Below are 57,671 nucleotides of genomic sequence, written 5' to 3' on the forward strand. Positions count from 1 at the left end.
TTTCCAATGCAAGGAAAGCCACTGGCATTTTAACGGTGGATGCCGGATAGAAATATTGATCTTCATCTATCCTATATTCATAGGGTTTTAGGTCAATGGATCCGTCTGCAGCCCGATCTATTTGCACATATCGAATTTGCAACTCATACTTCTCAGCTTGGTCAAACACATGATTCAAGATGGAATCCTCACCAATGTCAAGAAAGGACAATTGACCAAGTCTGTGCTCCTTTTCACAGGAAAATACTCCTAATAGCATTACTATTCCACATAATAGTAGAACTATTACGTTTAAGGTTCTTATTAATTTTAGCCTCAACTTGATCACTTTATTACTTCATTGGATAATCCGTTCCATTATTTTTCAAACTTTAGATGAGAAAGTACCATCGCCGGTTTTGCTGGATCCTTGCTTACAAACTTGACATAAAGATCGTGTATGCCATCAATATTTTCAACATTCATGGTATTCTCCGACGGTCTTAAACTTCTGATGGCTTCCGGTTCAGCACTTCCTATCGCTTCATTATCGATATCATCTAAAATCAATTCTAGCGTACCCCCAGCCATGTAATCTGGATTTACCGTGGCATAGCTGGTCACCTGCTTGATTTGATTAAAATCAATGTTGCGATACATGATATACGAATTGTGATTTCCAATGAGGATGCTTGTTTTCTCCTCTATCCCTGGTATGGTTCCGGGTTCCAGATCCATTTTCATGGCATCTTTAATTTCATCATAATCAATGGCAAGAAGTTCTGAACTCCGCAACATCTTCGTTTCTGTAGTAGAAATCGGTGCGACCTTAGGTGTTCCCTTATCGACATAGGTTGCATTCATAATAAACACACCACCTGGTTCCTTGTTGGATGGAACTTCAGGAATCACCTGACCTTCAGGAGGCAGCACATCCTCGTCCATTTTCTCTTCTAAATCCAAAATATATTCCACCATGATGGCTACCTCGTTTCCTGACAACTGTGGATGGGCAGCCATGGCTTGATCTCCCCAAACTCCTCCTCCACCTTTGATGATTCGCTCAGATAGGTAGGCCATAGCATCATCCTGTTCGCGATACTTATTGGCAATTTCAATAAAAGTCGGCCCAACTGATTGGTCTCCCTTTTTATGACAAGTGTAGCAATCAGAATTTTTCATGGCTTTCATTCCGGGATGGGATGCCACCTGACTCATATGACCCAGGGCAATTTCATTCCGATCAAAACCAGTCTCCAGATAATCAAAACTAACCGCTACTGCTGAAGGATCGATTCCATTTCCAATGCTACCATCCTCAGTGTCATTGACTCTTACTACATAATTTATGGGCTCCTGACCGAAGTAAAAACTACTATTTCCTTCGATCTCAATAGCCACTTCAGGTTTATCATTACCAACCATCATTTGGACTTCGTGGAAATCCATACCTCCATCATCATCGCTGGCCTCAAGCCTCACGACATAGATCCCAGGATTCTCGAAGGTGTATTTCAGGATCGGGCCTGAGCCGACCTTCTTATTATTGATTTTCCAGGTATATTCTATCTCATCTCCATCGAAGTCAATGGTGCTGCTTGCGTCGAATTCAGCTACCATTGGCGCAGCCCCAATCGTCTTCTCAAATTTCACCTCAGGAACTGGAGGCCGATTGCCGCCACTAAACTTTATTTCTACCAGTCTTGCATCTACATTCTTTGAAAACCACGCTGTTCCATACTCCAGCATATAGATGCGACCATCATCATCCACAACTATATCAGTAGGGTTAGAAAACTTGTGATTGGGCAAGAATCTTTCCATGGAAACATAGTTGCCCTCATCATCCATGGTTACCGCCATAAACCAACCTCTCATCCAGTCGTATATAAACAATTTGCCGTCGTAATATCTGGGAAGCTTGTGATCAGATGCAGGATAATCATCATAGTGGTAGACAAAGCCAGCCATTGCATTTCGTCCACCTGTTCCTACCAAAGGAAAAACCTCTGATTCTCCATACGGGTAATAGATGAAGGCATTGTTAGCAGGTGGCAGTACCAACTTACCATCATTGTTGGGAGAACGATTGACAGGCATCATTGGATTGTATTCGTCACCGGATAGATCTTTTTCAAAGTCATATTGGTGGTAGGCTTTGTTGTCAGCGACAAACAATGGCCATCCAAAATATCCCGCTTTTCGGGCCTGGTTGACCTCATCATGACCTTTGGGACCTCTGCGCTCTCTGTCTTCACCGGCATCAGGACCAACATCTCCCCAATACAGAAAGTCCGTTTTGGGATCGACAAAAAATCTGTAGGGATTTCGACAACCCATCACATATATTTCTGCCTTTGTGCTGTCAGATGCTGGAAACAAATTGCCCTCAGGGATGGTATAGGTACCGTCATCCTGAGGTGTAATCCGAAGAATGCCGCCTCTCAGGTCATTGGTATTAGAGGAAGATCTTCGTGCGTCAAATGGTTGACGTCCTAACCTACCATCGATGGGTGCATAGCCAGATGACTCGTGAGGATTCGTGTCATCGCCCACTCCTATTAGCAAATTACCCTTACTGTCAAACTCCAAAGCACCTCCTGAATGGCAACATTCCTCCCTTTGTACCGGAATCTTGATTATAATCTGCTCTGTCTCGAGATTGAGTTTACCCTCTTCGAATTTAAAGCGAGAAACATGTTGGACAGCTTCTTCAATGTTAGGGCTGTAAAAGAGATAGACCCACGCATTTTGTTCAAATTTAGGATCCAGTGCAATTCCAAGTAAACCATCTTCGAATTCTGTGTGAACATTGATCTCATTGATGGTCTTGGTAATCCTATCTTCCTTGCTGTAATATTTGATGTCTCCTTTTCTTTGAATGAAAATAATATCATCATTGGGCAGGACCACCAGCTCCATCGGTTCGTTGAGATTCTGCTCATAAACCACTTTTTGAAACCTATTTAATGAGGGTGCGACGCCATCAGCGGTGTAATCAGGTCCATCACCCATGACTGATTGAATACCACCGAGTAAATGCTTGAGAAAGTTTTCCTCCATAAAGGTTTCTTCGGTATGCCCCAAGCCTGTATAGAACATATGGTCTCTGGTCCAGGCAATGGGGTGGCTATCTCCATTGGTTCCGCCCTCATAACTGGATTCATCCAGATTCAGCAACACTTTCATATCCGGATGTAAATTCTTGTAATTATACCATTCATCGTCTCTGTTCCAGGTTTCAGGTAAGTGTTGACACGAAGGATGCCCAGCATCGACCACCTGAATATCTGCGTTGCGAACATTGGGGTTGTTAGGGTGCCCATTGAAATAACCTCCGATCAATTCACCGTACCATGGCCAATCATATTCTGTATCTGCTGCTGCATGTATGCCCACAAAACCTCCACCTGCCTGATAGAATCGTTTGAATTCGTATTGCTGCTCCTCGTTTAAAATATCTTGAGTTGTGTTTAGAAATACAATGACATCGTAACGAATCAAACTGTCTTCTGTCATGATAGCGGCATCTTCTGAGTGGTCTACCTTAAAACCATTCTCTGCGCCTAATTTTTTGATGGCATCCACTCCAGCTTCGATGCTTTCATGTCGAAATCCTTCTGTTTTAGAAAACACCAGAATAGTGGGATCTGATTTTTGCTCTGAACAAGAAATCGTCAGAATCAATGCTGCAAATGCAGCGATTAAATACTTCATTGATTAAAATCTAAATTTTTCCATTAAAGAGAGAGTGAATATAATTAAAAGCCACTAAAACACTCTATAGCAGTATGTTTTGTTTGAATATAAGGTGGTGTAAATGGAACTTGTATACTTCTCATTTATCGAGCGTGCAGAGTGATCAAAAAGATTCTTTTACTCATTGTTCAAACTTAAAATCTTACAGCTTAATAAAATAATTGATATATGTCCAATCTTTGTGCTTGACCGATACCAGGTAGTGTCCAGATTGCCAATTTCCGATTTCCATGTGAAAATCAACCTGACCTTCGGGCCAATAATCGTCTAATATCAATCGATAGCTCATATCGTAGATCTGAATTCTCTTTGGTCCTTTGGATGTCGAATTGTTGAGGCTCAGGAAATCACTGGCAGGGTTAGGGTAAATGACGACTGCATCCGGAGTTCCAGTACCCTGGATTTCTATACTCTTTATGACTGAAAAGGTGATCGTCCCATCTAGATCCACTTGCTTCAGCCGATAATAATTAACTCCGGGTATGGTCTGAAGATCTGAAAACTGATAAACTGAGCCCTGTGGCCCTCTACTCTTTACAAAACCTAGATCAATCCAGGTCTGACCATCAGGGCTTCTTTGTATATAAAAGCCTTCATTATTGATTTCTGAAGCAGTTTCCCAATGTATTTCTGCATAATATCCCTCTCTTGTCAGTTTGAAAGATGACCAAGTTACAGGTACCACCTGAGAAAATTCTAAATCATTGATACCGCCCTGTGGCCCCTGCAAATAATCAGTATGGAAACCTAGTGATCCACCAAAACCAGTTGCGCTAATGATGGAAACTGCTTGAGGTGAAGACGGAAAATTGAAATAGGGTTCACTGCCTGTCATGGGAAGTGACAATACAATCGTTCTAGAATTGTCATTGACGGTTTCTGAGATTAAACTGAACCTTCCTTCCAGTGCTGTACCTTCATTGTGATTGCCCAAGTGTCGTTCCGTAACCACCGTTTCACCATTTAATTTTTCCATGATAATGGCATAGGTCCCGGCCATATTGCTTCCCCCAAAACCGTATGCAAACCAGGATTGATCAGGTCCAGTTAGTGTCAACACTACTTCATCCTTTTCCGTGTCTACAAATACATCAACAGCTAATGTACCATTGTCACTGACCCATGCATGACTTGCACTTAAGTTTTGACCTGACACTCCCAAGGAGAAATAAAATAGGAAACCTAATAGCACTAATTTTTTCATACGACCATTGACTTAAACAGAAAGAGGGAAAGGCACTACCATCTTGAACATTAAGCGCTATATAGTAAAAACGCTGAACTGAATGGGAAAATAGGCTGCTCACTGTCGGTCCTAGCACTTATAAGGAAGGTCGATAGAACAAAATGTCCACTGAATGTCTTGTAAAAACAAAAACTATGTGGAAAGAAAATAACAATAAGTTAGAGGCCAGTTTAGAATTTAAAGATTTCAAGCAGGCTTTTGCTTTTATGACAGAGGTCGCTCTGCATGTAGAATCCATGAACCACCATCCTGAGTGGGATAATGTTTACAATAAAGTGAATATCACCCTGACTACACACGATGAAGGAAATACCGTTACTGAAAAAGACAGAAAACTTTCTAAGAAGATAGAAGAAGCTTATCAAAAGTACAGCTCATAAAAATATATTGCTGCAACCAGATCTTCCAGTGCGTGTCCAACGGATTTGAACAAGGTCAAACCGTGGTTAGTGGGTGTGGCACTTCCTTTACATAAGTCAAATAGTGTTCCCATGATCTCCTCTTTCTTTAAAATGTCTTTTTGGATCGGAATGGCTAGATCTCCAGTCTCTTTAAGAGCAGACCAATCGTCTATGTAGACTGCACACTTCACTACAGCATCATCGTCTACTTCCCGCATAGAAGGCTTGAAGGAACCCACAAGGTCAAGATGGGTCTTTTGATTCAACCATACTCCTTTTAATATAGGATCCTCGGCGAGTGTGGCACAAGACACTATATCTGAATGGTATACTGCTTCCTTCAAATCAAATTCTCCATCCAATGAACGGCTCCAAATCATAGAGGTTTCAATGCCATAGAAGGAACGATAAGTTTGAATTAAGTGATGGCCTATGACCCCACTGCCCATGACCAGATGCTGCCTGGGATTACTGCAAAAAAAACTACTGGCAAGAAGAGAGGTCGCAGCAGTTCTAATGGCAGTGAGTGCACCGGCGTCTATTTCAGCGAGGTGAATGCCATTTTTAATATCGAATAAATCAAACTTGCCCTGAATGGTATGCAGGTCCGTTTCTTTATTTCCGGGACAGGCAATAATTTGCTTTAAACCAAAATACTTATGGTTCCAGGCGGGCATGATCAGAGAAGTATTTTCCTGGGGCAAATCAAAATGTAATCGTTGCGGAATCTGATAATCATCGCTTGCAAATGCAGACTTCAAACGGGCGACCAGGTCCGTATAATTCAATTTCTCATATAATTGATCTGCTGTAATTTTCACTCGTAGCTTCTAATATTTACAATAACGCCTTTCCTCAGTGATTACAGTCGAACCACTTTATACAGTGATTTCTTGTAATCTGAAGGGCTCTTACCTGTGATTTTCTTGAATGACTTTGTAAAATGCGAAAAATTATTGAAGCCGCTAGAGAAACACACCTCTGCTACAGACAATTGATCTTCCGCCAACAATTTCGAGGCATGCACAATTCTGTAATTCATTAGGAATTCAGAAAATGTTTTTCCTGCCATTTTCTTAAAATATCGGCTAAAGGAGGGAACAGTCATGGCCACTGTTTCCGCTACATCCTCTACATAAATCTTTTCCTCGAAGTGCCCCCTTATGTAATCATAGATGATGTCCATCCGATCATTATCCTGGGGGTTCATCACCATGGTAACAGAATCATTGGCATTCAGTACATGATACTCATCGGACAGTGCGAGATTTTGTAGAATCCTCAAGAGTTGGAGTAATTGGTCAAACTTAATCTTCACCCAATTGAAATCTTTAAGCAATATTCCCACCTCATGTTTTGTCTTACCGTAAAATGAAATACCAGACTTACTTAATTCCAACAGCGCTCTAATTTCTTGCATTTCGACATTATCAAAAAAATCTGCACCGAGAAAGTCCATACGAAATTGAACAACAATTTCTGACTCGTCTCCCGTGAGCCTATCTGTAAATCCTACATGAGGCAGATTAGGACCAATCATGATCAGATCTCCATCATTAAAGTAAGATAGGTGATTACCAATGTGTCTTTTACCAGATCCACTTTCTAAGTAGACCAGCTCTATTTCCGGATGATAGTGCCAAAAGGGTTGAGAATTAGGTTTTCTTTCTTCAAAGAGTTTATAGGTCCAAGAATTACCAAAATTGGGCTCCACCTTCTCTAGTATGGGTGAATGATAATCTTGCTGAACTTTGTTCGTGTGTTTTTTCATAACGTCCAAATTATATACTGTGCATTATATTTACAATGTTCTTTTATTATACTTAATAATAGTAAGATATTAATATTTTGATAAAATACCACACATATATGCTAAAAATAGCAAAGACTTAGGCCTTTATTGCCCTTATATTTGTATCAGATATTTAATCATTAAAATTATAATCATGAAAAGTATTATTAAAAGTTTAATCGTTTTATTGGTGGTGTTTAGTGCATCAAATGATTCATTTGCAAGCATTTATCCGACCATCAAATTAGTAGAAAAGAAAACATTGGCCGTCAATCTTAATGATTGGGCAAATACCAATGTTAATATTACCATCAAAGATACCTATGGTAATATCTTACATATGGACAAAATTCAATAGTAAAGATCTGGAAGGGAGAAAATACAATCTAAAGTATCTTCCGAACGGAACTTACAATATGGTCATCGAAAGTGACACTAAAAAGGCCATTCACAAACTAGTGGTGACTAACCAGTCCATTTCTATTTCAAAAGACAAAAATGGGGTGGTTTTTAAACCTACCATTAAGAAAACTGAGAATGGAATTGACTTGAATCAATTAGCTCTAGGTAGGGCAGTAGAAGTTACCATCAGTGATAGTAATGGCGTTTTCTTTACTCAGAATTATAAGGGCATTACCAGTATTAACAGAAGGTTTGATATTTCTAAACTACCAGCTGGTATTTATACTGTAGCCGTTTCTGGTGAAAATCAATACGATACCTATTCTTTCGTGAAATAAGACCAATTGGTCTTAATTGCGCAAGAGACATATCCATACAGTTTATTTTTCTAGTGAAAAGGTCTGCATCGTTTGATGCGGGCCTTTTTTCTTATATTTGCTCTTTTATGATTTATAACAATCTTGTAGAGGCGAAATCGAAGGGACTTAAGAAATTAGCGGTCCTCATTGATCCGGATAAGTTAAGGATCACATCTATGGAGCATATTGTGAAAAATGCCATGGATCATAACATTGATTATTTTTTCATAGGTGGAAGTCTGATTGTAAATGATCAACTGGATGCTGTCTTAGCTCGACTTAAAAAAGAGTGCGATATTCCTCTTATATTATTTCCCGGCAATTCCATGCAGCTGAGCTACAAAGCAGATGCGATTTTATTTTTATCCCTGATTTCCGGAAGAAATCCCGAGCTGCTTATAGGCACACATGTGATTTCAGCTCCATATCTAAAGCTTAGCCCTCTTGAGATCATCTCCACAGGATATATGAATATTGATGGCGGAGTAAGCACAACTGTGAGTTATATGAGCAACACTAACCCTATTCCAAAGGATAAAGTGGACATCGCCGTTTGCACAGCAATTGCAGGCGAAATGCTGGGCATGAAAACGATTTACCTGGACGCTGGTTCAGGGGCAAAATATCCAGTTTCCAAGGACATGATCGAGTCTGTTCGTGGTTCTGTCGAGATTCCCATTATTACAGGGGGAGGGATCCGGAATCCGGAAAAAGCCTTTGAAAATGTTTCAGCTGGTGCAGATGTCGTTGTCATAGGAAATGCTATAGAGCAAGATCCGGGTCTGGTTGCTGAAATGGCAGCTGCTGTTCATTCTAAAAATATAAAGGTTTGACAAAAGGGACCCTGGAAGGTGTCGTCTATCGTTCCACAGGCAGTTGGTACGATGTAAAAACGGAACTAGGCGAAAGGGTTCAATGCAGAATTGTCGGTAAGTTTCGATTGGGAGACCTTAAGATTACCAATCCTGTTGCGGTAGGCGATGAAGTCCTGATCACTCTTGAACAAGGTGATGATGAAGGCAAGGGTAATATTATTGAGATAAAAGATCGTGAAAATTACGTGCTTCGTCAAAGTCCCAGAAAAAAGCATCAGCTGCATCTGATTGCCAGCAACGTCGACCAGGCCATTTGTGTGATGACCATCAGCCAACCCAAACTTAAACAAGGCTTTATTGATCGCTATTTAATGATGATGGAACCTTATAACATTCCGACTATTCTCGTTTTCAATAAGAAGGATATCTATACTGAAGGAGATTTAAATGTCTATGAATATTTGAAGGAAATCTATGAAGATATCGGATATCAATGTTTCCTTGTCTCCGCTGAAAAAAATGATGGTATAGATGAATTACGTGACAGTCTGAAAGACAAAACAACACTTATAGGAGGTCAGTCAGGTGTAGGAAAATCTACATTAATTAATGCCTTAGATCCGGATCTTGATTTACGAACTGAGGAAATATCAGACTATACGGGTAAGGGGCAGCACACTACTACTTTTGCTGAAATGTTTGAGTTGTCCAATGGTGCGCGAATTATTGATACTCCCGGAATTAAAACGCTTGCATTTTCTCATTTTGAGCCGTTAGATGTTGCGCACAATTTTAAAGAAATTTTTGAGGTTTCTGAAGGATGTAAATTTTCAAACTGCATGCATCTCAATGAGCCTAAGTGTGCAGTTAAAGAGGCCGTTCAGTCCGGTGAAATAAGTGAGCTCAGATATTTCAATTATCTCAAAATAGTAGAAGAAATAGAGGAGCAAAATTACTGGGAGCGACATTCAGACATGTAATTTAAAACTTCACACTATATTTGCACCATGCCTTTTGTATCCAGAAAAAAATATAAAAGTAGGAGGGAAAAAAGTCAGTCTTCTACTAGAATCATCAAGATCGTAATTGCTACTATACTGGTTCTAGCATTGGTTTTGGTTATCATGAACTGGACCTATCTAAGAGATTATGTCATTACCTCTTTTTATTGAAGTTAATTAACAAAATTTCATTTTTTATATTGGCCGAATCCATTATTTTAAGCCATCTATTACCATTACAAAGTTAAACACAAAGCAATGAAACATTTATTTACAATGACATTACTAGCAACTTTTCTCCTTTTTAATGCCCAACTTTCTGCGCAAACAGAGGAGGAAGTTGCAGAAATGATTGTTGAAAAGGAAGCCAAGGAAGCAGAAGCAGCCATTAAAAAGGCGGAATTAGACGCCATTAATGCTGAAATAGCCAGCCTAAAAGCGAAAATTGATAAAACCATTAAGTGGAGATTTGGCTCCGGAGGCATTTTGGGCGTCGATCTGAATAACTTCAACAATTGGGCACCTAAGCCTGATTTGAATTCAGCGGCTCAATCTATCTCATTTACCTACAGTGGTTTTGCCAATTTAATTGAAGATAAATACTTCTGGAGGAATAACGGCGGAGTGAATCTTGGCTGGTTGCGATACGATGAAGATACCAATGTTAATGAAGGTGATGAAGATGATTTCAAACAAGTGGCAGATGTGTTCAATGTTCAGTCCTTATTTGGATATAAGCTCACTAAGAATCTGGCAGCTTCTGCTCTAGGAGAATATAGAACCACGCTGCTTAGCAATTTTAACAATCCTGGATTCCTAGATTTAGGTGTTGGATTTACCTATACTCCGATACCTGAATTCGTTTTGGTCGTTCATCCACTGAATTATAATTTCATTTTTGCTGAAAATGATACGGACTTCACCTCATCACTTGGAGCAAAAATAGTGGCAGACTACAATAAAAACTTATGGGAGTTGGTCACATGGAGGTCCAACTTGTCTGCTTTCTATAGTTATCAGGGCACGGAATTGTCCAATTATACATGGATTAATGGATTAAATTTCACCGCATTTAAAAATGTAGGCGTAGGTGTTGAATTTGGATTGAGATGGAATCCACAAGAGACTACAGCTCGGGAATTAAACAATACCTTCCAATCTTACTACCAGGTAGGTCTGTCCTACTCCTTATAAAATATAGAAGGGCCTCAGTTTGAGGCTCTTTTTTTCTATTTTAGCCTTTCTAAACCAATCTTCATGAGTGAAAAGAAATTATTTCTACTGGATGGCCATGCACTAGTATATCGAGCGCATTACGCATTCATTAATAGACCTCTAATCAATTCAAAGGGTGTCAACACATCTGCAATAACTGGATTTGTCCGGACTTTATGGGACTTGTTGAATTCACAGAACCCAACGCATATCGCTGTTGCGTTTGACCCCAGTGGAGACACTTTTCGAAATGAAAGATATCCGGAATACAAGGCCAATCGGGAAGAACAACCGAAAGACATCACCATCGCCTTTCCTTACATTCGATCAATTGTTGAAGGGTTCAATATTCCGATTATAGAAGTACCCGGATTTGAGGCAGACGACACCATTGGCACCATAGCCAAACAAGCTGAAAAAGAAGGCTATACCGTTTATATGGTCACTCCGGACAAAGATTACGCTCAACTAGTATCAGAAAATATCTTCATGTACAAACCGTCCCGGCAGGGCAATGGGGTAGAAATCATTGGAGTTCCGGAAGTGTTGGATAAATGGGACATAGAAAATGTGGATCAAGTCATCGATGTATTGGGTCTACAGGGAGATAGCGTGGATAACATTCCTGGAATTCCTGGAATCGGGGCCAAGACAGCGTCAAAATTATTGAAGCAGTTTGGCTCAGTAGAAAACCTGGTGGCCAATACAGATCAACTCAAGGGTAAGCAGAAAGAAAATGTAGAGAACTTTGCCGAGCAAGGATTGCTATCCAAAGAATTGGCAACCATAAAATTGGATGTTCCCATCGAATTTGACGAAAAATCGTACACAAAAGATCCGATGAACAAAGAGGCGTTGGCCGAAATTTTTAAGGAACTTGAATTTAGAACATTGGCAGATGCAGTTCTGGGGACCAATACCAAATCGCCGGTCCAAACTTCCTTATTCGGCAAGTCTTCTGAAGAAAAAACAGATCAAAAGGTGGATAGTGTGGTGGCCAACTATCAGGTTGCCGATAAGAATATAACAGATGTAAAGCATAACTACATATTGGTCAACAGTGAAAAGGACATGGTGGACCTAGCTAATAAACTGGCCAGTCAAAAAGAAATTAGCTTTGATACAGAAACCACAGGAATCGATGTTCATCAAGCTGAGTTGGTAGGTCTGGCCTTTTCGATAGCGCCTAAAGAAGCTTATTACGTTCCTGTTCCGGAAAACAGAGAGGAGGCCATGAAAATTGTAGAAATTTTTCGACCGGTGCTTGAAGATCCCAAAATCAAGAAAATAGGACAAAACATCAAGTATGATATTCTGATGATGAAGTGGTACGATGTAGAAGTTAAAGGTCCATATTTTGACACCATGATTGCTCACTATCTGAGTGAACCAGATAAGCGCCACAAACTAGATTATTTGTCAGAAGCCTACCTGAATTACAAAATGGTTCCGATTGAGGCACTGATCGGCAAGCGAGGTAAAAATCAATTGAGTATGCGTGACATTGATCCTGAAAAAGTTTCTGAATATGCGGGAGAAGATGCGGACATCACTTACCAACTAAGGGATCCATTAAAGGAATTGCTTAAAGAGAATGAGCTATTAGAGTTATACGAAACCCTGGAATATCCGCTGATTGATGTCTTGGCGGCTATGGAATTTGAAGGAGTGAGGATCAATCCTGATTTTCTGTCTGACTACTCTAAAGTTTTGGGTGATTTGATTAAAACGAAAGAAAAGGAAATCTATGAAAAAGCAGGTTCTAGGTTCAACATTTCCTCTCCGTCACAAGTGGGAGCGGTGCTTTTCGACAAAATGGGCATCCCATACCGATGGCGAAAAACCTCTTCCGGAAAGTACAGTACCGATGTGGATAAATTGACAGAATTAGCAGAAGAGCATGATATTGTCAATGATATTCTGGAGTACAGGAAATACAGTAAGCTCAAATCGACTTACGTAGATGCCTTGCCGTTACTGATTAATCCTAAAACAAAGCGGGTACACAGCAGCTTCAATCAGGCGAGGGCGGCAACTGGCAGATTAAGCTCTGAAAATCCCAATTTGCAAAATATTCCCATTAAAGATGACGCAGGTAGAGAGATCAGAAAAGCTTTCGAACCCAGAGATAAAGATCACATCTTATTGGCGGCGGATTATTCACAAATAGAGCTTCGACTTATTGCCGAAATTAGTGAAGATGAAGGCATGATGGAAGCGTTTTTGCAAGGATTAGATTTCCACACTGCCACGGCGGCGAAAATATTTGAGGTTTCACTGGAAGAGGTGACTTCTGATCAACGAAGAACTGCTAAAACGGTAAACTTTAGTATTACCTATGGAGCTGGTGCGACCAATTTATCCAGACAGTTAGGCATTAAAAGATCAGAGGCCAAAGATATTATTGATCAGTACTTCAAGCAGTTTCCCGGCTTACAAAATTACATGGTAGAGACGGTGGAAGAGGCTAAGAAAAAGGGATATGTTTCTACGCTGATGGGAAGAAGGCGATATTTGCGCGACATCAATTCGAATAGTGGACTTGCCCGAAGCAATGCAGAGCGCATGGCCATCAATACACCTATACAAGGAACGGCTGCTGATATGATTAAGGTTGCGATGATCAATGTTCATCAAGCTTTAAAGGAGGCTGATATGAAGTCTAAAATGATATTGCAGGTCCACGATGAATTGGTTTTCGATGTTTACAGACCTGAGTTTGAAAAAGTGAAAGAAATCGTAGAGGATAAGATGAAGAACGCTTTGCCGGGATTGAAAGTTCCGATATTGGTGGGAATGGGAAGTGGAGAAAATTGGTTGGAAGCGCATTAGGGGATAAGGGGGGGGCGCTGCTCCCTTTAAGAGCTGCCGCAAAGCCTTTAAGCTAGGGATGCTCTTTAAGGGATAAGAAAGTGCGATTCGCTGTTCTCTTAAAGAGCTGCCGCAAAGCCTTGCAGCGCAGGAGGCTCTCAAAGGGATAAGAAAGTGCGATTCGCTGTTCTCTTTAAGAGCTGCCGCAAAGCCTTGCAGCGCAGGATGCTCTTTAAGAGATAATAAAGTGGGATTCGCTGCTCGATGTTAGGATTTGGAATTTCACGAATGTAGATTTGCTATTCATAAATCCCTTGCTCATAAAAATATTGACCTAAAACTCTATTTTCACATTGCAAACACTAATTTTCTTAAAGTTAATCACCTAAATTTATAAATGATTCAAAGTGGAACATTACATCTATTTCCTTGTCCCATCATAGATGGAGAAATCTCTACGATACCCGAATCGGTCATCAAAGCGATTAGAAAAATTGACTTTTTTATCGCCGAAAGAGCAAAAACCGCCCGACGTTTTCTTAAACAAATTGAGCATCCACTCAGTTTTGACCAAATAGAAATCTTTGAATTAGATAAGAAAAATCCCCTGGAAGATAAAGATGACTGGCTAACACCGTTAATGTCAGGCAAGGAAATAGGATTGCTCTCAGAGGCTGGAACTCCCTGTATTGCCGATCCCGGCGAAAAAATAACTTCATGGGCTCATCAAATTGGAGCCAAAGTGAAACCATACGTAGGTCCAAATTCTATATTACTGGCGCTCATTGCTTCAGGTTTAAATGGTGAGCAGTTTCACTTTCATACTTATCTGCCTATACACCAAAACGAAATCAATAAGGCATTGAAATCCATTGGAACAGACATACAAAAAAATGGGACATCTCATATTTTCATAGAGACGCCCTATCGAAATCTAAAAACCTTTGATACCATTTTAAAGTCTCTGCCTTCGAGTATATATCTGTGTATTGCTACCGATATTACGGGTGCTTATGAAATCATAAAGACCCAAACTTTAAAGGACTGGAAGGCATCGCGTAAACCAGATCTTCACAAAAGACCAACAGTCTTTATATTAGGAGTAATGCAGTAATTAATCCTTGTAAAATCCGCTGATGGAAACGGCATCTATTTCATTCCATCCACTGACTTGTCTGCTGGCGATATTAATTTTAACCGCATCGACCAAGAAGCTTGTTTTCGGGAAGCTTATTTCTTTAATTCTGGCCATACGAGGCACTCTTCGCTCTGCAGCTCCCGTGTATACGGGAACCCAGCTGCCGTTATCAGTATTTCTCACAGAAACACCTGTGACAGCTCCGGGATTAAAAGTTTCATAAATAGAGACATTATTGACATACTGTGCCGTATCAAAAGCGAGTGTCAAAAATTCATCCTGTCCATCTGCTGTTTTGGAAGCCCAGGCTGTAAGCTTATCGCCATAATCAGGATAAGTGTCAGGAGCTCCTAATACTACAAAAGTAGACCATGGCCCTGGTGCAGCACTATATTCTGAACTAAAGTCGATGATGCCATCCGCAAATTGAGTCAGTGATTTTTCTTCTTCGATATTAAATCCTGGAAGATTAGTGCACGAATAAAAGAAAAGGGTACTTAAAAGAATGGATAAAAAAGAAATCGTTTTCATATATCGTTGCATTTAAAAGTTAATCAATAAGTCTTACGATTACATATTGACCTTAACCCAAAAAGGTTACCCTTTTAAATAATTTATTAATTTCGCGGATCTTTTCAACATTGCGAACGTTAGACAAAGACAAATAAATAGAAATGAGATTTTCGTTGATAATTTGGGCCATAGGCATAGTTTTGATGTCTTCTTGTAACAAAGACAGAAGAAGTGAAGATGAAATCATTCAGGACTTTATCTCAGAAAACAATCTTGTAGGAGAATTTATGCAAGATGGGATATTTGTGGCCATTGAAAACCCAACGAATGGTGCGCATCCCAATGACGATGATACCGTGGAAGTATTCTATGAGGGTAGATATGCTTCAGATGGAGAAGTTTTTGATGGAAATCTTGATGAGGAAACCATAAAATTTCCTTTAAATCGAGTTATTCCGGGTTGGAGAAAAGGCATACCCTACTTCGGGGTTGGAGACAAAGGGTGGTTGGTTTTACCCGCTGATCAAGCTTACGGTAGTTCTCCACCGGGGAACATTCGGTCTGATGCGGCCATGGCATTCTACGTTGAGCTGGTGAGCATAGATTAGTTCACCTTCGTTTTTGAATTCATCTGAATAATAGGTCACTTTGTAGATTATTTAAGACTCCAGGTCATTTAACTTCACAAAATTTACTTTTCATTCGATTATAGTAATATAGAATAGTGCTAACAGCATAGCTGTAATACTATTTTCCTGTTCATGAATATTGAAAATGAAAGCGAACTGACTGACTTAATTATTTTCTAATTTCAAACTACTATCTTATGAATTCAAAACTACTCACTACATTAATCTGTATGTGCCTATCTGTTTTCAGCTACTCTCAGAAAACAGTTTCAGGAATCGTAACAGATGTTGACGGTACCACTTTGATCGGGGTCAACATTATTATTAAGGGTACCTCACAGGGTACTACTACAGAACTCGACGGAAACTATGAATTAACCGTACCAGACGATGATGTCATTCTTGTGTATCAATACACTGGCTTTGAAACAGTCGAAGTATTGGTAGGCAATCGAAGTGTCATTGACGTTTCGATGAATGAAGCGGCAACTACCTTGGATGAGGTGGTAATTACCGGATATGGTGCCCAGCGAAAAGGTGCCATAACAGGAGCTGTCAGTCAACTGGAATCAAAGGCTATTGAACAAGTTCCGGTAGCCTCATTTGAAGGAACACTACAAGGTAACATAGCAGGTCTCCAGGCGTCAGGCGCCGATGGTACACCAGGAGGAAACACACAAGTAAGAATCCGTGGGATAGGTTCCATAACCGCCTCGAGTGAACCACTTTATGTTGTGGATGGAATGATCGTTCAAAGTGGAAATCTCCTGGAATTGAACGATAATGGAGGTCGAAGCGGTAATGTAATGGCGGGTCTTAACCCTAATGACATTGAATCCATTACCGTACTCAAAGATGCCTCATCAATGGCTATTTATGGTTCCAGAGGGGCCAATGGAGTCATCCTCATTACCACGAAATCAGGACAGTCCGGTCAACCAAAGATTTCGCTTAAAACACAAGTTGGAAGAAATACCATTGCTTCTAGTAACTTGCTTCAGCCACTGAATGCTGAACAATATACCCAACTCTTTCTAGAGGGTTATACTAATGGAGGAGCCACGCTTGAGGAAGCTCAGGCAAATTTGGAAAACAGATTTCAGCAATTGGTCGATCCGGCAACTGGTCAGGCCACGGATACAGACTGGCTAGAATCCATCACGAGAACTGGATTCAATCAAAGTTATGATCTAAGTGCAAGCGGCGGTACGGATTTGGTGAAATACTATTTTTCGGGTTCCTATTTTGATCAGGAGAGCCATATCATCGGTTCGGATTTCAACAGACTTTCCGCTCGAATGAATCTGAATGTGAAAGTGAATGATTTTATCAGCATTTCCAACAGACTTACGGCATCCAATACCACTCAGAACGGTTTCGTAGATGGTTCTGCATGGGCCAATCCATTGTACAATGCCTATCTACTGTCCCCTCTCATCCCTATCTATGACGAGACCGGATTGTTTAATTCCGATCATAAGAATTACTTTCCGATGGGTGGAAATAATCCTGTTGGCGCATTAAGTGGTGATGATCTTCGCCGTAATACGCAACTCAGAATCATCAATAATTTTGCGTTGGACGTGAATATTCTGGAAAACTTAGTCTTTAGATCAGCCTGGAATGTGGATGGCATCCAGATTGACGAAAGCGAATACAAGAACAGACGTTATGGAGACGGTCGAAACAGCGGCGGATACATACAGGAAAACACCTTGCTAGATAAAAATTGGATGGGTACCCAGTCTTTGAACTACAATACAACCATTGGCAACAGCCATAATTTAGGTTTATTTGCAGCTTACGAAGCACAGAAGGACTCCAGAAAGACTACCTATGGTTATGGTGAAAGTTTTCCGAACGATAAGTTAAGAACATTAGCCAGTGCGGCCGCAGCTTATGATGCTTCAGCTACAAGAACGGAATATACTTTTGCATCTGTCTTTTCTAAAATTAATTATTCTTATGCAGGTAAGTATTTTGTGGATGCAACGTTTAGAAGAGACGGATCATCGAGATTCGGAGCAGACCAAAGGTGGGGTAACTTTTATTCCGTCGGTGCTGCATGGTCAATTGGAGACGAGAAGTTCATCCAGGATCTAAATTTCATAGATTACTTGAAATTGCGATCATCTTTTGGTGTCACGGGAAATGCTGGCATTGGAAACTTTCCTTCCAGAGGATTGTACGGATATGGACGCGATTATGACGGACTTCCGGGAGGAGAACCAGTTCAGATTGCTAACCCTCTGCTGACATGGGAGGCTCAAGAAAACTTTAATGTTGGTGTGGACTTCAACATCTTTAAAAGGATCGGCGGAACATTCGAATATTTTAATCGTCTTTCCTCAGAATTGATTCTTGATGTGCCTATTTCATTCACTACAGGGTTTGACGTACTGACTCAAAACTTCGGTTCAATGCAAAATTCCGGATATGAGATTAGCTTGAATTTCAATATAGTCAGAACTTCTGATTTCAATTTTGACATCGGTTTTAATACAACCTTACTCGAAAATAAGATCACTCAGCTTGATGAGGACTATGTAGACGGTACGAAGAGGAGACAAGAAGGTCTAGATTTCCAATCTTACTACCTTTACGGATGGGCTGGCGTAGATCAGTCTAATGGAGACCCACTATGGTATACAAATGACAGTGAAAATGTGACGACCAATAATATCGATGAAGCTGAGCGCTATATCATTGGAAAAAGTGCAACACCCGATCATTTTGGTGGAGCTAATCTTAATTTAACCTTTAAGAATCTCACTTTATCTTCAAACTTATCCTATAGCTGGGGCAATTATCTCTATGAGCCAAATTTGCGATTCATCCACGGAGATGGTCGTTTGACCCCAAGAAGTACATCAGTTTGGGCATTTGAGAACAGATGGGTACCCGGGAAGACTGATGCATTGCTTCCACAACATGTTTGGGGAGATCGAAAGGGAGGACAAACGGCAAATTCTTCCAGGTACTTATATGACGGTTCGTTCATCAGGTTGAGAAATGTAACATTGGCCTATCAACTGCCTGAAACTGTTGTATCCAGAGTAAATTTATCCTCAGTGCGTGCTTACGTCAGAGGCACAAATTTATTGACATGGACCAGAGACAGGGACCTATTTATAGATCCTGAGCAGGCCATCAATGGTATTGCTAATTCTCTTACTCCAGCCATCAAGTCATTTACACTTGGTGTTGATTTCGGATTTTAAAAGATGTCCATTTAATTATAGAACATTAAAAAAGTAAAAAATGAAATACAATCATATAAAATTTTTAGGACTAACAATGGCTCTTCTAGTAATGGGGTCATGTTCAGAAGGATTTCTCGATCTGGCACCACAGCAATCGGTTGCGAACGAAGAAGCTCTTGAACTTATAGACGATTTTGCCTCTTCTCTCAATGCTGTTTATAGCGGCTTATCGGATGCTGACTATTATGGCAGATATTTCGTATTGGTACCAGATGTGATGTCTGATGACGTAAAGCAACACCCTAGTGCCAACAGAGCCAAGGACTATGCTGAGTATTCGGCCGTTGTAGGTGACGGAATCGCGGAAGAAATGTGGCAAGAAATGTGGGAAGAAGTCAATAACTTAAATTCCGTGATTAATGCAGACCCGGATCTTCCCGAGGTAGTGCAGGACGAATACAATCACATGATAGGTGAAGCACATGCCCTAAGAGGTCTGGTTTATTTTGATTTGGTAAGAGCCTTTGCTCAACACTACACTTATACCTCAGATGCATCACATCCGGGTGTACCTATCGTTCTTGAATTCGATCAACTATCAGAACCATCGCGAAATACAGTGAATGAAGTTTATGATCAAATCATCAGTGACTTAAAAATAGGGGCAGAAAGAATGGATGCTGAATCCAGAACGGGAACGACTTCTACCTTAAACAGTATGGCGGCAAAGGCCTTGTTATCGAGAGTCTATTTGTATAAGGAAGATTGGGCCAATGCCGAGGCGATGGCTACTGAAGTGATCAATAGCGGCAGATACAGTCTGACTCCTACAGAAAACTATGCAGCATCCTGGACCATGGATTTTTCATCAGAATCTATTTTTGAAATATCAATGACGGAAGCCGATAACCGAGGTAGCGATGCCTTAGGCAGAATGTATATTGTAGAAGGTTATGGAGATTATTTGCCATCAAACGACCTCGTATCCTTAATTCCTGAAGATGATGTAAGATTTAGTTGGTTTGCAACGGATGAATTTTTAGATGGAATTTATGCTCCATATCGATTGGTCAAATATCCAAGCATTACGGGTGAAGACAATACCATTGTCATCAGACTTTCTGAAGTTTACCTTAATCGCGCTGAAGCGCGAGCACAACAGGGGAAAACGGAAGGTGCGCAGGAAGACGTTAATACTGTAAGAATCAGGGCGTTGCCTACTGCAGATCCCATTACCTCGTCCGGCGACGAATTGATAGAAGACATTCTACTGGAAAGAAGAAAAGAATTGGCTTTTGAAGGTCATCGACTCTGGGATTTAATGCGATATAAAAAATCTGTAATTCGTGATCAATGTACTTCCTCAGTTTGCGTGATTGAGTATCCAAATGACAAGTTTATATTACCAATACCTGAAGCAGAATTGAATGCTAATCCTAACATGGAGCCTAATCCTGGGTATTAAAAATTAAAGCAATAGTCGTATCTTGGCCGTTCCTACAGCAGTGGAACGGCCAATTTTATTTAACAACATGTTGAAACATTTCAATTTCCAATATTTCCTTAATCATTTTTTGAATGCAGTAAGGGTTGTAGTCGAAACTCCTAAATTCATTCAAACTCATAAGCTGTGGAAAGGTTTTTTCGACTACCGCTGGCTGACATTGATGAGTATATTGATATCATTGCTATTTACCTATATCGTCTACGAAAATTTGACAGAAAACTACTTTCCGCTTTTTCCTGAAGAGCCTATGGTCGATCCGGAATCGGTAAAGAGCGAAAAATTATCTGATTTGAAGGATGAGGGAAGAAAAGGAGTTGTTACAAGTGGAACTAAGTATTTATTGGTGATACTACTGGAGATGGTTGTATATTATTTTTCATTCAAGACCTTATTTACTTTGGGTGCAAAATCTGATTCTCCCTCTTTCAAAGATTTTATCAATGCCGAAAAAAGGATGATCCGGATCATGATTTCTAATTTTGTAAAGGGTGTCATTGTCAATATTGTTGTAAGTATTGTAACCGGATTACTAAATATTGACTTCTTAAATCCTTTTCTCATGTTTTTTGTCTACGCCTACTTCATGGGCTATGCTTTCTTAGATAATTATAATGAACAATATCGGATGGAGATAAAAGAAAGTCAGGTGATCATCAGGAAAAATGTTGGCGCGGCACTGGCCATTGGACTGATCGTAAGTATGTTGATTTACGTACCTCTAATAGGGCCACTTTTAGGACCAATTTTTGGGGCAGTAGCTGCTGCAATTTATGGTCATCGATATCAAATTGAAGGTCAAACAGCTGTCTTAGAACTTGAAAGCGAATAAAAATTGGCCGTAATTTCAACTGGTGAAATGAATGAACCATTGTTCCCCAAAAAGGGCATTCCGTTGTTACTCACTGGCGAATCGCATTAGATACCCCCCAATTCCTTTTTAGAAACTGTAAAAATCAATTGGTTCTACTGTTTCTGTACATTATTTCAATGTCCCAAAACTCTACCCGGGGTATAAGGTGCACCTATCCTTTTCAACGTTTCTTCCATTTCCACGATATCTTCAGTATATAATTTCTTTACCTTTTCCTGGATCGGTTTAAATTCTGCTTTTGCAATTTCGTATGAATCGATGTGAGTTCTGGTCGGCTCTGCAGTCGAGCTCCCCTGTTCCCATGCTATTGAACCAATTCTCTGTGCAGGCGTCACTGGTTGATCTATATCTAAACTTCTCTTCAATCTATCGCCATACATCTCCTGACTCACTGAACGCAAGGCTTCCTCCAGATCAAGTAGTGGTTCCTGCAATTCGCCTATTGGGACATCTGCCACCTTAATGGCTTCTTTCATGTAGCGAACTTTTTTATTCATTTCCGAAATCATCTGACCTACTGTTTCTATTTCTGCCCTTAATACATTGACCTTTTCTTGGAATGCCAATTTCTCACCTCTGTCCTTAGCTGGCATTACATGTCCTTCAAGCGCCTTTACTTCGAACGAGACTGGACCATTTAATTCACTGATCTGACCATCCTTGTTTAAATACATGGTCACACTATAGGTGCCAGGTTCTGCTAATGCTCCTTGACTTTCTCCTGCGAAAGGATTGTAAAAAGAGGGGCTTGAAAGGTCAATGGCATCTCTGGCAGGTAATCGTAAATCCCAGCTCAAGCTACCCACACCTTTAGAAGGCTTCTTCTCTATTTGTCTGATAAGATTACCATCGGCATCTTTGATAACAAACAACAAATGAGTAGGCAACTCCTCATTTTCAGCTTTATATTCTTCATAAGTGGGATATCGAACATCTTGTCCAGCTTTAATCAGTTCTTTTTCCCTTTCTTTTCTTTTATCTTCCAAAGACTTCTCTTCTTCACTGTAATAATATCTGATCAATGCTTCCGGTCCAAGATTATCAGCGGTATAAAAGCCATCTCCCTGAAAAGATTTACCTGGCAAACCCAGAGGTGAAGACGGAACCCATTGCAGTGCATCTCTCACAGGAAAAATAGTGGCCAATTCTGAAGGCTCATCATTTTCAATTTCTCTCAAGGCAGAATAATCATCGAGCACATAAAATCCCCGACCAAAAGTTCCCAAAACAAGGTCGTTCTCTCTTCTTTGGATAGCAATATCCCTTACTGCGATGGTAGGTAAGCCTGAGCCAAGCTTTTTCCATACACCTCCGGCATCCGGTGAAAAGTAAACGCCAAATTCAGTACCACAGAATATCAAATCAGCATCCTCATGATCTTCTTCAATGGCGTAAACACTGCCTCTTTCAGGCAGGTCAGATCCAATATTCTTCCACGTTTTTCCTTTATCTGAGGAACGGAAAAGATAGGGTTTGAAATCTCCATACTTGTGGTGATTGTAAGCTGCATATATCACATTTTCATCATGATTGGATAGATAAATAGCATTTACATAAGATTGCTTTGGAGCGCCTGAAATACCATCGATCTTATTCCAACTTGATCCTCCATCTTCTGTGACGTGGATTAGACCATCGTCCGTACCCACCGCCAACAAGTTTTCATTTAAGGTGGATTCAGCCATGGCTACAATGGTACCATATTGAGATGTCGATCCATTTTTCATTACAGCATCTATACTTAATACTCTATCGTATACTTTCAATTCATTTCTATTCAGACCTCGACTTAAATCATCACTGATGACCTCCCAGGAATTTCCGTAATCGTCGGATTTAAAAACTTTATTGGCAGCAAAATATACCCGGCCTTCAGAATGTGGGCTGGCAATCAGGGGGGCATCCCAGTTCCACTTATACTCATTCTCTCCTTTCCTCTCTTTAGGTTGAATTCCCACACTTTCCCCACTCTTCCGATCATACCTCACAAGATTTCCATATTGTGATTGAGCATAGACGATGTCCGGATTTTGTGGATCCACCTGGGACTCAAAACCGTCACCACCATTGGTAATAAACCAATCAGAATTCATAATTCCATGGTTGGTAAGTGTTCTGGAAGGTCCGCCAAGACTGAAATTATCCTGTGTTCCTCCATATACGTTATAGAAAGGCTCATCATTATCGACCGCTACTTTATAGAACTGAGTAACCGGAAGATTGGGCTTGAAATCCCAGGTTTTGGCAGCATCGAACGTTTCATAGATACCACCATCGCAGCCCAGAAGCCAATGATCCGTATTGTTAGGGTCAATCCACATACAATGATTGTCTACATGCTTGGTATCTTCGCCGGCGTTATTCCATGTTTTACCTCCATCTCTACTGACCTGAAACCAGGTGTTCATTGAAAATAATGTATTTACATCATGAGGATCAGCAATAATTTCCTGGTAGTAATTCCCACTTGAAGTGTATCCGCTTCGTTTTTCCCAGCTGGCTCCTCTGTTCATGGATCTGAATACACCTCCTTTCCCATCTGCAGCCTCCACAATGGCATAAATCACTTCTGGATCAGCTGGTGAAATTTCAAGTCCGATTCTACCCAATTCCACAGAAGGCAAACCTTTATTAATCTCTGACCAATTATCTCCTCCATCAGTGGTTTTGTACAAACCAGAACCCGGACCACCGCCCACATAAGTGTAAACATGTCGTCTTCTCTGAAGTGCTGAGGCGTAAAGGACATCAGGATTTCTAGGGTCTATAACAATATCGCTCACTCCGGTGTGCTCATCTATTTCCAAAACCAGTTCCCAGGTCTCTCCACCATCCAAAGTTTTATAGACTCCTCTTTCACCGCCTTTTGACCACAGAGGTCCTATTGCAGCCACATATACGATATCGGAATTTTCAGGATGTACGATGATTTTTCCGATGTGCTCAGAGGTTTTTAAACCCATATTCTTCCAGGATTCACCACCATCTGTAGACTTATATACTCCATCACCGTAAGCCACCGACCTTTGGTTGTTGTTCTCACCAGTTCCAACCCAGATGACATTATGATTGCCGGGATCCATGGTAATACAGCCTATCGAATAAGAACCCTCACCATCAAAAAGTGGCGTAAAGGTAGTTCCATTATTAATGGTTTTCCACACCCCTCCAGATGATACAGCAATATAATATTCGAATGGATTGTCCGGATTTACAGCAAAATCTGAGATACGACCCGAAGTCAAAGCCGGGCCGATACAGCGCCACTTTAGCCCGCTGAGATTCATAGTATCAATGGCTTCCTTCTTCTCTTTTTCTACCTCTTCTTTTTTCTTGTTCTTCTGCGCGTTTAAATTGAATGTTAATGCCAATACCAGCATTATAGTCAGTAATTCTTTCATCTAATTTTAATGTTTAGGTTGAAAATTCTTTGGGTCAATAACGTGAAATTCACACTTGTTCCTAAAAGTATGAAAATATTTTGAACTGCAACATTGGCCTAAAAACTGAAGTCAGCCATATCTGTACTGAATTACTTTCCAATTTTTAATATATTAGATCACTATTAAATGATTAAAATCAAACGAAAATGGCTGATGAAAGACCGTGGATAAAGAACTATCCTAGTGGCGTACCTGCAAATATTGACCCAAACCAATACAAAACCTTATTGGATTTCGCAGCGGATTGCTTCAAGAAATTCAAAGATAGAAAGGCATTTGAGTGCATGGGTAAATCTATAACTTATGGAGAGTTAGACAAGATGTCCAATAATTTTGCTGCCTATTTACATAGTCGCGGTCTTGAGCCTGGTGAGAAGATTGCCATCATGATGCCTAATCTACTCCAATATCCAATTGCTATTTTTGGTGCATTAAAGGCAGGGCTAATTGTAGTCAATACGAATCCTTTATATACTCCCCGTGAAATGAAACATCAATTCACAGATTCTAAGGTTTCAGCGATTGTGATTGTCGAGAACTTTGCTTCTAATCTTGAAAAGATTATTGGAGATACCAATATCAAAACCATCATTACCACTACCATTGGAGAATTACTGGGTCTCAAAGGCCATGTGGTCAATTTTGTAGTCAGAAATGTGAAAAAGATGGTTCCCAAATTTGAATTGACCAATACTGTTAAATTTAAAGAGGCGCTATCACAGGGTAAGAAATTCACCATCAAGGACTTCACCAACGAACCTGATACTGTAATCATACATCAATATACCGGAGGAACAACCGGAGTTGCGAAGGGCGCCATGCTGACCAATAAAAATCTGGTGGCCAATATGTTACAAATAAAAGCCTGGTTAGGATCCAATGTGGAGGATGGTAAAACCGTACTTTGTCCTCTGCCGATGTATCACATTTTCGCATTTACGGTGAATGGATTGGCCATGATGTCTTTTGGTTCACATACAGTGTTAGTCACCAATGCCAGGGATTTACCTTCAGTGATCAAGGAGTTTAAAAACCACAAGGTGTCTATGTTTACCGGATTAAATACCTTGTTTAATGCTTTGTTAAATCATTCAGATTTTTCATCGGCTGATTTTTCAGAGTTGAAAATAACCGTAGGTGGAGGCATGGCTGTTCAAAAGGCGGTCGCTGAGAAATGGGAGAAAGTAACCGGTTGCCGGTTGAGTGAAGGCTATGGTATGACGGAGTGTTCACCAGTTGCCACCATTAATCCGATCGATGGAACGGCCCGACTAGGTTCAATAGGAATGCCTATTCCATCGACCGATATGCGAGTTGTTGCGGAAGATGGAACAGTCCAGGGAATAGATGGTATAGGAGAATTGCAGATCAAAGGTCCCCAGGTAATGAAAGGCTATTATAACCGACCTGAAGAAACATCAAATACCATTAAAGACGGATGGTTATGTACGGGAGATATCGGCAGCATGGATGAGGACGGTTTCTTTAAAATTGTAGATCGTAAAAAAGATATGATTCTGGTTTCTGGTTTCAATGTTTATCCTAATGAAATCGAAGATGTTTTGGCCGGACATCCCAAAGTACTGGAGTCAGCAGCGATAGGCATTCCTAGCGACAAGTCTGGAGAAGTGGTCAAGGCATATGTTGTTAAAAAAGATAAATCGTTGACTGCTGATGAGGTTATTGCCTACTGTCGTGAAAATATGACTGGGTACAAGGTTCCTAAAGAAGTGGAGTTTAAGGACGAATTACCCAAATCAAATGTCGGGAAGATCATCAGAAGGAAGCTTAGAGAGGAAGAAAAGGTGGAATAGCTTACAAACCATAAAATACATTCATCTTTCTTTTTTTTACTTAACCCTTCTTAGCATTTTAAGCTTAGCCCTTTAAGGGCTTAAAGCCCTTAAAGGGCTAGGCTGGGGCCAAGGCTTTTAAGCTTTAATATTTCTAGTAAAATATTATTAACACGTCAGTCTATCTTATTTTATGAATATTGAAATCTAAAGGTCATGATACCGTAAAACCATGCCTATTCTTCTCATCTGTAACCAGAAAAAGAATTGATATACATCAAAGGTCTCTACACTTTATCCATTTCCAAAAGACAATTTAAATCCACCTGCAATTAATCTCGGATTCGTATAGTATACCTGGACTTTAATATTATTCGAATATTTTTCTCCATAAAGATAGGTTCTACCTAAAATGTTTTTGTTATTTAATAGATTCCATCCTTCCATGAATGATGTTAAATGCCACTTTTGTGAAAATTTAAGACTCCATTCCACTCTGAGGTTCATATTGATGTAATCCCGATTACGTTCGGATAAGCTTGCGCCATAACGCCTTGTCCACGAGCCATTTACCTTTTCGGCTCCCAATACCGGGGTATATGGTGTTCCATCTGCATATCTGAAATTGACCTGCACCATACTAGGTATAAAGGAGTATATGTCAGGTCTGGATATATGATATTCAGCAACTGCATTGAAAATAAATCGTTGATCGAATTCGAAATCTTGCACTTCGTTCTGCAAAGGAATTAATCGCTCGCTTTTCGCCAATGTGTACGAAAGCCAACCTTTAAGTTTACCTCTATCTTTTCTCAGAAACAGTTCGATGCCTCTAGCTAAACCATATCCATTGTTGGAATAAGAAAGTTGCTCATCAAATATAAGTAATCGGTCATAATCTTTTATATAGGCCTCTATCCATACATACACTCCTGGTACAAACAGATGTTCATATCCAAGAATAAAGTGAGTTGCTCGTTGCGATTTTAACGAAGTCCCACCTTCTATATCTGGAAATTGATTAAATATCCCAGTAGAAAATCGTAATTGATTTTTCGTATTGAACTTATAGGTTAAAGCTAATCTTGGAGATAAATCGGCATATCCATTGGACTGATTGTGATCCATACGTAAACCACCATTGACGCCAAACTTACCCATCCAGGTTCCATCATACAATAAATACATTCCTTTGAGTGATTCCCCTGAATGATTGATGTCGAATGCTCTTAACATTAGAGTGGTATCATTAGGATCAGTTTCTAATGGATTTAAAGGCGAATTACCTTTGAAGGAATAGAAACCATAATCATATTGAACACCACCTTTTATCTTGTGGTCATTATTTATGTAGAATGTAGCATCATTTCTCATCCCCAATTGCCGGGCAAGAATTTGAAGACTTATATTTCTTCCAACATCACTTGAATTATCATTATAACCATGTGTTATAGATAATTTATTATAAAAATTACCTCCTGTCGAGCTCTTTAATTGGAAGCTCTGAAAATGATTAATAGCCCCTGTTTCCAGTTTATTAGGAAGTCCCGGCTCGGGATCAGAGCTGTTGAAATCCATTGATTCTATGGATGAAATTCCACTTAAGGAAATTTTATGGTTAGGATGGATCTGTGAGCTTAATTTGTACGTCACATCACCAAAGGATGGTACAGGGAATGAAGCATCATCGCCAAGGAATAAATCTAAGTATGTTCTTCTGAGACCAATTAGAAAAGTACTTTTTTCCTTTAAAATCGGACCCTCTATCAGGGCAAAAGAATTATAAAAACCTAAACTAAAATTACCTTCTAAACTTTCACTATTTCCATCTCTGGTCTGGACATTCATCACTGATGACATGTGATTGCCATAAGCAGCATTAAATCCGCCTGTCAGCATCTCGATTTCTCCAATAGTTTCAGTATTAAAGATGGATTTTTGGCCTCCGAAGTAGTAAGGAAAATAGACTTTGTTGTTATCAATGAGAAACAGATTCTCATCTGGTGCTCCTCCTCGCACATAAATCTGTGAAGGACTAAAGAGATCGCCGGAATTTGATATTCCAGGTAATGTAGCTATAACTCTCATAGGATCCTCCATCAATCCTTGACTAGATTTAATAGGTGTACTCGTAAAAGAAATGTTGCTTACGGAATTGCGTTCTATCACTCTGTCCGCCCTTATTTCAATATCTGAAAAAGTAAATGCATCTTCCAGCAATACAATCACAATTTCCAAATGTGTATTTAAATCGATGGTTAAAGTATCTTTATGAAATCCAAGCATTGAACTCACGATCTGGTATGAGCCCGCTTTCAGGTTATCTAGAAAAAATTCACCTTTAGCTCCAGCGATATCTCCTTTAAAAGGATTTAATAGCATAATCGTGGCGCCAGGCAAAGGATTTTCGTTTTGGTCGACAACTTTACCACTTATGGTTAATGATTCTTGTCCAAAGCCCAGGAATGAAACAAAAGAAATGATTAGGATGTATACCCATCTTTGTAGAGGAGATTTAGTTATATCAGAAATATGGGCGCTTGAAAACATGACTTTTTGGTTATATCATTAAAGACGATATAAAAACTTAAGAGTAGATCCTCAAGAAACCCTTTTCTACAATCGATTTAAGAATTTTGACTAAGGCCTGGATTAAATGGACGAATGTTTAGATGGCTCCAGGATGAAATTTGCAAGGCAAGCTGATATGCAAGTGATCGGCAGTGCCAACATGTCTAAGCACATTAAAACCCATAGCACCGAAATAAATGGCTAGAGCTTGATTCCGCCACTCAGTTCTATCGTTCGTTCTTAGGTCAATGGCATAAGTGTAACCGTCCTCTTGCTTATAGTGCAGGGAATTCTTTCTGGATTTTAGCCCCATTTTCTCATAGTCTTCACGCGCTCGTTGTCCGTCTGTGATGACCAAATCCATGTCTAATTTAACGATTACTCCAACTGCTAATCGCAATAAGGGATGAAGCTCTGAATATTCCTCTTTAATTTCTGGTGCCTTAATATTATCGTTGGAAATAAATATGACAGCATGAGCAGCAAAACCAATGACAATGATAAATGCAAAAACTAGTCTTCTTTTCAAATTATCCTTGTCGCCAATTCTGCCCGTGAACCTTCCATATATAAAGGTCATATAAATAAATAGTAGGAAGGCAGTAACTATAATCCCACCCGCCAAAGACGGCCAAATCCCTAGATCTTGTGCGGTATTAAAATAAACAGCCCCTCTTACAAGCACAATGAAAGGAAGTGTAATAAGAAATAATGTCCTTAGAATAAAAAATAAGACTTTCCAAACCACAACTACTTAGAAATTTAATTAGCAATCCATTATAAAAACTTAAAAGCCGCGGAAAAAATTTCCGCGGCTCGCTGATTTATTGTTTTTTTAATTCGTCTCTGATCTCTTTAAGCAGATCGATTTCTGAAGGTCCTGCTGGAGCTGGTTCTTCTTTTGGCTTTTGGGTTTTATTGTAAGTCCTAATGATCATGAAAAGAATAAAAGATATGATCAAAAAGTCAATAATATATTGGATCCATTGACCGTAACGAATGGCTACTTCTTCTACAGCCACACTACCATCAGCATTCATCTGGGCTTCTTGAAGAACAAATTTGAGTTCAGTAAAATCCACACCACCTAACGCCAAACCTATGGGCGGCATAATAATATCATTCGTAAATGAAGTAACTACTGCTCCGAAAGCTCCTGCAATGATTACAGCGACGGCTAATTCGAGCACATTGCCTTTCATAATAAAGGCCTTAAATTCTTTAAGCATAATTTCGCGTTTTAGTTAGTAATTGTTTCTGGAAAGATAGGGAAAATGACAATGTGTGGGAAAAGTTTAACAAATGGGAAAAAGCCCGAGTCGGGAATCAAAAAGATTTGGTTGTCGATGACTATTTCTGGCAAATGGATTCAGACAGTCGCATGGCTAATTACTTATCTAATGACTGTTGAAGAACTCGACCACGGCTTAGGACTTGTTACTTTAGTGGCTAGCGGTAGATCCAACAATGTCTGCATCTTCTTTTCTGGCAATTTGAATTTGACAGACCCAAGCCAGTAACAAGACTTATTATTCAACCATACTTTTAAAGCTTAATCCTCCCAGCTGCCTACAACCCAAAATCCTTACGAATCTTGTTCAAAGCCGAACCTTGATTTACCCATTCTATCTGTGCCTGATTATACGTATGTGCTACTTTAATCTCTTCACTGGTTCCGTCCGCATGATCTAACCTTATCGTTAAATGCTTTTCTGGTGCAAAGGATTCGAAGTCAACAATCGTCACTTTGTCATCTTGCCTGATCTTTTGGAAATCTGACGGGTCAACAAAAGTCAATGCCAACATCCCTTGCTTCTTCAAATTAGTTTCGTGAATTCTGGCAAACGACTTCACCACCACAGCCTTAACACCTAAATATCTCGGCTCCATAGCCGCATGTTCCCTGGAGGATCCTTCTCCATAGTTATCCTCTCCGAAAACGATGGTTCCAATTCCAGCATCCTGATAAGCCCTGGCAGAATCCGGAACAGCCATGTAATCATCCGTCACATAATTAATGACAGAATTGGCTTTATCATTAAAAAAGTTGATGGCTCCAATAAAACAGTTATTAGATATATTTTCTAAATGTCCTCTATACTTTAACCAGGGTCCTGCCATTGAAATATGGTCAGTTGTACATTTTCCTTTGGCTTTGATCAGGATTCTCATATCTGTAACCTGATCTTCATCTAATGGCTCGAAAGGCGTCAGCAATTGCAAACGATCTGAATCTGGTGCTACTTTTACATCAACTTTACTACCATCTTCAGCAGGTGCATTGTATCCCGGATCTTCAACATCAAATCCCTTTGGAGGTAGTTCAAATCCAGTAGGCGGATCTAACTTCACTTCTGTTCCATCTGCAGCAGTAAGCGTATCGGTTATTGGATTAAATCCAAGCTTACCTGATAATGCAATGGCCGTCACCAATTCCGGTGATGCAACAAATGCATGTGTGTTTGGATTACCATCTGCACGCTTAGAAAAGTTTCTATTGAAAGAGTGAATGATGCTATTTTTTTCTTTCTTATCGGCACCAGCTCTGTCCCATTGACCTATACACGGTCCGCAAGCATTCGCAAACACCAATGCTCCTATCTGTTCAAAAGTATCGATAAATCCATCTCTTTCGACCGTAAATCTGACTTGCTCGGATCCGGGAGTGATGGTTAATTGTGAGCCTACTTTGATTCCCTTTTCAACCGCCTGCTTAGCAATAGAGGCAGATCTTGAAATATCCTCGTAAGAAGAATTGGTACAAGATCCGATCAAACAATATTCCAGGTCTGTAGGCCATCCATTCTTTTCGGCCGCCTCAGCCATCTTCGATACTGGTGTCGCTAGATCCGGTGTGAAAGGACCATTGATTAGTGGTTCCAATTCAGTCAAGTTGATTTCTATGACCTGATCAAAATATTCGTCAGGATTTTCATATACCTCAGGGTCTCCCGTTAAGTGTTCTCTTACTCCATCACACATTTCGGCAATCTCTGCCCTTCCTGTCGCTTTCAAATATCTGGCCATTGAATCATCGTATCCGAAGGTAGAAGTAGTTGCACCGATTTCCGCTCCCATATTACAGATGGTTCCTTTTCCAGTACATGACATATTTTTCGCGCCTTCTCCGAAATACTCTACGATAGCTCCGGTACCTCCTTTCGCCGTTAAAATACCTGCGACCTTCAAAATCACATCTTTCGGCGAAGTCCATCCACTCATCTGGCCTGTCAGCTTCACACCGATTAATTTAGGCATCTTCAATTCCCAGGACATTCCTGCCATTACGTCCACTGCGTCAGCTCCCCCTACTCCGATGGCGACCATTCCAAGTCCACCAGCATTCGGCGTGTGAGAATCAGTTCCGATCATCATTCCTCCAGGAAATGCATAATTTTCTAAAACCACCTGATGAATGATTCCTGCACCAGGTTTCCAGAATCCAAGACCATATTTATCTGAAACCGATTCCAGAAAACTAAATACCTCGCTGTTGTTGTCCAGAGCGCCCTTTAAGTCCACATCGGCTTCTATTTTGGCCTGTATGAGGTGATCACAGTGAACCGTAGAAGGCACAGCTACATTTTTTCTACCTGACATCATAAATTGAAGTAGGGCCATTTGCGCGGTAGCATCTTGCATCGCCACCCTATCCGGCGCAAAAAACACGTAATCCTTGCCCCTTCTTTGCTCCTTTAATGGCGTATCTTCATGAAGATGATTGTAAAGGATTTTTTCAGCAAGTGGCATTGGTCTTCCAATCTCCTTTCTTATCTTTTTCATGTTCTTCTCTAGATCAGCATAATGCTGTCTAATCATTTCAATGTCAAATATCATATCGTATATACTTTAGTCTTATTAAAATAACTGCCCGGCGAAAATAAAGTTTATATTCGAAAACCCCAAGACCTATCCAATTCTCTCAAGCAAGCTTGCACTGACCCGAAGAAAGTCCATTTCCGTAACCACTCCTACCAGGTCTGTTTTAGATACTACCGGAAGACAACCGATTTTGTTCTTTCTCATCAATTCCATTGCTTTTTTAATGGATGTTTCAGGACTCACACAAATCGGATTTTTAATCATAATATCCTCCACTGTCATATTCTTGCCAGGGTTCGCATCCCTGATGTTGACATAATAATCAAGCAACCGCCTGTTGGACACCAGTCCAACAACTACACCTTTCTTATTCTCGACAGGTGTGTACCGTAGCTTTTTCCACTGCATCATCTGAGCCACTAAATCTATGATGTCATCTTTCTGAACAGTTACCAGGTCAGTGGTCATAAACTCAGAAACACTGATATCTGCCGGATGGTAATGAGGAAGATCCTTCAAGGTTGCTAAATCCCACTCGTGAACCGGCGTATCTGATTTTTGACCTTCCAGAATAGACGCAGTAATTGCTGAAAGCGCCTCGTCATTTGTACTTTCCTCCTTCAACTTAGTGAAAGAACGCAGCAACCACCTGGCTCCATTGGTATGTGATTTAGCCCTGGCCTCTATGATACCTAAATAGCTATCGATATCATCTTTATCCACTTCCCGATGTTCCAACCCCTCCCTGGCAATGGGTAAAAGTTCTTCGAGAATCAAGTCACAGGCTGAAATTTTTTGATCTCCAAACCATGTAAAGGTCGAATCCACACCATAACGAACAGCCTTTTCAAAATTGTCGTGTACATTTGCATAATCGATCTTCGTTCTGATATCATCCACTTTTCTTCCCATTCCCACCATTAAGCCTAACCAAAAACAGGCATTGGCCATTTCATCTTTTATCGTTGGGCCGGAAGGAAGAATTCGATTCTCTATTCGAAGATGTGGTTTTCCATTGTCGCTTATTCCATAGCAAGGTCTGTTCCATCGATATACCGTAGAGTTATGCACTTGCAATGCTTTTAGCTTAGGAACTTCGCCATTCTTGACCATTGACAAAGAGTCCACGGTGCTGTCTCCTGCTAATAGTACCCTAAACTTGGTAATATCATCCTTATAAATATCTGTAATGCTCTTATCCAGCCACTTATTACCGAAATTAACCCTCGGCGAATAATCTCTGTGATAGTCATGCGACATGCGTGTGTCGATCGACTGCTGGAACATCGCAATCCGCGATTCATGCCACAATCGTTTTCCGAAAACCAAAGGTGAATTTGCAGCAATAGCCATAACTGGCGCCGCCAATGTCTGGCATATATTGTACATTTTAACAAATTCATGGGCTGATACCTGAAGGTGAACCTGAAAGCTCGTGTTGCAAGCCTCTAATAAAGGAGAATCGTGCTTCAACCTTAATTCATCAATACCATTGATCCTCAATTCATAAGATCCACCTATTAATTGCTCATTGATCGCTTCCATCAAAGCCTTGTAGCGCGGCTTCGGTGTCAAATTATTCATGTTCAGATCAAATTTTCGAAGCGTGGGAAGTATGCCCGTCAATAACAGCTGAGCATCCATTCCCTCTAGGTTGGCATTGATCTCGTTGAGGCAAATTTTAATTTCATTCTCAACCAACTTAAAGCAATCTTTTTTAAATTCCTGTGGATTGACATTGATCTCCAGATTGAACTTCGCCAGCTCAGTATCCAGCCACTTGCGTTCGCCTATTTTTTCAATGGCTTCCATGGCGATGGGTGCAGCTTTCAAAGTTTTATTGTTCACTAAAACCATCTCCTGCTCTGCCCCAATTCTTGTGATGTCGTTTTCAAACCAGTCATTGTCTAGCATGTATTCCATGGCTTGAACATCTCTAAGAAGCAGCTTCATAAAGTTCTGCATTTGCACCTTTCCACTAACCTTATTTACATTTTGATCACCCATCCAATCTATCTTGATTTATCTAAATATATGAACTATTTGTATTCCTGACTTCGTTAAATTCATTAATCAGCATAATGATATGAATAAAATTCTTCTTTACCTTTTAATTGCTGTCTGTTTAAGTTCTTGTCGTTCTGAAATAGAACCACTTTTTAGCATGCCTTTGGAAGTGGATTTTACGATTCCAGCAGGGCTTTCCGGAGTCCTGACCCACACTTTTATCATTCAGGATGTCGCTAATCCACTAGATACTTATCTTAAGTCAACTAATGTTGACACCTCAGAAATACGAACCATACAGGGTGGAAAAGGTGAAATTACTTCTGTATTTTCAGAAACGAATTATGAATTTGTAAATCGGGTCAGTGTGTGGATGGTAGATCCCGATGATCCGCGGATTCGCAAAGAGATACACTATCTGGACTTCAATCAGAACAACAACAATAATGCTCGATTAAGACTGCTCACCTCTATTTCAAATGTGGAAGACTTGCTAAAGAAAAAAACATTTGACATGGAGATCAAACTAGAATTTAGGTCATTTTCACCTCAGGAAATTAAGAATAGGTTTATATTTGATCTAGAAGCATTTCAGTAAATGGACGGCGGCGACAAACAATATATGGTTGAATTCGATGTGTATTACCAGATCGACGGAGATTTCGAGGCAAAGATCCCGAGTCAACGTAAGGCCATCTCCAAATTGTTTGAACAAGGTAAATTATTGGCTTACTCATTATCAAAAGAGCGCACAAAACTATGGGGTGTATTTTTGGTAAGCTCTGAAAGTGAATTGGTCCAGGTTATTGATGCGCTCCCACTCACTCCCTATATGGATTATGATTACAGCGAATTGCTTTTCCATAATGGGCTTAGCCTCATCCCTACGATGTCTATGAATTGAAAAAGGACATTCTGCATATATTAAATGGAGATGCTACATTTCGGAAATTTCGTGATGCAGGTTTTACTGGTCAGTATATGGTCTGGCGTGAAACTTTGGCTTTGGGACCACTTTTCTACCAGATCGACAGCGAATTATTTTGGGACATGCGGTCGCAATTCATGGAAGCTGCTTATGGAGCGAAGCTGGCTGAATACAGACGAAGTGTTATGCTGGAGTTTGGAAAGTTACGCAAATTCCAAGGTCCTGAAATTGTTCTGTGGTACGAATATGATGTGTTTTGCCAGGTCAATTTTATTGCTTTGATGTCCTACATCTTGAAATATAAAAAGGAGGTTAAAGTTTCCATTATCTGTGTGGGTGATCACCCGCAATACAAGCACAGGGTAGGGCTTGGGGAGATAAACACGCAAGAATATCAAGTGCTTTATAATAATCGAAAAATCCTGATGAAATATGACTTGCTGGTAGCTGACAAAGCGTGGATGATGTTTTGTGCAATGGCAGTGGAACAGTTCTCATCCATTCAATCAGATCGATTGCCCTACCTAAGTGATGCCTTAGAAGCTTCGAAAGTACTTTTTGGTAATGGTGAATCTTTGAGTAAACTGGAGTCTGAAATTATGTCAATGTTGCAAAGTAGTCCATTGAAAAAGCAAGATGTCATTCGAAAATTGCTGGCGAAGGATCATGCTTTGGGGTTTGGAGACTTGCAGTATGATTACTTGATTAGGAAAGTAAGTGGTCAATATTTGATTTAATGGTTACATTTTTGTTACGCATAACCTACTTTTTTGATAAGGTAAATAACCAAATAAGTTTATCTTTCGACTATGAAAAAAATAGCATTTCTCATTCTTATCCTAAATCTATCCTGGGTTTCCAATGACTCCTATGCTACAAACCCCATTTCTCAAGAGACTTTTGTAGAAATAGAAAAATCGAAGGATAAAACGGGCTTGTTGAGCAAGATAAAAAGCTCCTTTAAAAAAGCCATTGACAAAGTAAAAATTAGACAGCTGGCCTGGATAGCACTAATCGCTGGAGTACTATCCCTCGTTGGGTTAATACTATTATCATTAGGTTCTGCCTTTCTGATAGCAGCAGCAATTTTGGCCATTCTTGCAGATATCTTTGCCATCATCGTTCTTCGCAAGACGGGAAAAGATCGCCAAACTTATAAATTGTCAAGAAGAATGGCTATTTGGGGATTGGTAACTGGTTTGCTAACCGGACTTATACCTCTTTTATTACTACTGTTAGTAATCATTGCTTTTGGTTTCTAAAATTAACTTATCAAACCATGATGTATAATACATTTCAAAATATTGAAGAACTCGAGGAGTTTGAAGTCGTTCCAGGTATCGTCGGTCGTATGATTCATACCGACAAAATGACCATGTCCTTTTTTAAGATAGCCAAAGGAGCAGTTCTTCCCGAACATCAGCATTTTCACGAACAGACAAGTTGTATCCAATCCGGTGATTTTCAATTTACAGTAGATGGTAAAACCAAGATCGTTTCAGCTGGAGACCATATAGTTATTGCTCCTCATACACCACATTCTGCACTGACAGATTGTACAATTATTGATGTATTTGTTCCTTCTAGGGAAGATTATAAATAAAGGGTTAAAAACAGCATGCTCAAGCTACTTTCGAGGTTGACTTCTACTCACATTTAAGGCTTGGGCACCATTCTAATCCTGAATGATCACTGCATCTTCTAAGATAAAGCTCAGTGTTTCCCAATCCTCTGTATTGATCTTTAAACGCCCACTAACCCTGATTTTATGGTCAGCTATATAATTTCTTTTTGCGGGCTCGCGGAGTCTGACATCAATCACCGTTTCCTGACCTGCTGAACCACAGAAAAAACAGCTGGCAAAAGGAGTCTTCGATAAAATAATGCTCTTGTCCTCAGTAGCGACTGGAATATAATAACCGGTCATTTCAAAAAGCTCACCTTCGAGAGCCATGATACTATCAGTAGGAACCAACAAGGTTTTGAAGGAATAAAATTGCTCCACAAATACTTCCTTAAATTTTGCAGCTTGCAGGCTCGTCCAGTCACCCTGGCTATACACCTTCACACCACAACATTGGCATACCACAAGAAAAAACATTATTTTCTTCATAACTCAGCTGTGCAAACTTACAAATTACTATTCATTATAATATCGTACCTTTGCACGCTTATAAATAATAGAATGAAATTTAAGGAATTAAACATCATAGAGCCTATCCTAAAGGCTTTAGCAGAAAAAGGTTATGAAGAACCTACACCTATTCAAGAGGAAGCCATACCACAAGTTCTCAATCGAAGAGATGTTCTCGGTGTAGCTCAAACAGGAACAGGAAAGACAGCGGCATTCTCTATACCGATCATCCAATTGATCAATAAAAAGGATGGAGAACACCATGGCAGACCTCATTTAAGGTCGTTGATTGTCACTCCGACCAGAGAGCTGGCCATTCAGATTGGTGAAAACATCAAAGAATACAGTAAAAACACCATTATCAGACACGCTGTTATTTTCGGAGGAGTAAAACAGAACGAACAAGTCAGAATGATGAAAAAGGGAGTCCATATTTTAGTGGCTACTCCGGGTCGGTTGCTGGATTTAATCGGACAGGGATTTATAAGTTTGAGGGAAGTCAAACTATTTGTCCTGGATGAAGCAGATCGTATGTTGGATATGGGATTTATCCATGACATCAACAAACTTATTGATTTGCTTCCCGAACAACGGCAATCTTTATTTTTCTCAGCGACGATGCCTGAAAACATTGTAGAGTTGTCAAAGAAAATTTTAAAGAATCCCGTTCGTATAGAAGTGACACCTGCATCTACTACAGCAGAAACCATTCAACAACATCTTTATTATACTAATCGGGATCTAAAGCACAGTTTATTGGTTCACATATTGGAAAGCAAAAAAATTGACCAGGCTTTAGTGTTTTCCAGAACTAAACATGGTTCAGATCGAATTGCACGCAAACTTAAGAAGGATGGTATCGATGCCGCTTCGATACATGGTGATAAGTCTCAACCACAAAGACAGAAAGCCCTTAAGGCATTTAAAGCAGGGAAAACCAGAGTTTTAGTGGCCACAGATATAGCTGCCAGAGGAATTGATATTGACAAATTAAAGTATGTCATCAACTATGATATTCCGAACGAACCGGAATCCTATGTGCACAGAATAGGTAGATCCGGAAGAGCTGGAGAAGAAGGTTATGCTATTTCCATTTGCGAACCGGAAGAAAATGCATACATCAAAGACGTTGAGAAATTGATCGGACAGAAGATAGATGTGGTTTCTGATAATCCTTATCCTCAAACGGACAAACCGATGACCGACGCCGAAAAGAAAGAGTGGCAGAAAGAAAAAAACCGAAGAAAGCAGGAGTTTTTTGCCAATAGAAAAAGATCAAAGCACGGAAAAGGAAGTAAAAGTCCTAAAGGAAAAAAGAAAGATTATAAAGATAAACAAGCGTCTGATGTAGAAAATCAACAGTCTGAAAAGAATAGAGACCGTAATCCTAAGTCAAAACGCAAAAAAGATCATCCTAAATCATCTTTTGAAAAAAGACAAAAACAAGACAGACCTGAGAAAAAGAAGTGGAAAGGAAGGCGAGATGAACCTGAAGCAGGAAATCAATCCGCGAATGCTGATCAAAAAACAACAAGCAATAGTAGCGGCCATTCTAAGCAAGAACGTTCTGACAACAAAGATTGGAAAAACAAAAAGCGGAATGGTAAAAACAATGGTACCCCTCAGTCATTGAGGGACAAATATATGTGGCCATTGGAGAAGTGAGAAAATTACTGGGCGTAAGTAATGCATTTTTTTTTTCAATCACGTTAAAAGAATGATTTTTGTGGCCAGGGTAATTATTTCACTGGATCAGGTTTTCGAATCCAAAGCCGTTCTCTTTGATTTTTGTCCTGAAAAGCAGCGATTAATTGTCGATCTGGTATGTTTAAAAGTAAGTCAATGAATTCCTTCAGATCATTGGCATTTCTAATTTCAGTCTTCGAGTCAATAATCCGGCTGGCCAATTCTTCGTCATCGGCATGGGTCAGATCTCTATGCTCTAATTTGCTGGTAAAGCCTGGGCCCCATGGTGAAATACTTTCCCGATAGAAAAATCCCAGAAAATCTGGAGCAACATCTATGTCGTTGCCCATGCCCGCTCCAACCGAGAACAAAAAATTATTCTCATTGGGCAACATCGCTTGTTTTCTATATTCCGGTATGACATCTATCAAGTCATAGCTGCAAACCAGAACGTCTTTCTTTTTCTCTTTGAATTCTTGCATTGGAAGATCCTTCCACATGCGCCATGCCTTGGCCATAATCATTGAACTCTTTTCAGGTATGGCAGCTATCGAAGTGAAGGACAAACTCATTTTGGAAAAACTGAGATCAAGCCTTTTTAGTATTTCGTATAAATCTTGATTTTCAAGATCTCTGGACTTATAGTACCCTTGAATATTAGGACTATCCAACAGTATTCCGCCTGTGGTTACAAAATACCAAAATCGCATATGGCTGAGCTGCTCTTGATAAGGATGTAAATAATCATAGCGCCCCAGCATCCTCCTTATTCTTTCTGAATAAAATCTAAATGGAGCGTCATCTATAGATTCAATGATTTCTAATTGACTTCTTGACAGTTCGATTCTTTCAGAATAAACAGCATGAAGGGCTAGCAAATAATGCAACATTGGATCTTGATACGCCAAATCCATGTTGCTTTGGATGAGTGAAATCGCTAAATCATATTCTCCCGACATTTCCAGGGCAGAAGCCAATTCAATCAGATATCCAGGTTTATCAGGATCAAAGTGATGGGCAGCATACAAAAAATCAGTTGCCTTTTTTATTTGGTTTTCCTTTAAGAGCACGATGCCCACTTCAAAAATGGCTTCAGCATTAAGCTTATCGTTCAATAATTTTTCCGAAACAGACCTAATGGTCGAGGAATAGCCTTCATATTCCTGCTCCCATGCCTCCATGTAATCTGCCCAATTATTGACCATATCATTTCTGTCTTCCATCTTGATTATTTAAACCCTACTTCTGCATCTTCAGCTGCCGGAAAATGTTGAATTGCTGGCCAATCCGCTGTTTTCACTTTTTTGGGTTTGTCTTCTTTTGAACCGGCATTACTATCGAATAACTTTTTATCCCCTTTCGTCTGAATATTGGTCGTTGTTTTGGTCAGGTCTCCGGTCGCAGTCGCTGATTTAAATACTTTACTTCCCTTTCCTCCTTTTTTCCTTGCCAGATTCAGATTATCTTTATCTGATAGGTATTTTGCAAACTTATTTAAATCTCCAGCTACGCCCAAACCTGAAAGTGCTGCTTCGATATCTGTTTCACTTTTAGGTTGATATTCAACATCATCTGCAGCATCAGGATTGGTTGCCGCAGCTCTTGCAATTTCCGAAAACTTAATACCGTCATCACTTTCAAAACCCTCACCAACTGCTGTTGTATGAGCTATCGTAAAACTATAAGTGTCCTTGAGTTTGACATTCTCTTCAAGTTGACCTGCATCTGCATCTTCCCTAATGTCAAGTCCAAACTTAGAGTAAGAGGGCCACATCCTCATCAGATGTTTTCCGGGTTTTGCCACTTCTTCATCTGCTATTTTCTTGTTCTCTGTAGCTAAATCCAGTTTTTTCTTTGCTTCCTTTGCTTCATTTACAGCTAGGCCGATTTCAGTTCCCTCTTTTGTTCCACCTGCTACTTCAGCCCTTACGTTCTGTTCGTTTGCCTCCGCATCCTGCAAAGCCTTAGCTTTTTTCACTCTTGCCCCTTCCCTTTTATTGGCAATTTCGGAAAGTCTGTCTCCTTCAATATTAACAGCTTTCCACTTGAGAATATCTTTTTGAACTCCAGCAATTTCTGACCCTAAATAAGCATTGGCTGATTGTCGGGTGGAAAGCATGGCGCCATAACTTTTAAACTTGGAGCTGTTGCCAGGGGCTGGTGATAGTGCTCCATCAGGTGCCATTCCGCTAAATAAGCGATCCTTTAAGGTGTTATCATCTATTTCAGGACCATGTCGACCGATTGCGTGCCCACCACTTCCTCCAGTCTCCGTTTTGTCCTTCGATTCTTTGGCTTCTACCTTTTCCTTATTTAAGGGTTCTGATAGTTTAGCTATCTTTTGTTCGTATGAGTCATCCGATGCAATGATGGCGTGAACTTCACTTCTATTCATTTTGAAATGAGAGGATATCGTCTGTATGTTAGCAGAAAGTCCAGATTTCCTAGAAAACTCGTTTATTTTTTCCTTCGGTGATAGTTGTGCAACGCCTCCACTACTTTCATTCGACGTCATTACCGACTTAGCGACATTCTTCATTTGTAAAGCCTGCGCGCCCTTCACATCAGCTTCCTTTTCCAAAGCATGATCATCATTGATGGGGATACTATTGCTCCTGTCCATATTGGCTTTGACTCTGCCTTGCTTCTGTTGTACAACATGCCAGGCCTCATGTGGCAAGTGCTTTTCTTGTCCGGGGCCAATGTGTATTTCTGTGCCTTGAGCATAGGCATTGGCTCCAAGATCCTTGGGCTTATCTGAATTGTAATGGACATCTACATCACCCATATTCATTCCTGATAATCCTTCTATGCCTTGTTTTAATTGAGTGGGCAGTCCTCCTTCGCTATATCCATAAGAAACTTCCGGTGTTTGTGTTTCTCCAGCATTTTTTCTAAAGGTACTTTTTAACTGGAAAGGTGGTGGTGCTAAGGTATTTTGAGCTTCATCAAGCTGATCAGGGGACATACTCTGATCCAGAATAAGGTCGGTTTTCTTTGTTTTGTACAAAAGTGTCATATCGAGGTTAGAATCTTGCGAAGTAAGTAAGTTAAGGGTTTAATGTTTACAAAACAATTATTTCACATATTCACCATAAAGATTCCAGTCCATCCCATTTCCCCAACCTGCTCCATGATCACTTGTATTTCTAGCTTGGTGATTTTCTCCAATTCGGTGTTCTCCAAAGGTCAATAACGCTAAAATGTTACCAGGACGCAGATGGCGACTGGCCCAGGTTAATGGTGAATCTCCAAAAGCATCTTTAGCAGTTACATCTGCCCCTTTTTCCAACAAATACCTGATCATAATTTCATCGGCATAGGCTGCTGCACGATGTAAAGGTGTTTCTCCTCTAGTTCTGACATCTCGCATAAAACCACCGGTCTCTATTCCGGGCTTAGTTCTGGCATTGACATTGGCGCCATTTTCTATCAAAACCTTCAAAGTATATAAATAGTATGGTCGACCCGCTTTGCACAAGGCATTATGCAATGGAGTTTCTTCCGTCTTATCAACATGATAGTTGACATCAGCACCTTTTCGTATCAGGAATTCACAGATTTTCCAATGACCGAAAAAAGCAGCATTTCCTAATTCGTCATTGATATTGATGCTTTCCAATGTACCCCCATTATGGATCACTGCTTTGATTGCTGTAAGATCATCATAGTATACCAGCCATTGTAGGATCTTGATCCGATCCTGAAACAACCTTTCTTTCCATCCTTTTTTCGCCATCAAATCGAAAATCAAATCTGTCCGTCCCTGGCTAATTTTTCGTACTATATCGTCCATTGCTTTTGGACTAAAATAGCAAATTTGGAAGTGTTTTTGCTTTAAACAATTGGTAATCGTCAAACGTTGGATCTTTTATGGATAGGAAAAAGTTTTTAAAAAATGTTCTGTTGGGATCTGGGGAAACCATCGTAGGCAGTAAGATTCTGAAAAAAGACAGCACTTATAACAGGCTTATGCAGCAAGTAGGATTTAACCACCTACCCAATTTAAAAAACAATTTAGATATGAAGACGGTATTACATCGAGCGGAAACCAGAGGCCATGCTAATCACGGTTGGCTTGACTCACATCACACTTTTAGTTTTGCAAATTATTACCATCCCGAAAGAATGCACTTTGGAGTTCTAAGGGTGCTCAATGATGATGTGGTTCAGGGTGGTAAAGGTTTCGGCACCCATCCACACGATAATATGGAAATCATATCCATACCTCTGGAAGGTGATCTAGAGCATCAGGATTCGATGTCCAACAAAGCCGTTATCAAGTCTGGTGATATTCAGGTGATGAGTGCAGGAACGGGAATCAGACACAGTGAATACAACAAGAATTCAGACAGCCCGGTGCGATTTTTACAGATTTGGATGTTTCCCAATAAAAAGAATGTCGAACCTCGCTATGATCAGATTACACTTGATGATCAAAACCTTTCAAACAATCTGGTACAGATCCTTTCTCCTCATCAGGATGATGAAGGGGTGTGGGTGCATCAAAATGCCTGGTTTTCTATGGGTAAATTGAAGAAAGGTTGGTCAGGTCAATATGAGATAAAGGCTAAAGGGAATGGACTGTATGTTTTCGTCATCGACGGCAAAGTAAATGTAGCGGGTGAAGAATTGGGAAAAAGAGATGGTTTCGGAATCTGGGATACTGCTTTTGTAGAAATCGAAGTTCAAAATGATGCTCATGTATTATTAATGGATGTGCCAATGGAAGTTTGAGGTTAGGTGACATTTGTAAAGTAAAATATAGCAATGAAAGTTGTAGACAACAAAGAAAAGAAACGATTTGAGCATGAAATCAATGGCAAACTAGCATTCATTGACTATATCTTGACCTCAAACAAGATCTTTTTGACCCATACAGAAGTACCGGAAGAATTTGAAGGTCAGGGAATAGGTTCTGAACTAGTAAAAACCGTGCTTCAGGAAGTCAAAGATAGAGACTTAGTTCTTGTACCGCTTTGTCCGTTTGTAGCTGGGTATATTAAAAGGCATCCCAAGTGGAAAGAATTGGTCTTGAGAGGGATCAATGTTGACTAGTCCAATAGGACATAGATAATGAATTCTTAATATTCAAATAAATCTCAAAACTGTTCCCGTATTAATTGAAGAGTTACTTTTTCAGAATAGCATTTCTTCTTTCCAGTCTCTGTGAATCAGGACCAATCATCACCTCGAAAAGTCCAGGTTCACTTACTTTTTCAAGATCTACATTGTAAAATTCTACCATGGACTGATCGATGGTGAATTCAACTTGCTTCTCTTCACCGGGTGCTAATCTGATTTTCTGAAAGCCTTTCAATTCTTTCATGGGACGACTGATTGACGCCACCACATCCCTGACATATAGTTGAACGACTTCTGTGGCTTCCCTATCACCAGTATTTTTAACATTGACATTCACCTTTATATCGGAAGTATTTGAAAACAAAGTATCCGATAAAACCATCGGGCTGTAATCAAATGTGGCGTATGACAACCCATATCCAAATGGGTACAGCGGCTGATTAGGAATATCTAAGTAGTTACTTCTGAACTTCTGAGCAGTTTCTCCAAAGTTAGGGCGTCCGGTATTGAGCATCGAATAATATATGGGTATTTGGCCTACATGAAACGGAAAAGAAGTAGTGAGTCTACCGCCTGGAACCTTATCTCCAAAAAGTACATCTGCAACAGCATTGCCACCTTCTGTACCTCCAAACCAAACGTCTAATATGGCATCCATATTCTCAGACTCCCAGTTCAAGGTCATCGGTCTTCCATTGTATAAAACCATTATGATAGGCTTACCCGTTTTTTCAAGCGCTTTTAATAACTCCAGTTGTTCGGGTTGCAAACCAATATTAGCCATACTTGAAGATTCTCCACTCATATCAGCAGCTTCTCCAACAACCGCAACGATTACGTCAGCCTGGTTGGCAACTATTAAGGCCTCTTCTAAAAGTATAGCGGAAGACCTTTCATCGATAACGATTTCAGGACCAAAAGCATTGACCTTTCTGGCAAATTCAGGATCATCACTGATATTAGATCCCTTAGCATATAGAATTTCAACACCTTCTCCTGCTACTTCACGAATGCCTTCGATGACGGTAACTGCTTTAGAGTGATCGCCCGAAACTGACCAGGTCCCTAACATATTTCTTCTGGAATCAGCCAGTGGGCCGATGACGGCAATCTTTCCCGTCTTTTCTAAAGGTAAAATATCATCCTCATTTTTCAGCAGGACGAATGATTCTGCAGCCACCTCTCTGGCAAAGGCTCTGAATTCATCAGATAAAATCTCTTTGGATGCCCGTTCCTCATCAAAATACCGATAAGGATCTTCAAATAATCCCAACAACTCCTTTGCCTTTAAAATCCTTCTACAAGCCTCATTAATATCACTTTCTGTCACAAATCCATCTTCTAACGATTCTTTAAGTGTCATTAAGAAACCTTCACCTACCATATCCATGTCAATATCTACATTTAAGGCTGTCGCAGAAACAGTTTGCAAATTACCTACACCGTGCTCAATCATCTCATTAATGGCTGTATAATCTGTAACTACGAAACCATCAAAACCCCATTCGTCTCTTAAAACATCCCGAAATAAAAACTTGCTTCCGGACGCTGGTACATAATCCAGCACATTAAACGAAGTCATGACTGAAGCAACACCAGCATCTATTGCAGCTTTATAAGGTGGAAGATATTCATTATACATTCTCACTTTACTCATATCCACTGTATTGTAGTCTCGACCACCCTCTGCTGCACCGTACAAGGCAAAGTGCTTCACGCAAGCAAGCATGGTGGTAGGGTCTGTAAAATCATCGCCCTGATAACCGCGGACCATGGCTTTGGCAATTTGAGAACCCAGATAAGGATCTTCTCCATTACCTTCAGATATGCGCCCCCATCTGGGATCCCTTGATATGTCTACCATAGGTGAAAAGGTCCACATGAGACCATCGGCTGTAGCTTCTCTAGCTGCCTGACGGGCGGTTTTTTCAATCAGGTCCATATTCCATGTACAACTCAGCCCAAGAGGAATAGGAAAAATGGTTTGGTGTCCATGAATAACGTCCATGCCGATAATTAATGGAATACCCAGTCTACTAGAATCCACTGCAATTTGTTGGGCTTGCCTTACCTTCTTTGCTCCTCGAATTCCGAATATTCCGCCTACCTGGCCATTTTTCATTTTTTCGTTTACATTCTTACTGACCACTTCGCCAGTCACTGTTCCTCCAGGAGTGATGAGATTGAGTTGTCCTATCTTTTCGTCGATGGTCATTTGTTGGTAAATGGCCTCTACTTTAGGGGAGAGAGTGGTTTGGGCGCTAAGGATTGATGTAAAGAATAAGAGATATAATATGTGTTTCATTTAAAAAATATTTATAGCATTTCGTAATTGGCTTTTCACTGACAACTAACAACTGACAACTAACAACTAACAACTAACAACTAAACTCTACCTCCTCTTATCAAACATCCAACTGAAAAACTCCGGATCTGCAAATGCTTTATCCCAGGAATTATGTCCGGTCTCAGGGTACAAAGTAATTCTTGCCTTACCGCCATTGACCTGCATCGCCCTCAACATCATTAATGAATACCGTGAAGGAACCACATTGTCGTCAACTCCGTGAATAAACCAAAAAGGTACATCTGCCATTTCCGTGGCTTTGTCGCTTGGTCCGGCTCCGCAAATCGCAATCGCAGCAGCTATCTGATCAGACATTCTCCAACCTAATTCTATCGTTCCCATACCTCCCATTGACAAGCCAGCTACATAAAAGCGATCCTTATCAATATAAGATTGATCTAAAGTCTGATTGATCAATTCCATCACCATCCTTAAAGCAGGATTGGGACCTTGTTCCGTCATAATTTTCATATTTCGTCCCTGTCCTGTTCCTTCACTGCGCAAATCAACCCAATAACTGTCCTTCGGACATTGAGGGAAAATAACCACCGCTGGATACTTTTCTAACGAGTCCTTAAAGACCTGAGCACCATGGATTAACTGTGCCTCATTATCTGAACCTCGCTCACCAGCTCCATGTAAGAAAAGCATTAAGGGATATTTTTTGGAACCCGAGTCATCAAAGTCCTTAGGGTATAAGATATTGTAATTCAATACTCCTCCTTCCCCGTCAGAATAAACCAAAGGAATGTATTCACCATTCTGCTGAGCATTGAGAATGGTCAACATTGACATGAAAAAAACTACTGCTGATAATCTCATTCTATTCCTCTTCTTTTATAAGTGAATCCCAATTTATTCAAACCGTTTTGTACTTCAGGCGCAGACATAAATAGATTCCAGATCAAACCTGTCCTGTAATTTTCTATCATGACCGGAATTGGCAATTGGTCAATGGCAAGATAACGAGGAAGCATCCAATCAGATTGAAAACTAAAGGCATCATATGGTCCATATTCACCTACTATTTCCGGATGCTTATTATAAAGGAAATTTAAAAATTTCATGCTTTCCGCTGGTGTATATGGAAAACTGGCTAAAGCCGCAGTCGGTGTAATTACCCCCAGATCCTCTTGTGGACTGTGTCCTGCATATCCCTTCATGCTGTAGGATGAAGTCAATCCCCAACACTCGTCACTATAGCCTCTGTACTCATAAGGGTTTTCAACACAATGTCGGTGTTGGATCAATGCATGATTCTGATTTAATTTCCAAAAATCCGCATACTTGTCCTTGAGATCATGAGGATTCAGTCCCAAATGGGAATAGTGAGCCCAAAATAACGGTCCGACAGACTTGTCATTGTGTTCGTAATGATCTAAAAGCACAGGAAGACCATAATATTCTTCGTCTGAAACAATGGATCCGCCTCGCATATATCCCTGGTGATAGGCAGCCGGATCAATAGCATGCGTGGGAGATGCTGCTCCTAGTACATACATGATCAGGCATTCATTATGCCCTCCTACCCTAAAATTCATCTTCCAATCGTGATTAGGGGACCAATGCCAAAACAGGACTTCTTCCCCATTGGTGTACCAATCAAAGTCAATGCCTTTCCATAATTGATCAAACTTTAATGCCAGCCTTTTTTCGGATTCCGATCCTTTCTGAAGGTATTGTCTTGCTACCAGCATGCCTTGAGCAAGAAAAGAGGTTTCTACTAAGTCACCCCCATCGTCAAACTTGCTAAAAGGAACCGTCGTTCCTGTAGGATCCATCCAATGGGGCCACGCACCGTGGTAACGATCTGCTTTCGCTAACCAGTTGGCCAGGCGATCCAACCTTTCTATTGCTTCTTTTCTGGGAATAAATCCGCGCTCAATCCCAACTATTAATGCCATGATCCCGAAACCTGTTCCACCTGACGTGACCACATCTTTGGGGGTCGAAGGATAGACGTCATCCATGTGTAAGCGTTCCCTAGCTGCTCCTGACACTGGTTCTCCTCCTTCCCACATATAATTGATGGTCTCTTTCTGTACGCGATCCAATAGTGCCTCATCGACCATCGAATTCTTAGAAGACTGGTCTGAATTTTCTATTTGTTCCTGATCCTCAGATACTTTAGTGGTATTGCAAGCAACGACCATAAAAAAGCAAATGAGATATATCAATTTCTTCATCCTCCTAAATTAATAAGTAATGCCTAATTTGTCTAATCCAGCTCTAACTTCCGGAGCTGACATATAAAGATCCCAAAGCAATCCCGTTCTAAAATTTTCGATCATACAGATGATAGGGCCCTGGTCAATAGCCAGGTAGGAATCAGCATACCACCCTGCTGTGGGATTGAAGGCGTCATAAAATCCATACGGACCCCAGAGTTTGTCACCGAGTAAATAGTAAAAATGCTTTATTGCTGCAAGTGATTCCTCCGGCGTGTAGGGAATCGAGCTGATCGCAGCGGTAGGCGTGATTACTCCCCGATCATTTCCGGGATCGTGAGCTGAATAACCAGTATTTCCATCGCTGGCTGTCAAACCCCAACAAGTTTCAGAGTATCCGACATAATTCTGTGGATTATCAATGCAGTATTGGCGGTTGATTAAAGTATGCGCTACATTCTGATCCCAATAATTAACATATTCATCCTGAAGGTTTCTTGGATCCATTCCTATATAACTGTAATGACTAAAGAAAAGTGGTCCTCCGCGCCCGGGCCCTGTGGGAAGTTGTATACCGTAAAATGTATTTCTGTTTTGAAATCCACCGTTCCTGGTATAGCCATTGATATAAGTTTCTTTGTCAATGGGATAAGTGGGTGATGATGCAGCAAGCGTGTAAATGATTTGTGTTTCATTATGTCCCCTAATGGGCAAGTTTATAGCCCACTCGAATTGGGGTGACCAATGCCAATAGAGTATCTTTTCACCACCTTTGGTATACCAATTCCATTCTACTTCTTCATAAAGTTGGGTAATTTGATCAATCAATGCAGATTCTTCAGGTGCGTTAGCATCGAGGTATTGTCTGACTGTCAACATTCCCTGAACCAGAAATGCAGTTTCTACCAGGTCACCGCCATTGTCCTGTGCAGAAAAAGGTATGACTCGACCGGTAGTTCCGTTTAACCAATGTGACCACACTCCATGAAATCGGTCAGCGTTTTCCAGGAAGTTCATGATTTTTTGCCATCGTTCTACAGCCTCTTGTCGGGTAATGAATCCTCGTTCCACTCCTACGATCATGGCCATCAAACCAAAGCCAGACCCTCCGGATGTCACCGTTTCTCCACTGGTGTTTCTTTCCCTGGCCAGGCCACTTACCGGATGGCCGAAGTCCCAGAAATATTTAAAAGTTTGTTCCTGAACCTTGGTGAGCAATTCATCATCAGAGATAATTGGGAATTTGGGAATGGTGTCTAAAATGGAAAATAATTCAAAGCTTATGGTCTGGAACTTTTCGCCTATGCTGGAAGGAAGTAGCAGGTTTATTTTTTCAAGACTTCCAAACTGGTCATTGGGTTTCAATTCATAGGTTGCAGAGGAGATCGGAGCGATGCTGAAATCGTAGTTTTTTTGTCCCACTAAAACCACTTCCTTTTCCAGTATTTCGGGATCAACCTCCTGTGAAAAGATCAATTTGAATGTGGGATTTAGTGGTATATCAATGTTTCTGGTGTTCTTTTTAAGTTCCTTTTCATCGACAGTGACTGATATCAATTCCAAAGCGGGAGATTCAATCTGGAAGGATGTGGAATAACCGGGAAATGTTTCCCCATTTGCTCCTTTGAGACCATCTCCAATAATAAGTTGGTAAGTTTCGCCTTCTGTCAATGGCAATTCGGTAGAAATAGAAATTATTTTATTTAAATCGAGATTTTGGAAAGAAAGATTTTGATCTGGTGATAGGCTTATCTCATGGTTGGTATTGGGGTCAATGGCAGCACTAAAGGTCAATATTATTTCACCGGTGGAAGGGACTTCCGGGTTGTTTGAAAGCAATGAAACGCCACCTTTTTTTGCGCTTACTAACTGTAGGGTTCCCACGTCTGGATCAGGAATGATCGGTTCTTCAGTGCAGGAGAAAAATAGAAAAAGTCCGAGAATTATGGAAAGCGTAATTTTCATTTTTGTTGCAGCAAATTTAAGTGGTGTGATTTAATAAAAGAGCGGAGCTCTCACTTCTCCGCTCTTTATAGAAATAGGGAAATTTAAATTTTATTTTTCTGCGTCGTAAAGTGCTTCTATTTCACTTTGTGTCAAAGCAGCTCCCCAGATTCTTAGATCGTCTAAATCTCCTTTAAAGTGATTTGAAGTAGGTCTGAAGTAATCGCCCCATGGCTCGCTGGCCCACATAGGACTATCAACAGATTTAATGAAACCTAGTGCTAAAATCGGTTCGACATCCGCCGGATTACCTCTGTAATTAACACCTTTGGTAGCCTGAAAGCAGCTTAAAGGTCGTTCCTCATCACATGGATCCCATAAATTGAAATCAAAACTTCGCATTAGCATGCCGTTAATATAAAATGCTCCCACTCTTGCTGTTGCGTCGTAGCTAAATGCTAAATGTGCCCACTTATCTTTTACCAAATCAAGAATTCCATTTTCACCTAAATTGGCATCAAATGTAGTACCTTGCCAACCGCCACTTGTGTTATCATTGCCAGCACCTTCGACATTAATTTGATACGTAAATGTTGTGGAATCATCTTCTGCGATGTAGCTTACCGGAAAACCAAAAGAGTTATAAGAATTTCTTAATTCTATTTGAAATCCGAAAAAAGCCCCTAGGCCAATAATAAAGTGGGATGAAGGATTTCCATTTGCATCAACGTGACCATCGGAATTAGTCTTCATCCAAAAAGACAAACTCATATCATCGTTTGCCATAAATTGATCTCCATTTGGAATCTCAATAATAGACTGATCACCATCAAATGTAGCCGTGCTGTTTCCTTGTCCGAATCTATCATCACCAAATTCGATGGCTATTGCATTGTCTGGATTAAACATATCTAATTGATCATCTGTAGTTCCATTAAAGTCGTAATATGCCAATAGTTGGTCTGCTTTAGGAGCAACGACTGGTGCTCTACCTTCGGTAGTAAAAGTTCTTGTGATGTTACCCAATGTTCCACCATCTGTAGATTTAATGCCACTAAGAGTAAGCGTGTATTGTGTTCCTCTTACTAATTCTTGGTCCGGCGTGATAAGGATTGTTGATCCTGAGCTCGTGACAGTCGATGAAACATCGTTAGATCCATCAGAAATCGAAACATTAGAGACATTGACAGTTGAGCCATCCACGGCCTTATCTAAAGTGATGGTTATGGTAGAATTAGTCGCTACATCCGCTGCAGAAGTAGCGCCATTGAGGTCCTTGGTAACTGAACTTCCGTCTTCAAAACTGGTTCCTTCGGCTACAATTCCAGTAACAACAGGTGCTAAGATTGGATCTGGTTCGTCGTCACAGGAGGTTAGAGTGATTGCCATTAAGGCAAATAAAGCCATACAATAATTTAAGATTTTCATATTCTAATATTTTTGATTTTTTATTTTTTATTAATGTTAGGAGTTATTATAGGACCTCGGACTTTAGTCCGAGAATATTCTCTATATATATAATACCAGAGCTCGGACTAAAGTCCGAGGTCCGACTTCCTATTAGTAACCTGGATTTTGCTCAATTCTTCCTTGAGAGATATCAATCTCCGATTGAGGAATGGGCAACAATTCATTTTTTCCTTTGATGAATCCAAGCGGTCCCAGCACTTCTTCCGCTCTGTCAGTTCTGACCAAATCCCAAAACCTCAATCCTTCCAATGCCAATTCGTATTTCCTTTCGTCCATGATTAAATCCCGTAATTCACTTTGGGATGTGGTATTATATTCCGGCATTCCTGCTCTCGACCTCACTTGATTTAGATAATCAAGGGCTTCGTTCGTCTTACCATTTTCATTTAACGCTTCAGCGTGCATGAGTAAAACATCTGCATATCGTATGATACGTTTATTATGGCCAAAGGCTGTTCTCGTATCGGTACCCGGGTACCAAACCTTCTGATTATAGGCCTCTATTTCTACTATGTCTCCACCTGCATAGATCGTATCAGGCGTAGCTCCATCTCCTGAAATAACCACTCCATCCAATTCTTCATTTAAGAAAATAACCGAAGGTTCCAATCGCGGGTCTTCATTTGCCTCCATTTCTGAAATCCATGAGTAGGCGGGACGACCAAATCCCCATCCTCTGTTAGGAGAACCTCTTACACCTAAAGTATTGGCGAATTGACTACCACCATTTGCAAAAGTCTCCGGAATAGCTCCTACCTCAAAAATTGATTCAATGTTGTGTTCATTTTCTGCGGTAAAAATATCAGCGTAGTCATCCATCAACTCGTATTCATCAGAGGCAATGATTGCTTGCGTCAGCTCCTCAACATCTTCGAACGCTTTATAAAAAAGTTTAACGCGAGCTAAAAGACCTCTCGCAGCACCTTTTGTGGCCCTTCCCAAGTCTTCTGCTCCGTAGCCAGATCTTTCTGGAAGGTTAACAATGGCGTTTTCAAGATCAGGATATATAATCTCATTCAATATGGTCTCTACTGGTGTTCTGACCAAGTCTACAGGAGCATTAATTTCCGTAACCATAGGTACAGCTCCGAATCCTCTGACCAGGTCAGCATAGAAAAAAGCCCTCAAAAACCTTGCTTCTGCGATCAAACGTGACTTTAGATCTTCCTCCATATCGATATTTGGTACCTCATTGATTACCAAGTTGGTTCTGCGTATGGCCTCATATTCTGTTTTATACCATCTTTCTAAACCACCCTCTTCAGCAGTATGAGTGAAATTATCGTAAGGAGCAACGGCTGTGCCGTCACCGGGACTACTTCCTTTTACAACATCATCTGCCATAAAATCAAGCAGTGGGAATCCACCTGTATTGATCTGCCAGGCTCGAAGTATATTATAAGCACCATTTACTGCTAATAAAGCATCGTCAGCAGTAGCCGGAAATGAACCTACTGTCAGTGCCGCTCTAGGAGGCTGAAACAGAAAATCATCACCACAGGAAGTAGCGATACTTATTACAATCAGTATATATATTATTTTCTTCATGATTCGATGTTTAAAAACTTGCATTAAGTCCAACTGAAAAAACTCGTGTAATGGGATAAACTCCCAAATCAATAGATCCGTCAATGGCATTGGCGGCCCCTATTTCAGGCGAATACCCTGTATATTGAGTAGCTGTAAAAAGGTTGGTACCCCGGACGTAAACATTAGCGCCTGCCATCTTTAAATTGTCGAGCAACCTATTTGGAATGCCATAATTAAGGGTTACGGTCCTGAGTCTCAAGAAAGAACCATCTTCTACAAAGTAAGAGGACGGCTGAAAATTCGGACCTCCCAGTACCGGTCTAAAGTTTTCATCGGTAGATCCTTCTCCAGACCAGTAATTATTAAAACGCTCCTCATAATTCAGGGTAGTAAATCTAATGGCTTGTTTACCATTATAGATTTCATTACCCATCTGGCCTTGAAAATCAGCAGATAAGGTAATGGTTTTATAATTTACCTGGGCGTTAAAACCATAAATAAAATCTGGAATAGAACTTCCTATGATGGTTCTGTCATTAGCATTCAATAAACCATCATTGTTGATGTCTGCGTACCTCAAGTCACCTGGTTGCTGACCAAAAAGGGATGGGTTGTTTTCTATCTCCGCCTGGTTCTGAAAAACACCTTCTACCTGGTATCCGTAAAAGAATCCGACAGGATTTCCTACCGATGATCTCGCAACTCGTTGACCATTCCCAAGATCACCTCCAACCAACAACGAATCTGCACCAAATCCCTGGCCAATATTGGTCACTTCATTTCTTATGGTCGTTCCTAAAAATCCAATGGAATAGGAAATGTCTCCGATATTGTCACGATAATTTGCATTCCATTCAAATCCTCTGTTTTCTACATTTGCCGCATTAAAGAAAATAGATCTGAAGGCTCCAATACCCAAATATCCGGCCGGTTCAAGTGGCACTAGAATATCAAAGGTATTTTTGTAGTAGTAATCCATTTCAAGAGTAAACTTGTCTTCTAGTATTCCAACTTCAAATCCGATATTGGCTTGTTCCGTGTCCTCCCACTTAAGATCGGGATTTCCACCTCCATCGAAAGTCGCTCCGGGCTGAATACCCTCATTTTCCCCAAGAACCACATCTCTACCCCCTCTGATCAATGCATACTGGGCCGAACCCGGAATTTTTTCATTGCCTATTCTCCCCCAGCTACCTCTGATTTTCAGTCTATTAACAAGGTCGACGTTCCAGAACGATTCATTGGAGACATTCCATCCCAAAGCAACAGAGGGGAAATATCCATAGAGATTATTCCCTCCGAAATTAGAAGAGCCATCTCTTCTCAATGAGGCTGTCAATAGGTACCTGGAGTCAAATGAATAATTGACTCTTCCTAAATAGGATATGATGGTCGATCTGGCTGCATTATTGGTCACCGTCTCAAAATCATTTTGTCCTGCTTCCAAATACCAAAAAAGTGGATCCTCTCTTAAGAGTCCTTCTGTACTTCCGCTTATAAATTCATTTCTCTGATCCTGAGTGGAATAACCTAAAACAGCTCCAACTCGATGTCTGCCAATTTCGTTATTGTAACTTAAAGTGTTTTCGAAAATTAATCCCAAATTGTAATCATTAGTGTAATTGAGATCATTAATCTCGTTCTGTTGAAGAGAACCTACAAAAAACACAGGTGAAAATGATTTTGATTTACCAGCTCCAAAATCAAATTGTAAACTGGTTTTAAATGTGAAATTGTTGAGAAAATTAATGTTTGCATAGAGGTTGCCTAAACTTCTAAGTCGATCGCTATTGCTATTCGAGTATTCGATCGCTGCAAGCGGATTGCCTCCATTGACTTCTGCAAAAGTAGTTCCATCATCTAGATATGGTGTGTTAATGGGCCAGGCTCTTAAAGCAGTGTTGACGACACCGGGTGTATTTTGTTTGTCACTAAGCAGCATTGATAAATTTAATCCTACATCAAAGTTGGGACTTAAACGGTATTCGGAGTTTAATTTTCCAGTCAGACGGTCAAGATTAGATTTCTCAATGATACCTTGTTGACCGAAATATCCTAGTCCAAAATAAAAAGTAGCGTTTTCAGAACCCCCACTAATTGAAAAGTTAGCGCTGGTCATTGGTGCATTATTATTATAGATTAATTCTTGCCAATCTGTATTGGGTAAAACGTCAAGGTTATTGTAGGTCCCGGGTTCGATTTGATTCAAGTAAGTTGCAAACTCACGACCGTCCATGACTTCGATCTCATTGGCAATGGATTCAAAAGACTGTTCTACTGAAAAGCTCACTTTATTTTTGCCCGCTTTTCCAGATTTAGTGGTTACGATGATCACACCTGCCGCTCCACGCGATCCGTAGATCGCTGTAGCCGATGCATCTTTTAAAACTTCAACTGATTCAATATCATTTGCGTTCAGCAAAGAAATAGCGGACACGTCAGTAATCACTCCATCGATTACTGCAATAGGGTTGTTATTATTTAGAGTCGTTATCCCTCTTAATCTTACTACGGGATCAGATCCGGGATCTCCGGAAGTATTACTAATTTGTAGTCCCGCTACTTTACCCTGGAGTGCATTAATGGCATTTGCAGCAGGCACTTTTGTGATTTCTTCAGCCGAGACTTTTGCTACAGATCCTGTTAAATCCGACTTTTTAATGGTCCCATAACCGATCACCACTACCTCATCCAGTACTTCATTATCTGGACCCATGGTAATCGAAAGGTTGGTCTGCGTACCCAGCCCTATTTCTTGTGTTTCATAACCGATATAAGATAGTACAAGAGTATCTCCCGGGGCCGCACTTATTTCAAAATTTCCATCCAGATCTGTCAATGTACCATCTCCGGTTCCCTTGATTAAAACTGAAACGCCAAACAACGGCTCTTCCAGGTCACTGGCGATTACCGTACCATTGTAGGTATTGGTTTGAGAGTATATTAAACTCATAGTAGAGAAAAAGACACCTACTATGAAAAGTGATCGTAAGTAGTGCATAGCATTAAATTTTCCAATAGTTATTCTATGGTTCTTGGGGAGATTCCATCAAATGTATGGCTAAAACGTATGAGAAGCTCTGTTTGTTTGCTGGAATTAAC

44 protein-coding genes (1 of these 44 only partly in view) are annotated in these 57,671 nt (G+C 40.3%); 21 read left to right on the forward strand and 23 right to left on the reverse strand.

All coding sequences use genetic code 11. The features are described 5' to 3' along the window. The 3 genes from L2567_RS12410 to L2567_RS12420 all read right to left on the reverse strand — a co-directional run. Positions 1-259, reverse strand: the 5' portion of a protein-coding gene (locus tag L2567_RS12410; protein ID WP_235298101.1) for a serine hydrolase. The gene continues 953 nt to the left of window position 1, outside the view; only the first 259 of its 1,212 coding nucleotides appear in the window; its start codon is at positions 257-259; its stop codon lies beyond the left edge, outside the window. Positions 260-357: 98 nt separating this feature from the next. Further along, positions 358-3,696 carry a ThuA domain-containing protein gene (locus L2567_RS12415; protein WP_235298102.1) on the reverse strand — a complete coding sequence of 1,113 codons (3,339 nt, stop codon included), beginning with the start codon at positions 3,694-3,696 and terminating at the stop codon, positions 358-360. A gap of 184 nt (positions 3,697-3,880) precedes the next feature. Then, positions 3,881-4,942 carry a T9SS type A sorting domain-containing protein gene (locus L2567_RS12420; protein WP_235298103.1) on the reverse strand — a complete coding sequence of 354 codons (1,062 nt, stop codon included), beginning with the start codon at positions 4,940-4,942 and terminating at the stop codon, positions 3,881-3,883. Between the two features lie 176 nt (positions 4,943-5,118). Between L2567_RS12420 and L2567_RS12425 the strand changes: the two genes are divergently transcribed. After that, the gene (locus L2567_RS12425; protein WP_235298104.1) at positions 5,119-5,364 is read left to right on the forward strand and encodes a 4a-hydroxytetrahydrobiopterin dehydratase; all 246 of its coding nucleotides are present in this window, start codon (positions 5,119-5,121) and stop codon (positions 5,362-5,364) included. Here L2567_RS12425 and L2567_RS12430 read toward each other — a convergent pair. Continuing rightward, the gene (locus L2567_RS12430) at positions 5,346-6,206 is read right to left on the reverse strand and encodes a hypothetical protein (protein WP_235298105.1); all 861 of its coding nucleotides are present in this window, start codon (positions 6,204-6,206) and stop codon (positions 5,346-5,348) included. The genes L2567_RS12425 and L2567_RS12430 overlap by 19 nt on opposite strands. A 41-nt stretch (positions 6,207-6,247) precedes the next feature. Continuing rightward, positions 6,248-7,156, reverse strand: a complete 909-nt coding sequence (locus L2567_RS12435; RefSeq protein WP_235298106.1) for a helix-turn-helix domain-containing protein — start codon at positions 7,154-7,156, stop codon at positions 6,248-6,250. 175 nt (positions 7,157-7,331) lie between these two features. On the opposite strand from L2567_RS12435, the gene L2567_RS12440 reads away from it, so the two are divergent. From L2567_RS12440 to L2567_RS12470, 7 genes are all read left to right on the forward strand, one after another. Next, entirely contained in the window at positions 7,332-7,535 is a 204-nt protein-coding gene (locus L2567_RS12440) for a hypothetical protein (RefSeq protein WP_235298107.1), read from the forward strand. Beyond that, positions 7,501-7,917 (forward strand): T9SS type A sorting domain-containing protein, encoded by a 417-nt coding sequence (locus L2567_RS12445; RefSeq protein WP_235298108.1) that lies wholly within the window; start codon positions 7,501-7,503, stop codon positions 7,915-7,917. Before L2567_RS12440 ends, L2567_RS12445 begins: the two co-directional genes overlap by 35 nt. Before the next feature lie 107 nt (positions 7,918-8,024). Beyond that, positions 8,025-8,771: a geranylgeranylglyceryl/heptaprenylglyceryl phosphate synthase gene (locus L2567_RS12450; RefSeq protein WP_235298109.1), complete on the forward strand. Its 747-nt coding sequence runs from the start codon at positions 8,025-8,027 to the stop codon at positions 8,769-8,771. After that, positions 8,768-9,733, forward strand: coding sequence for a ribosome small subunit-dependent GTPase A (gene rsgA / locus L2567_RS12455; protein ID WP_235298110.1), 966 nt, complete (start codon positions 8,768-8,770; stop codon positions 9,731-9,733). Before L2567_RS12450 ends, rsgA begins: the two co-directional genes overlap by 4 nt. A gap of 279 nt (positions 9,734-10,012) precedes the next feature. After that, a complete protein-coding gene (locus L2567_RS12460; RefSeq protein ID WP_235298111.1) occupies positions 10,013-10,948 on the forward strand; it encodes a DUF3078 domain-containing protein in 936 nt (311 codons plus the stop codon). Between the two features lie 63 nt (positions 10,949-11,011). Continuing rightward, positions 11,012-13,801 carry a DNA polymerase I gene (polA, locus tag L2567_RS12465; protein WP_235298112.1) on the forward strand — a complete coding sequence of 930 codons (2,790 nt, stop codon included), beginning with the start codon at positions 11,012-11,014 and terminating at the stop codon, positions 13,799-13,801. 376 nt (positions 13,802-14,177) lie between these two features. Then, positions 14,178-14,894 (forward strand): SAM-dependent methyltransferase, encoded by a 717-nt coding sequence (locus L2567_RS12470; RefSeq protein WP_235298113.1) that lies wholly within the window; start codon positions 14,178-14,180, stop codon positions 14,892-14,894. On the opposite strand, the gene L2567_RS12475 is transcribed toward L2567_RS12470, so the two are convergent. Continuing rightward, positions 14,895-15,449 carry a hypothetical protein gene (locus tag L2567_RS12475; protein WP_235298114.1) on the reverse strand — a complete coding sequence of 185 codons (555 nt, stop codon included), beginning with the start codon at positions 15,447-15,449 and terminating at the stop codon, positions 14,895-14,897. It lies immediately after the preceding gene. 143 nt (positions 15,450-15,592) lie between these two features. Here L2567_RS12475 and L2567_RS12480 point away from each other — a divergent pair, with 143 nt between their 5' ends. The 4 genes from L2567_RS12480 to L2567_RS12495 all read left to right on the forward strand — a co-directional run bounded on the left by L2567_RS12480 (position 15,593) and on the right by L2567_RS12495 (position 21,599). Beyond that, complete coding sequence (locus L2567_RS12480) at positions 15,593-16,039, forward strand: FKBP-type peptidyl-prolyl cis-trans isomerase (RefSeq protein WP_235298115.1); 447 nt, start codon at positions 15,593-15,595, stop codon at positions 16,037-16,039. Positions 16,040-16,257: 218 nt separating this feature from the next. Next, positions 16,258-19,281: a SusC/RagA family TonB-linked outer membrane protein gene (locus tag L2567_RS12485; protein WP_235298116.1), complete on the forward strand. Its 3,024-nt coding sequence runs from the start codon at positions 16,258-16,260 to the stop codon at positions 19,279-19,281. 76 nt (positions 19,282-19,357) lie between these two features. Next, the gene (locus tag L2567_RS12490) at positions 19,358-20,728 is read left to right on the forward strand and encodes a RagB/SusD family nutrient uptake outer membrane protein (protein ID WP_235298117.1); all 1,371 of its coding nucleotides are present in this window, start codon (positions 19,358-19,360) and stop codon (positions 20,726-20,728) included. A 67-nt stretch (positions 20,729-20,795) separates the two neighbouring features. Then, positions 20,796-21,599, forward strand: a complete 804-nt coding sequence (locus L2567_RS12495) for an EI24 domain-containing protein (RefSeq protein WP_235298118.1) — start codon at positions 20,796-20,798, stop codon at positions 21,597-21,599. 155 nt (positions 21,600-21,754) lie between these two features. Here the strand turns inward: L2567_RS12495 and L2567_RS12500 are convergent, their stop codons facing one another. Next, positions 21,755-25,042 carry a VPS10 domain-containing protein gene (locus tag L2567_RS12500; protein WP_235298119.1) on the reverse strand — a complete coding sequence of 1,096 codons (3,288 nt, stop codon included), beginning with the start codon at positions 25,040-25,042 and terminating at the stop codon, positions 21,755-21,757. Between the two features lie 188 nt (positions 25,043-25,230). On the opposite strand from L2567_RS12500, the gene L2567_RS12505 reads away from it, so the two are divergent. After that, complete coding sequence (locus L2567_RS12505; RefSeq protein WP_235298120.1) at positions 25,231-26,898, forward strand: AMP-binding protein; 1,668 nt, start codon at positions 25,231-25,233, stop codon at positions 26,896-26,898. A gap of 273 nt (positions 26,899-27,171) precedes the next feature. Here the strand turns inward: L2567_RS12505 and L2567_RS12510 are convergent, their stop codons facing one another. From L2567_RS12510 to L2567_RS12530, 5 genes are all read right to left on the reverse strand, one after another. After that, positions 27,172-29,427, reverse strand: a complete 2,256-nt coding sequence (locus L2567_RS12510; RefSeq protein WP_235298121.1) for a TonB-dependent receptor — start codon at positions 29,425-29,427, stop codon at positions 27,172-27,174. A gap of 118 nt (positions 29,428-29,545) precedes the next feature. Then, the gene (locus L2567_RS12515; protein ID WP_235298122.1) at positions 29,546-30,196 is read right to left on the reverse strand and encodes a hypothetical protein; all 651 of its coding nucleotides are present in this window, start codon (positions 30,194-30,196) and stop codon (positions 29,546-29,548) included. Positions 30,197-30,272: 76 nt separating this feature from the next. Then, a complete protein-coding gene (gene mscL, locus L2567_RS12520) occupies positions 30,273-30,677 on the reverse strand; it encodes a large-conductance mechanosensitive channel protein MscL (RefSeq protein ID WP_235298123.1) in 405 nt (134 codons plus the stop codon). A gap of 340 nt (positions 30,678-31,017) precedes the next feature. Further along, entirely contained in the window at positions 31,018-33,285 is a 2,268-nt protein-coding gene (locus L2567_RS12525) for an aconitate hydratase (protein WP_235298124.1), read from the reverse strand. A 72-nt stretch (positions 33,286-33,357) separates the two neighbouring features. Then, on the reverse strand, positions 33,358-35,277 hold the full coding sequence (locus tag L2567_RS12530; protein WP_235298125.1) for a CBS domain-containing protein: 1,920 nt from the start codon (positions 35,275-35,277) through the stop codon (positions 33,358-33,360). A gap of 79 nt (positions 35,278-35,356) precedes the next feature. On the opposite strand from L2567_RS12530, the gene L2567_RS12535 reads away from it, so the two are divergent. The 5 genes from L2567_RS12535 (at position 35,357) to L2567_RS12555 (ending at position 37,808) form a co-directional block, all read left to right on the forward strand. Beyond that, on the forward strand, positions 35,357-35,875 hold the full coding sequence (locus L2567_RS12535; protein ID WP_235298126.1) for a hypothetical protein: 519 nt from the start codon (positions 35,357-35,359) through the stop codon (positions 35,873-35,875). After that, entirely contained in the window at positions 35,876-36,181 is a 306-nt protein-coding gene (locus L2567_RS12540) for a muconolactone Delta-isomerase family protein (protein WP_235298127.1), read from the forward strand. It begins immediately after the preceding gene. Further along, positions 36,178-36,942 carry a hypothetical protein gene (locus L2567_RS12545; RefSeq protein ID WP_235298128.1) on the forward strand — a complete coding sequence of 255 codons (765 nt, stop codon included), beginning with the start codon at positions 36,178-36,180 and terminating at the stop codon, positions 36,940-36,942. Before L2567_RS12540 ends, L2567_RS12545 begins: the two co-directional genes overlap by 4 nt. A gap of 72 nt (positions 36,943-37,014) precedes the next feature. After that, positions 37,015-37,467, forward strand: a complete 453-nt coding sequence (locus L2567_RS12550) for a hypothetical protein (RefSeq protein WP_235298129.1) — start codon at positions 37,015-37,017, stop codon at positions 37,465-37,467. A gap of 17 nt (positions 37,468-37,484) precedes the next feature. Next, positions 37,485-37,808 (forward strand): cupin domain-containing protein, encoded by a 324-nt coding sequence (locus tag L2567_RS12555; protein ID WP_235298130.1) that lies wholly within the window; start codon positions 37,485-37,487, stop codon positions 37,806-37,808. A 72-nt stretch (positions 37,809-37,880) separates the two neighbouring features. Here the strand turns inward: L2567_RS12555 and L2567_RS12560 are convergent, their stop codons facing one another. After that, entirely contained in the window at positions 37,881-38,318 is a 438-nt protein-coding gene (locus L2567_RS12560; RefSeq protein WP_235298131.1) for a hypothetical protein, read from the reverse strand. A 72-nt stretch (positions 38,319-38,390) separates the two neighbouring features. On the opposite strand from L2567_RS12560, the gene L2567_RS12565 reads away from it, so the two are divergent. Continuing rightward, on the forward strand, positions 38,391-40,004 hold the full coding sequence (locus L2567_RS12565) for a DEAD/DEAH box helicase (RefSeq protein WP_235298132.1): 1,614 nt from the start codon (positions 38,391-38,393) through the stop codon (positions 40,002-40,004). Between the two features lie 74 nt (positions 40,005-40,078). Here the strand turns inward: L2567_RS12565 and L2567_RS12570 are convergent, their stop codons facing one another. The 3 genes from L2567_RS12570 to L2567_RS12580 are packed head-to-tail and all read right to left on the reverse strand — an operon-like array spanning position 40,079 to position 43,821. Beyond that, positions 40,079-41,248, reverse strand: a complete 1,170-nt coding sequence (locus L2567_RS12570) for a tetratricopeptide repeat protein (protein ID WP_235298133.1) — start codon at positions 41,246-41,248, stop codon at positions 40,079-40,081. 5 nt (positions 41,249-41,253) lie between these two features. Continuing rightward, complete coding sequence (locus tag L2567_RS12575; protein ID WP_235298134.1) at positions 41,254-43,044, reverse strand: eCIS core domain-containing protein; 1,791 nt, start codon at positions 43,042-43,044, stop codon at positions 41,254-41,256. A gap of 57 nt (positions 43,045-43,101) precedes the next feature. Next, entirely contained in the window at positions 43,102-43,821 is a 720-nt protein-coding gene (locus L2567_RS12580) for an ankyrin repeat domain-containing protein (protein WP_235298135.1), read from the reverse strand. A 77-nt stretch (positions 43,822-43,898) separates the two neighbouring features. On the opposite strand from L2567_RS12580, the gene L2567_RS12585 reads away from it, so the two are divergent. Together L2567_RS12585 and L2567_RS12590 are read left to right on the forward strand one after the other, a co-directional pair. Beyond that, positions 43,899-44,762 (forward strand): pirin family protein, encoded by an 864-nt coding sequence (locus tag L2567_RS12585; protein ID WP_235298136.1) that lies wholly within the window; start codon positions 43,899-43,901, stop codon positions 44,760-44,762. 33 nt (positions 44,763-44,795) lie between these two features. Continuing rightward, positions 44,796-45,083, forward strand: coding sequence for a GNAT family N-acetyltransferase (locus L2567_RS12590; RefSeq protein WP_235298137.1), 288 nt, complete (start codon positions 44,796-44,798; stop codon positions 45,081-45,083). Positions 45,084-45,156: 73 nt separating this feature from the next. Here L2567_RS12590 and bglX read toward each other — a convergent pair whose 3' ends face one another. From bglX to L2567_RS12625, 7 genes are all read right to left on the reverse strand, one after another. Further along, positions 45,157-47,415: a beta-glucosidase BglX gene (gene bglX, locus L2567_RS12595; protein ID WP_235298138.1), complete on the reverse strand. Its 2,259-nt coding sequence runs from the start codon at positions 47,413-47,415 to the stop codon at positions 45,157-45,159. An 87-nt stretch (positions 47,416-47,502) separates the two neighbouring features. Then, positions 47,503-48,279 (reverse strand): carboxylesterase family protein, encoded by a 777-nt coding sequence (locus L2567_RS12600; RefSeq protein ID WP_235298139.1) that lies wholly within the window; start codon positions 48,277-48,279, stop codon positions 47,503-47,505. Then, positions 48,276-49,643 carry a glucoamylase family protein gene (locus L2567_RS12605; protein WP_235298140.1) on the reverse strand — a complete coding sequence of 456 codons (1,368 nt, stop codon included), beginning with the start codon at positions 49,641-49,643 and terminating at the stop codon, positions 48,276-48,278. The genes L2567_RS12600 and L2567_RS12605 overlap by 4 nt, the downstream gene beginning before the upstream one ends. A 9-nt stretch (positions 49,644-49,652) precedes the next feature. Next, positions 49,653-51,590, reverse strand: a complete 1,938-nt coding sequence (locus tag L2567_RS12610) for a glucoamylase family protein (RefSeq protein WP_235298141.1) — start codon at positions 51,588-51,590, stop codon at positions 49,653-49,655. A gap of 90 nt (positions 51,591-51,680) precedes the next feature. After that, on the reverse strand, positions 51,681-52,997 hold the full coding sequence (locus L2567_RS12615; protein WP_235298142.1) for an Ig-like domain-containing protein: 1,317 nt from the start codon (positions 52,995-52,997) through the stop codon (positions 51,681-51,683). A gap of 132 nt (positions 52,998-53,129) precedes the next feature. Beyond that, positions 53,130-54,587: a RagB/SusD family nutrient uptake outer membrane protein gene (locus L2567_RS12620; protein WP_235298143.1), complete on the reverse strand. Its 1,458-nt coding sequence runs from the start codon at positions 54,585-54,587 to the stop codon at positions 53,130-53,132. 10 nt (positions 54,588-54,597) lie between these two features. After that, positions 54,598-57,570 carry a SusC/RagA family TonB-linked outer membrane protein gene (locus L2567_RS12625; RefSeq protein ID WP_235298144.1) on the reverse strand — a complete coding sequence of 991 codons (2,973 nt, stop codon included), beginning with the start codon at positions 57,568-57,570 and terminating at the stop codon, positions 54,598-54,600. Between the last annotated feature and the right edge of the window lie 101 nt (positions 57,571-57,671).

The sequence above is a fragment of the Portibacter marinus genome (assembly GCF_021533195.1).
Lineage (GTDB): Bacteria > Bacteroidota > Bacteroidia > Chitinophagales > Saprospiraceae > Portibacter > Portibacter marinus.

Bases quoted from the DNA above. Each gene is read 5' to 3' on its own strand.
- L2567_RS12475 (WP_235298114.1), bottom strand. From the start codon at position 15,449: ATGAAAACGATTTCTTTTTTATCCATTCTTTTAAGTACCCTTTTCTTT.
- L2567_RS12495 (WP_235298118.1), top strand. From the start codon at position 20,796: ATGTTGAAACATTTCAATTTCCAATATTTCCTTAATCATTTTTTGAAT.
- L2567_RS12560 (WP_235298131.1), bottom strand. From the start codon at position 38,318: ATGAAGAAAATAATGTTTTTTCTTGTGGTATGCCAATGTTGTGGTGTG.
- L2567_RS12445 (WP_235298108.1), top strand. From the start codon at position 7,501: ATGGTAATATCTTACATATGGACAAAATTCAATAGTAAAGATCTGGAA.
- L2567_RS12460 (WP_235298111.1), top strand. From the start codon at position 10,013: ATGAAACATTTATTTACAATGACATTACTAGCAACTTTTCTCCTTTTT.
- mscL (WP_235298123.1), bottom strand. From the start codon at position 30,677: ATGCTTAAAGAATTTAAGGCCTTTATTATGAAAGGCAATGTGCTCGAA.
- L2567_RS12435 (WP_235298106.1), bottom strand. From the start codon at position 7,156: ATGAAAAAACACACGAACAAAGTTCAGCAAGATTATCATTCACCCATA.
- L2567_RS12620 (WP_235298143.1), bottom strand. From the start codon at position 54,587: ATGAAGAAAATAATATATATACTGATTGTAATAAGTATCGCTACTTCC.
- L2567_RS12480 (WP_235298115.1), top strand. From the start codon at position 15,593: ATGAGATTTTCGTTGATAATTTGGGCCATAGGCATAGTTTTGATGTCT.
- polA (WP_235298112.1), top strand. From the start codon at position 11,012: ATGAGTGAAAAGAAATTATTTCTACTGGATGGCCATGCACTAGTATAT.
- L2567_RS12485 (WP_235298116.1), top strand. From the start codon at position 16,258: ATGAATTCAAAACTACTCACTACATTAATCTGTATGTGCCTATCTGTT.
- L2567_RS12580 (WP_235298135.1), bottom strand. From the start codon at position 43,821: ATGGACGATATAGTACGAAAAATTAGCCAGGGACGGACAGATTTGATT.
- L2567_RS12565 (WP_235298132.1), top strand. From the start codon at position 38,391: ATGAAATTTAAGGAATTAAACATCATAGAGCCTATCCTAAAGGCTTTA.
- L2567_RS12540 (WP_235298127.1), top strand. From the start codon at position 35,876: ATGGACGGCGGCGACAAACAATATATGGTTGAATTCGATGTGTATTAC.
- L2567_RS12525 (WP_235298124.1), bottom strand. From the start codon at position 33,285: ATGATATTTGACATTGAAATGATTAGACAGCATTATGCTGATCTAGAG.
- L2567_RS12550 (WP_235298129.1), top strand. From the start codon at position 37,015: ATGAAAAAAATAGCATTTCTCATTCTTATCCTAAATCTATCCTGGGTT.
- L2567_RS12490 (WP_235298117.1), top strand. From the start codon at position 19,358: ATGGCTCTTCTAGTAATGGGGTCATGTTCAGAAGGATTTCTCGATCTG.
- L2567_RS12555 (WP_235298130.1), top strand. From the start codon at position 37,485: ATGATGTATAATACATTTCAAAATATTGAAGAACTCGAGGAGTTTGAA.
- L2567_RS12500 (WP_235298119.1), bottom strand. From the start codon at position 25,042: ATGAAAGAATTACTGACTATAATGCTGGTATTGGCATTAACATTCAAT.
- L2567_RS12450 (WP_235298109.1), top strand. From the start codon at position 8,025: ATGATTTATAACAATCTTGTAGAGGCGAAATCGAAGGGACTTAAGAAA.
- L2567_RS12425 (WP_235298104.1), top strand. From the start codon at position 5,119: ATGTGGAAAGAAAATAACAATAAGTTAGAGGCCAGTTTAGAATTTAAA.
- L2567_RS12470 (WP_235298113.1), top strand. From the start codon at position 14,178: ATGATTCAAAGTGGAACATTACATCTATTTCCTTGTCCCATCATAGAT.
- L2567_RS12415 (WP_235298102.1), bottom strand. From the start codon at position 3,696: ATGAAGTATTTAATCGCTGCATTTGCAGCATTGATTCTGACGATTTCT.
- L2567_RS12570 (WP_235298133.1), bottom strand. From the start codon at position 41,248: ATGGAAGACAGAAATGATATGGTCAATAATTGGGCAGATTACATGGAG.
- L2567_RS12510 (WP_235298121.1), bottom strand. From the start codon at position 29,427: ATGTTTTCAAGCGCCCATATTTCTGATATAACTAAATCTCCTCTACAA.
- L2567_RS12420 (WP_235298103.1), bottom strand. From the start codon at position 4,942: ATGAAAAAATTAGTGCTATTAGGTTTCCTATTTTATTTCTCCTTGGGA.
- L2567_RS12440 (WP_235298107.1), top strand. From the start codon at position 7,332: ATGAAAAGTATTATTAAAAGTTTAATCGTTTTATTGGTGGTGTTTAGT.
- L2567_RS12575 (WP_235298134.1), bottom strand. From the start codon at position 43,044: ATGACACTTTTGTACAAAACAAAGAAAACCGACCTTATTCTGGATCAG.
- L2567_RS12505 (WP_235298120.1), top strand. From the start codon at position 25,231: ATGGCTGATGAAAGACCGTGGATAAAGAACTATCCTAGTGGCGTACCT.
- L2567_RS12610 (WP_235298141.1), bottom strand. From the start codon at position 51,590: ATGAAAATTACGCTTTCCATAATTCTCGGACTTTTTCTATTTTTCTCC.
- L2567_RS12625 (WP_235298144.1), bottom strand. From the start codon at position 57,570: ATGCACTACTTACGATCACTTTTCATAGTAGGTGTCTTTTTCTCTACT.
- bglX (WP_235298138.1), bottom strand. From the start codon at position 47,415: ATGAAACACATATTATATCTCTTATTCTTTACATCAATCCTTAGCGCC.
- L2567_RS12600 (WP_235298139.1), bottom strand. From the start codon at position 48,279: ATGAGATTATCAGCAGTAGTTTTTTTCATGTCAATGTTGACCATTCTC.
- L2567_RS12535 (WP_235298126.1), top strand. From the start codon at position 35,357: ATGAATAAAATTCTTCTTTACCTTTTAATTGCTGTCTGTTTAAGTTCT.
- L2567_RS12605 (WP_235298140.1), bottom strand. From the start codon at position 49,643: ATGAAGAAATTGATATATCTCATTTGCTTTTTTATGGTCGTTGCTTGC.
- L2567_RS12615 (WP_235298142.1), bottom strand. From the start codon at position 52,997: ATGAAAATCTTAAATTATTGTATGGCTTTATTTGCCTTAATGGCAATC.
- L2567_RS12530 (WP_235298125.1), bottom strand. From the start codon at position 35,277: ATGGGTGATCAAAATGTAAATAAGGTTAGTGGAAAGGTGCAAATGCAG.
- L2567_RS12590 (WP_235298137.1), top strand. From the start codon at position 44,796: ATGAAAGTTGTAGACAACAAAGAAAAGAAACGATTTGAGCATGAAATC.
- L2567_RS12585 (WP_235298136.1), top strand. From the start codon at position 43,899: ATGGATAGGAAAAAGTTTTTAAAAAATGTTCTGTTGGGATCTGGGGAA.